Origin of the sequence: Comamonas sediminis (genome assembly GCF_041107495.1) — a bacterium.
GTDB classification, from domain to species: Bacteria; Pseudomonadota; Gammaproteobacteria; order Burkholderiales; family Burkholderiaceae_C; genus Comamonas; species Comamonas sediminis.
On the sequence record NZ_JBGBDC010000007.1, the window covers coordinates 1 to 56,400 of the forward strand.

General features: G+C 63.5%; 50 protein-coding genes (1 of these 50 only partly in view). 26 read left to right on the forward strand and 24 right to left on the reverse strand.

What is annotated here, in order from left to right:
- Nucleotides 1–260 (reverse strand): hypothetical protein (locus AB7A72_RS16075; RefSeq protein ID WP_369460555.1); only part of this gene is annotated, 260 nt, incomplete at its 3' end.
- Nucleotides 261–668: 408 nt separating this feature from the next.
- Here AB7A72_RS16075 and AB7A72_RS16080 point away from each other — a divergent pair.
- Nucleotides 669–1,511: a siderophore-interacting protein gene (locus AB7A72_RS16080; RefSeq protein ID WP_369460556.1), complete on the forward strand. Its 843-nt coding sequence runs from the start codon at nt 669–671 to the stop codon at nt 1,509–1,511.
- A gap of 16 nt (nt 1,512–1,527) precedes the next feature.
- Here AB7A72_RS16080 and AB7A72_RS16085 read toward each other — a convergent pair whose 3' ends face one another.
- From AB7A72_RS16085 to AB7A72_RS16095, 3 genes are all read right to left on the reverse strand, one after another.
- A complete protein-coding gene (locus tag AB7A72_RS16085) occupies nt 1,528–1,998 on the reverse strand; it encodes a lysozyme inhibitor LprI family protein (RefSeq protein WP_369460557.1) in 471 nt (156 codons plus the stop codon).
- Between the two features lie 40 nt (nt 1,999–2,038).
- Nucleotides 2,039–4,729, reverse strand: a complete 2,691-nt coding sequence (locus tag AB7A72_RS16090; RefSeq protein ID WP_369460558.1) for a penicillin-binding protein 1A — start codon at nt 4,727–4,729, stop codon at nt 2,039–2,041.
- Between the two features lie 278 nt (nt 4,730–5,007).
- Nucleotides 5,008–5,796, reverse strand: coding sequence for a 3-hydroxybutyrate dehydrogenase (locus AB7A72_RS16095; RefSeq protein WP_369460559.1), 789 nt, complete (start codon nt 5,794–5,796; stop codon nt 5,008–5,010).
- 199 nt (nt 5,797–5,995) lie between these two features.
- On the opposite strand from AB7A72_RS16095, the gene AB7A72_RS16100 reads away from it, so the two are divergent.
- From AB7A72_RS16100 to AB7A72_RS16110, 3 genes are all read left to right on the forward strand, one after another.
- Nucleotides 5,996–6,466, forward strand: coding sequence for an FKBP-type peptidyl-prolyl cis-trans isomerase (locus AB7A72_RS16100; RefSeq protein ID WP_239810051.1), 471 nt, complete (start codon nt 5,996–5,998; stop codon nt 6,464–6,466).
- A gap of 114 nt (nt 6,467–6,580) precedes the next feature.
- The gene (locus AB7A72_RS16105) at nt 6,581–7,144 is read left to right on the forward strand and encodes a GNAT family N-acetyltransferase (protein ID WP_239810052.1); all 564 of its coding nucleotides are present in this window, start codon (nt 6,581–6,583) and stop codon (nt 7,142–7,144) included.
- A 279-nt stretch (nt 7,145–7,423) separates the two neighbouring features.
- Nucleotides 7,424–7,786, forward strand: coding sequence for an HPF/RaiA family ribosome-associated protein (locus AB7A72_RS16110; protein ID WP_369460560.1), 363 nt, complete (start codon nt 7,424–7,426; stop codon nt 7,784–7,786).
- A 336-nt stretch (nt 7,787–8,122) separates the two neighbouring features.
- On the opposite strand, the gene AB7A72_RS16115 is transcribed toward AB7A72_RS16110, so the two are convergent.
- The 3 genes from AB7A72_RS16115 to AB7A72_RS16125 all read right to left on the reverse strand — a co-directional run bounded on the left by AB7A72_RS16115 (nt 8,123) and on the right by AB7A72_RS16125 (nt 12,496).
- Complete coding sequence (locus AB7A72_RS16115) at nt 8,123–8,509, reverse strand: hypothetical protein (RefSeq protein WP_369460561.1); 387 nt, start codon at nt 8,507–8,509, stop codon at nt 8,123–8,125.
- Nucleotides 8,510–11,218: 2,709 nt separating this feature from the next.
- Entirely contained in the window at nt 11,219–11,782 is a 564-nt protein-coding gene (locus AB7A72_RS16120) for an acyloxyacyl hydrolase (RefSeq protein WP_239810054.1), read from the reverse strand.
- Between the two features lie 159 nt (nt 11,783–11,941).
- A complete protein-coding gene (locus AB7A72_RS16125; protein ID WP_312414544.1) occupies nt 11,942–12,496 on the reverse strand; it encodes a Spy/CpxP family protein refolding chaperone in 555 nt (184 codons plus the stop codon).
- Between the two features lie 309 nt (nt 12,497–12,805).
- Here AB7A72_RS16125 and AB7A72_RS16130 point away from each other — a divergent pair, with 309 nt between their 5' ends.
- On the forward strand, nt 12,806–13,885 hold the full coding sequence (locus tag AB7A72_RS16130; protein ID WP_239810056.1) for a recombination-associated protein RdgC: 1,080 nt from the start codon (nt 12,806–12,808) through the stop codon (nt 13,883–13,885).
- Between the two features lie 76 nt (nt 13,886–13,961).
- On the opposite strand, the gene cueR is transcribed toward AB7A72_RS16130, so the two are convergent.
- The 3 genes from cueR to gstA form a co-directional block, all read right to left on the reverse strand.
- The gene (gene cueR / locus AB7A72_RS16135) at nt 13,962–14,438 is read right to left on the reverse strand and encodes a Cu(I)-responsive transcriptional regulator (RefSeq protein ID WP_369460562.1); all 477 of its coding nucleotides are present in this window, start codon (nt 14,436–14,438) and stop codon (nt 13,962–13,964) included.
- A 2-nt stretch (nt 14,439–14,440) separates the two neighbouring features.
- On the reverse strand, nt 14,441–14,635 hold the full coding sequence (locus AB7A72_RS16140) for a heavy-metal-associated domain-containing protein (protein WP_239810058.1): 195 nt from the start codon (nt 14,633–14,635) through the stop codon (nt 14,441–14,443).
- Nucleotides 14,636–14,811: 176 nt separating this feature from the next.
- Nucleotides 14,812–15,414: a glutathione transferase GstA gene (gene gstA / locus AB7A72_RS16145; RefSeq protein ID WP_369460563.1), complete on the reverse strand. Its 603-nt coding sequence runs from the start codon at nt 15,412–15,414 to the stop codon at nt 14,812–14,814.
- 210 nt (nt 15,415–15,624) lie between these two features.
- On the opposite strand from gstA, the gene mnmG reads away from it, so the two are divergent.
- The 7 genes from mnmG (at nt 15,625) to AB7A72_RS16180 (ending at nt 22,743) form a co-directional block, all read left to right on the forward strand.
- The gene (gene mnmG, locus AB7A72_RS16150) at nt 15,625–17,604 is read left to right on the forward strand and encodes a tRNA uridine-5-carboxymethylaminomethyl(34) synthesis enzyme MnmG (RefSeq protein ID WP_312414533.1); all 1,980 of its coding nucleotides are present in this window, start codon (nt 15,625–15,627) and stop codon (nt 17,602–17,604) included.
- On the forward strand, nt 17,601–18,257 hold the full coding sequence (rsmG, locus tag AB7A72_RS16155) for a 16S rRNA (guanine(527)-N(7))-methyltransferase RsmG (protein WP_312453212.1): 657 nt from the start codon (nt 17,601–17,603) through the stop codon (nt 18,255–18,257). The genes mnmG and rsmG overlap by 4 nt, the downstream gene beginning before the upstream one ends.
- 163 nt (nt 18,258–18,420) lie before the next feature.
- Nucleotides 18,421–19,035, forward strand: coding sequence for a LysE family translocator (locus tag AB7A72_RS16160; RefSeq protein ID WP_312834841.1), 615 nt, complete (start codon nt 18,421–18,423; stop codon nt 19,033–19,035).
- Between the two features lie 23 nt (nt 19,036–19,058).
- On the forward strand, nt 19,059–19,832 hold the full coding sequence (locus AB7A72_RS16165) for a ParA family protein (protein WP_230774034.1): 774 nt from the start codon (nt 19,059–19,061) through the stop codon (nt 19,830–19,832).
- A gap of 176 nt (nt 19,833–20,008) precedes the next feature.
- Nucleotides 20,009–20,572, forward strand: a complete 564-nt coding sequence (locus AB7A72_RS16170; protein WP_373449284.1) for an RBBP9/YdeN family alpha/beta hydrolase — start codon at nt 20,009–20,011, stop codon at nt 20,570–20,572.
- Between the two features lie 5 nt (nt 20,573–20,577).
- The gene (locus AB7A72_RS16175; RefSeq protein ID WP_239810063.1) at nt 20,578–21,495 is read left to right on the forward strand and encodes a ParB/RepB/Spo0J family partition protein; all 918 of its coding nucleotides are present in this window, start codon (nt 20,578–20,580) and stop codon (nt 21,493–21,495) included.
- A gap of 207 nt (nt 21,496–21,702) precedes the next feature.
- Nucleotides 21,703–22,743, forward strand: coding sequence for a peptidoglycan-binding protein (locus AB7A72_RS16180; protein ID WP_230774031.1), 1,041 nt, complete (start codon nt 21,703–21,705; stop codon nt 22,741–22,743).
- Nucleotides 22,744–22,806: 63 nt separating this feature from the next.
- Here AB7A72_RS16180 and AB7A72_RS16185 read toward each other — a convergent pair whose 3' ends face one another.
- The 3 genes from AB7A72_RS16185 to AB7A72_RS16195 all read right to left on the reverse strand — a co-directional run bounded on the left by AB7A72_RS16185 (nt 22,807) and on the right by AB7A72_RS16195 (nt 27,127).
- The gene (locus tag AB7A72_RS16185; protein WP_369460564.1) at nt 22,807–24,876 is read right to left on the reverse strand and encodes an ATP-binding response regulator; all 2,070 of its coding nucleotides are present in this window, start codon (nt 24,874–24,876) and stop codon (nt 22,807–22,809) included.
- A gap of 5 nt (nt 24,877–24,881) precedes the next feature.
- Nucleotides 24,882–26,390, reverse strand: coding sequence for an ABC transporter substrate-binding protein (locus AB7A72_RS16190; protein ID WP_369460565.1), 1,509 nt, complete (start codon nt 26,388–26,390; stop codon nt 24,882–24,884).
- 83 nt (nt 26,391–26,473) lie between these two features.
- On the reverse strand, nt 26,474–27,127 hold the full coding sequence (locus AB7A72_RS16195; RefSeq protein ID WP_312414510.1) for a response regulator transcription factor: 654 nt from the start codon (nt 27,125–27,127) through the stop codon (nt 26,474–26,476).
- 136 nt (nt 27,128–27,263) lie between these two features.
- Here AB7A72_RS16195 and AB7A72_RS16200 point away from each other — a divergent pair, with 136 nt between their 5' ends.
- From AB7A72_RS16200 to AB7A72_RS16220, 5 genes are all read left to right on the forward strand, one after another.
- The gene (locus AB7A72_RS16200; RefSeq protein WP_369460566.1) at nt 27,264–27,488 is read left to right on the forward strand and encodes a hypothetical protein; all 225 of its coding nucleotides are present in this window, start codon (nt 27,264–27,266) and stop codon (nt 27,486–27,488) included.
- 7 nt (nt 27,489–27,495) lie between these two features.
- Entirely contained in the window at nt 27,496–28,071 is a 576-nt protein-coding gene (locus tag AB7A72_RS16205) for a hypothetical protein (RefSeq protein WP_369460567.1), read from the forward strand.
- Between the two features lie 18 nt (nt 28,072–28,089).
- Nucleotides 28,090–29,466, forward strand: a complete 1,377-nt coding sequence (locus AB7A72_RS16210; protein WP_369460568.1) for a CsgG/HfaB family protein — start codon at nt 28,090–28,092, stop codon at nt 29,464–29,466.
- A gap of 119 nt (nt 29,467–29,585) precedes the next feature.
- Nucleotides 29,586–32,597: a beta strand repeat-containing protein gene (locus tag AB7A72_RS16215; protein WP_369460569.1), complete on the forward strand. Its 3,012-nt coding sequence runs from the start codon at nt 29,586–29,588 to the stop codon at nt 32,595–32,597.
- A gap of 145 nt (nt 32,598–32,742) precedes the next feature.
- Nucleotides 32,743–33,372 carry an N-acetyltransferase gene (locus tag AB7A72_RS16220; RefSeq protein ID WP_369460570.1) on the forward strand — a complete coding sequence of 210 codons (630 nt, stop codon included), beginning with the start codon at nt 32,743–32,745 and terminating at the stop codon, nt 33,370–33,372.
- 15 nt (nt 33,373–33,387) lie between these two features.
- On the opposite strand, the gene AB7A72_RS16225 is transcribed toward AB7A72_RS16220, so the two are convergent.
- Together AB7A72_RS16225 and AB7A72_RS16230 are read right to left on the reverse strand one after the other, a co-directional pair.
- Nucleotides 33,388–34,002 (reverse strand): flavin reductase family protein, encoded by a 615-nt coding sequence (locus AB7A72_RS16225; protein WP_239810072.1) that lies wholly within the window; start codon nt 34,000–34,002, stop codon nt 33,388–33,390.
- 48 nt (nt 34,003–34,050) lie between these two features.
- On the reverse strand, nt 34,051–34,962 hold the full coding sequence (locus AB7A72_RS16230; protein WP_369460571.1) for an AraC family transcriptional regulator: 912 nt from the start codon (nt 34,960–34,962) through the stop codon (nt 34,051–34,053).
- Nucleotides 34,963–35,093: 131 nt separating this feature from the next.
- Between AB7A72_RS16230 and AB7A72_RS16235 the strand changes: the two genes are divergently transcribed.
- A complete protein-coding gene (locus tag AB7A72_RS16235) occupies nt 35,094–36,395 on the forward strand; it encodes an MFS transporter (RefSeq protein ID WP_369460572.1) in 1,302 nt (433 codons plus the stop codon).
- Nucleotides 36,396–36,495: 100 nt separating this feature from the next.
- Here AB7A72_RS16235 and AB7A72_RS16240 read toward each other — a convergent pair whose 3' ends face one another.
- The gene (locus tag AB7A72_RS16240) at nt 36,496–37,917 is read right to left on the reverse strand and encodes an FAD-binding oxidoreductase (RefSeq protein ID WP_312834831.1); all 1,422 of its coding nucleotides are present in this window, start codon (nt 37,915–37,917) and stop codon (nt 36,496–36,498) included.
- Between the two features lie 136 nt (nt 37,918–38,053).
- Entirely contained in the window at nt 38,054–38,278 is a 225-nt protein-coding gene (locus AB7A72_RS16245; RefSeq protein ID WP_369460573.1) for a hypothetical protein, read from the reverse strand.
- A gap of 154 nt (nt 38,279–38,432) precedes the next feature.
- Between AB7A72_RS16245 and AB7A72_RS16250 the strand changes: the two genes are divergently transcribed.
- Nucleotides 38,433–39,035: a cob(I)yrinic acid a,c-diamide adenosyltransferase gene (locus AB7A72_RS16250; RefSeq protein ID WP_230774000.1), complete on the forward strand. Its 603-nt coding sequence runs from the start codon at nt 38,433–38,435 to the stop codon at nt 39,033–39,035.
- 17 nt (nt 39,036–39,052) lie between these two features.
- Complete coding sequence (locus tag AB7A72_RS16255; protein WP_369460574.1) at nt 39,053–39,952, forward strand: LysR substrate-binding domain-containing protein; 900 nt, start codon at nt 39,053–39,055, stop codon at nt 39,950–39,952.
- Nucleotides 39,953–39,965: 13 nt separating this feature from the next.
- Here the strand turns inward: AB7A72_RS16255 and AB7A72_RS16260 are convergent, their stop codons facing one another.
- The gene (locus AB7A72_RS16260; RefSeq protein ID WP_369460575.1) at nt 39,966–41,183 is read right to left on the reverse strand and encodes a D-amino acid dehydrogenase; all 1,218 of its coding nucleotides are present in this window, start codon (nt 41,181–41,183) and stop codon (nt 39,966–39,968) included.
- Nucleotides 41,184–41,407: 224 nt separating this feature from the next.
- On the opposite strand from AB7A72_RS16260, the gene AB7A72_RS16265 reads away from it, so the two are divergent.
- Nucleotides 41,408–42,292 carry an amino acid ABC transporter substrate-binding protein gene (locus AB7A72_RS16265; protein ID WP_239810079.1) on the forward strand — a complete coding sequence of 295 codons (885 nt, stop codon included), beginning with the start codon at nt 41,408–41,410 and terminating at the stop codon, nt 42,290–42,292.
- 79 nt (nt 42,293–42,371) lie between these two features.
- On the forward strand, nt 42,372–43,103 hold the full coding sequence (locus AB7A72_RS16270; RefSeq protein WP_369460576.1) for an aspartate/glutamate racemase family protein: 732 nt from the start codon (nt 42,372–42,374) through the stop codon (nt 43,101–43,103).
- Nucleotide 43,104: 1 nt separating this feature from the next.
- Here the strand turns inward: AB7A72_RS16270 and AB7A72_RS16275 are convergent, their stop codons facing one another.
- On the reverse strand, nt 43,105–43,533 hold the full coding sequence (locus AB7A72_RS16275) for a hotdog fold thioesterase (RefSeq protein WP_312453196.1): 429 nt from the start codon (nt 43,531–43,533) through the stop codon (nt 43,105–43,107).
- Between the two features lie 252 nt (nt 43,534–43,785).
- On the opposite strand from AB7A72_RS16275, the gene AB7A72_RS16280 reads away from it, so the two are divergent.
- On the forward strand, nt 43,786–44,382 hold the full coding sequence (locus tag AB7A72_RS16280) for a hypothetical protein (protein ID WP_369460577.1): 597 nt from the start codon (nt 43,786–43,788) through the stop codon (nt 44,380–44,382).
- Between the two features lie 282 nt (nt 44,383–44,664).
- On the opposite strand, the gene AB7A72_RS16285 is transcribed toward AB7A72_RS16280, so the two are convergent.
- The 5 genes from AB7A72_RS16285 to AB7A72_RS16305 all read right to left on the reverse strand — a co-directional run bounded on the left by AB7A72_RS16285 (nt 44,665) and on the right by AB7A72_RS16305 (nt 50,319).
- Nucleotides 44,665–45,621 carry a LysR family transcriptional regulator gene (locus tag AB7A72_RS16285; protein ID WP_313330634.1) on the reverse strand — a complete coding sequence of 319 codons (957 nt, stop codon included), beginning with the start codon at nt 45,619–45,621 and terminating at the stop codon, nt 44,665–44,667.
- A gap of 95 nt (nt 45,622–45,716) precedes the next feature.
- A complete protein-coding gene (locus AB7A72_RS16290; protein WP_312414464.1) occupies nt 45,717–47,099 on the reverse strand; it encodes an L-serine ammonia-lyase in 1,383 nt (460 codons plus the stop codon).
- Nucleotides 47,100–47,112: 13 nt separating this feature from the next.
- Nucleotides 47,113–48,828: an acyl-CoA dehydrogenase family protein gene (locus AB7A72_RS16295; RefSeq protein WP_369460578.1), complete on the reverse strand. Its 1,716-nt coding sequence runs from the start codon at nt 48,826–48,828 to the stop codon at nt 47,113–47,115.
- Between the two features lie 61 nt (nt 48,829–48,889).
- A complete protein-coding gene (locus AB7A72_RS16300; protein WP_369460579.1) occupies nt 48,890–49,693 on the reverse strand; it encodes an ABC transporter permease in 804 nt (267 codons plus the stop codon).
- Nucleotides 49,690–50,319 (reverse strand): ABC transporter ATP-binding protein, encoded by a 630-nt coding sequence (locus AB7A72_RS16305; protein WP_369460580.1) that lies wholly within the window; start codon nt 50,317–50,319, stop codon nt 49,690–49,692. Before AB7A72_RS16305 ends, AB7A72_RS16300 begins: the two co-directional genes overlap by 4 nt.
- 371 nt (nt 50,320–50,690) lie before the next feature.
- Between AB7A72_RS16305 and AB7A72_RS16310 the strand changes: the two genes are divergently transcribed.
- From AB7A72_RS16310 to AB7A72_RS16320, 3 genes are all read left to right on the forward strand, one after another.
- Nucleotides 50,691–52,631 (forward strand): filamentous hemagglutinin N-terminal domain-containing protein, encoded by a 1,941-nt coding sequence (locus tag AB7A72_RS16310; RefSeq protein WP_369460581.1) that lies wholly within the window; start codon nt 50,691–50,693, stop codon nt 52,629–52,631.
- A gap of 2 nt (nt 52,632–52,633) precedes the next feature.
- A complete protein-coding gene (locus AB7A72_RS16315) occupies nt 52,634–54,337 on the forward strand; it encodes a ShlB/FhaC/HecB family hemolysin secretion/activation protein (protein ID WP_369460582.1) in 1,704 nt (567 codons plus the stop codon).
- 93 nt (nt 54,338–54,430) lie between these two features.
- Nucleotides 54,431–56,400: the 5' end (the start) of a hemagglutinin repeat-containing protein gene (locus AB7A72_RS16320; protein ID WP_369460583.1), read on the forward strand. Its footprint extends 9,580 nt past the window's final position; 1,970 of the gene's 11,550 nt are visible here — the first part of the coding sequence; it begins with the start codon at nt 54,431–54,433; the stop codon falls past the right edge of the window.

The window sequence follows — 56,400 nt, forward strand, 5'->3', positions numbered from 1 at the left end:
CTCAGGTCGGTGTTGCTCTCCTGGTACTCGCCATTGATCCAGTTGATGCGGGGCTCGCCGGCTTTGGCGACTGGGGTGAAGCCCAGCTCGGTGTTGGGGACGAAGGCGCCGATGCCGGAGATGCCTTGGGCGGAGGCCCAAAATGCGCTGGACAGTAGGTAGGCAAACAGACTTCCTCGTATCCACGGACGAGAAGCCGAGGTGATGGGCGGCTTGGCCGGTGGCTTTGTTCTTGGGCAGCAGTGCATGGCGCTAGGCATGTGTAGATCCCTCCCAACTTTGTTTTTGGTTTTGCATTCATAAGGCGCCATCGCTGGAATCGCTTGCGACTTAAAAACTATCAATTAATCAAATTTGATAGTTTTTACATTTGATGCAGCAATGCTTACGCACAACTGACATGTCAGTGGAAATGCAACACAGAACAAATTGAAAAGGGAAGCGCTCGCGCCGAATCTGCTGCTTCTCTAGGCAGTAGCCCGTTAGGTGGTCATCCCGATGGAGCAGGTGAAGGTAAAGGTGAACTGCCTTGCGCACACCCCCCAGCCTTTCGCAATCCCACCCCCGCCATAGCCACACCCCAACCAGGGATTGCCACCCCGCCCTAGCCACAGGAATGGTTCTCATTTAAGATAAAAGATATATCTTAGAAACGGATTGAACACACCATGCCCTTGCAACTGAGCCTTCCCACGTCCCCTTCTCCCGAGCTGCTGGCTGCGCGTGCGCCTGAGCGGGCGCGCCATGAGATCAAGCTGCGCCGTACCACCGTTGCATCGGTGGAGCAGCTGACGCCACATATGCTGCGCATCCGTTTGCAGGGTGCCGACCTGGCGGGATTTACCAGTCTGGGCTTTGATGACCATGTGAAGCTGCTGTTTCCGGATGCCAATGGCGAGCTGCAGCTGCCGCCGCCCGGCAGCGATGGCCTGCCGCCCGCGATGCGCGAGGCGATGCGGGACTACACGCCCCACTCTTACGATGCCCAGGCGCAGACCTTGGCGATTGACTTTGCGGTGCATGAGGCCGGCCCTGCCACGGCCTGGGCGCTGCAGGCGGCCGCGGGGCATGCACTGGGTATTGCGGGGCCGCGTGGCTCCTTTATCGTGCCCACGGCGTTTGATGGCCACCTGCTGATTGGTGATGATGCGGCGCTGCCAGCGATCACGCGCCGCCTGCGCGAGCTGCCTGCCGGCACCCAGGCGGTGGTGGTCGTGGAGGTGAATGACGCGGCCGACGAGCAAGCGCTGGACAGCGCTGCCGATCTGCAGGTGCACTGGGTGCACCGCCAGGGCCAGCCGGCCGGCGATGCGCAGCGGCTGCTAGCGGCTTTGCACCAGATCGATGCGCCAGCCGGCGATTACTACAACTGGGTGGCGCTGGAATCGGCGGCCGCCAAAGCGCTGCGTGCGGCGCTGATTGCCGAGCATGGCGCCCACCCCAAATGGACCAAGGCAGCGGCCTACTGGAAGCGCGGCAGCGCCGGTGTGCATGAAGTCATTGAAGAGTGACCGCACACATCCGTCATCAAGGATAGGAGCGTAGATAGTCCAGCAGCTGGACGATGCGCGCCTTGGTGACGCGGTTGCGGTACTCGCTGCGTGACAGCGCGGAGGTGCTGCCGAAGTCCTTGGCGTTCCAGGTGCCGTCGATAAAGGCGGCCTCGGTGGTCATGAAGGCCAGCCAGTTACGCTGCGAGGCGCGCAGCTTTTGCGCGCCGTTGGCGCCGACCTTGGCCATCAGCTCACGGTAGGTCTGGTTCAGCTCCACATCGAGCTGCTTGGCATAGGCGCTGCTCGCGCGCAGCATGTCTGCCGTCGTGTTCTGGTTGCCGATGGCGGCCTCCAGCGGTTGTATGCGCTGCTCAAAGGCAGCCATGCGGTCGGGGGCATCGGGGTTGTCCACGGCCATCGCGGCGGTCGATGCCAACATGGCAGCGCCCAGGCATGCGGCGCGCATCCATTGCCAGCGGGTCTGGCGGCGGTGGTTGAAGACCATGGTTTACTCCTTAAAACTGCTTAAAAACTGGGCAATGGGATCAGTTGATCTCGCTGGCCGCAATCCCTGCATTGCCGGACTGCGGGGCCGCCGCGCCAGACGGCGTCGCCCGGCGCCAGACCATGCCGCCATCGGCCGTGGGCACCGGTTGGCCCACGCTGCCGGATGACACCGGCGAGACGACCACGCCGCGCTCGATCGGCGGTGGGTTGCCCGACGGCTGGCTCTGGGGTGCGCTGGCGCTACCCGGGAAGGCCGGTGCCGCCGTTGCCGGGTTGGATGGCACGGGGTTGGACGATGGGCCAGGCACCACGACACCGGGTTGCGGCTGGCCCGCATCGGCCGGGCGCTGCGCGGGCATTTGCGGCTGCTGCGCTGGCGGTGGGTTGTTCTGGAAGACGGGGTAGTCGCCCTCACCACTCGGGCCGCGCGGGCCCGCGCCGCTCTGGCCTATCGGCCGCGCTTCGGGGTCGTCGATCACAGGCGCATCCCCGGGGTTGCCGCGATCGGGCAGCGGCTGCATTGCAGGCGGTTGCTCAAACGGATCGACCGCTGGCTTGTTGTCGCCAAAGCCCAGCATCCAGCTGCGCAGGCGCCGCACAAAGGTGTTGTTCTCGGCCGGCATCTCAAAGCGGGCCTGTGCCTGCACCAGCTTGGCGCGCTGCGATGCGGCAGCCACCTCGGCGACGACCGGCAGCGCACTGTGTGCGCCCTGGCCCCAGTAGTCGTTCAGCTGCACGCGGCTGTCGTTGAAGCCGACCCAGGCGCCGCCCACCCAGTCGGGGTGCGCCAGCATGAACCAGCCGTCGGCATTGTCCTGCGTGGTGCCGGTCTTGCCGATCCAGTCGCCGCTGACGCCATAGCGCGCCACCCCCCGGCCGGTGCCCTTGGTGATGACGCCACGCATCATGTCGATCAAGCCATAGGTGACGCCGCTGTCCAGCGCCAGCTCGGTGGCGGGTGGCTCAAACTCGGCCAGTACCTTGCCGTCGCGGTCGCTGATGCGGGCGACCATGACCGGCGCGCGGTAGCCGCCGCCATTGGCCAGGGTGGAATAGGCGGTCACCATCTCCTGCAAGGTGACCGGGCTGGTCCCCAGCGCCAGCGACATCACATCTTCAAGCTTGCTGTCGCGCACGCCCAGCGCCCGCGCCAGCTTGGCCACCTTGGCGGGGCCGACCTTGGCCATTACCTGGGCGGTGATGGTGTTCTTGGAGTAGGCCAGGCCATCGGCCAGGGTCATCGGCTGGTCGGATGGCGGGCCACCATCGGTGGGGCGCCAGAACTGACCGCCGCCCAGCGGAATGCGCACAGCCTCGTCCATCAGCTGGTCGCTGGGCAAGGCGCCGTCCAGCAGTGCGGCGCCATAGACAAAGGGCTTGAAGGTGGAGCCGGGCTGGCGGCGCGCTTGCGAGACATGGTCAAACGGGTCGATGGCAAAGTCGCGGCTGCCCACCCAGGCCAGCACATGGGCACTGCGCGGGTCCATCGCCATAAAGCCCACCTGCACGCGCACCTTGTCCTGGCGCAGGTTGGCCATGAAGTCGGCATCGGCCAGCAGGCGCTGCAGCGCTTCGTCCTTGTCCTGGCCATCGGCCACCGCCTGGCGGTAGACGGCGCTTTCGCGCACAAAGCTTTGCACCAGCGGGTTCTTGGCGGTCCATTGGTTGCGGTTGCTCCACAGGCCATTGGCCGTCACCTGCAACTGCCGGCCCTGGCGCGCTACGGCCTGGTTGGCCCATTGCTGCACGCGCGAGTCGATGGTGGTCTGCACCACCAGGCCATCGGCGTAGATGTTGTAGTCGTTGGCATCGGCCCATTCGATCAGCCATTTGCGCAGCGCCTGTGCAAAATGCGGCGCCATGCCCACGGCCTCGTCCTGGCGCTCAAAATCCAGCTTGATGCCGCGTTTTTTGAGGGTCTCAAAATCCTGGTCGCTGAGCTTGCCGTGCTTGTTCATCTGCGCCAGCACGGTGTTGCGGCGCTGCTGTGCCCGCTCGGGGTTTTGCACGGGGTTGTAGTAGCTGGTGCCCTTGAGCATGCCGACCAGGGTGGCGGCTTCGAGCACGCTCAGCTTCTGGGCGGGCTTGTCAAAGTAGGTGCGTGCGGCCATCTCGATGCCAAAGGCGTTGTAGAGAAAGGGCACGGTGTTGAGGTAGGTCTCCAGGATCTCGTCCTTGGTGTAGGCCGATTCGATCTTGTAGGCCGTCACGGCCTCCTTGAGCTTGCGGTTGAGCGAGCGGGCGCGGCCGATTTCCTCGGGGAACATATTGCGCGCCAACTGCTGGGTGATGGTGGAGCCGCCCTGTGGCCGGCCCATGGCCGTGTGCAGCACCGAGCCAAAGGTGCGGCGCCAATCGAGCGCGCCATGCTCATAAAAGCGGTGGTCTTCGGTCGCGATCAGCGCGTTGATGACATTGGGCGAGATGTCCTTGAGGGCTACCCATTCGCGGTTGGAGCGCTTGTACTGCGCAAGCACCTTGCCGTCTGCCGACAGCAGCTGGGTGGGCGCCTCGACCTTGTTTTTCTGGATATCGCCGATCGACGGCGTCAGCGGAATCAGCAGCAGCACATAGAGCAGCAGCAGCACCGGCAAGGCCGCCACCGCCAGCAGCCATTGCTTTTTGCTGCGCGCGGCCAGCCACTGGCGCAGGCGCCGCGCCAGCACGGGCAGGGCGCTCGCTGCGCGGCGCACGGTCGTTGTCAAAGCGGAAATAAGGGGTATCGCCATGGAAAGAGTCTGCAAAACCTGGGCCGGCATCGCGCTGCGCGCAGCGCTGCTGAGGCCAATCCGCCATTGTCGGGCAGGCGGGGTTTCCCCGCCTGCCGGCTGTGCAAAGCAGACTGCAAACCATGTAACAAATGTGGGCTGCTGCCAACGTCAGACGCGGCGCCTACAGCGGAATTTCAGCGGTTTTGGCTGATTTAATCATCAGATTAACGGCGGATAACGCCTGGCAGCCCGCGTCCCCCAATGCTTTGTGCCTGGAGCGTTGCCGCAGACCGGTATCACTCCATGAACCAGCCGTGGCTGACGATCAGGGACTGCCCTGTCAGCGCATTGGTGGGAAAGGCCGCAAAGAACAGCGCGACGCGCGCCACATCGTCCACGGTGGTGAACTCGCCATCGACGGTGTCCTTGAGCATCACGTTCTTGATCACATCGGCTTCGCTGATACCCAGCTCCTTGGCCTGCTCGGGGATCTGCTTGTCCACCAGGGGCGTGCGCACATAGCCCGGGCAGATCACATTGGCGCGCACGCCTTGTGGTCCCCCCTCCTTGGCGACCACTTTGGCAAGGCCTTCGAGCCCATGCTTGGCCGTCACATAAGGGGCCTTGAGCTTGGAGGCCTCTTTGGAGTGCACCGAGCCGGTGTAGATGATGCTGCCGCCACGGCCTTGCGCATACATGTGCTTGATGCAGGCGCGGGTGGTGAGGAAGGCGCCATCGAGCTGGATGGCCAGCATTTTTTGCCACTCCTGCAGGCTGAATTCCTGCACCGGCTTGACGATCTGGATGCCGGCATTGCTCACCAGGATATCGATGCCGCCATAGGCCTTCACCGCGGCTTCGACCGAGGCGTCCACCTGGTCTTCCTGCGTCACATCGACCGCCAGCCCCAGGGCGGTACCGCCCTTGCCTGCAATATCCTTGGCCGCCGCCTCGACAGCTTCCTGCTTCAGATCGGCGATCACCACCTTGGCGCCCTGCTGCGCATACAGATCGGCGATGGCCTTGCCAATGCCACTGGCGGCGCCCGTCACATAGGCCACCTTGCCTGCGAGTTGCTGAACCATTTCTTCTTCCTTTCGACCGCAAAAGCGGTCACAAATCCCAAGTCTCGCGCTGCACTGCAGCATGCATCCGTAGGAGAGCAAGCCGTTTGCATGACAAGCGCCAAACCCTTGGCGCGGCCCCTGCCATCCGGCCCCGCGATGGAGCGCAGCGGCGGCAAGCCCTACACTTGCGGTTTTGCCAGACTCTTCGAACAAGACCATGAACATCACTAAAGACTGCGCCGTCACCATCCAATACAAGGTGACCGATGCGCAAGGCAAGCCGCTGGACAGCGGCAACCTCGCCTACCTGCATGGCGGCTATGAAAACATCTTCCCCAAGGTGGAAGCCGCTTTTGAAGGCCAGGCCGTGGGTTTCAGCACCAGCGTGGATCTGGCGGTGGAAGATGCCTTTGGCGAACGTGACGAGAGCCTGGTGCGCGTCATCCCCAAGAGCGAGTTCCCACCGGGCGTGAAGGTGGGCGGCCAGCTGCGCGGCGCCAATGACCGTGGCGAGCCCCAGGCCTTCTACGTCAAGAAGATCAAGGGCCCGGAAGTGCACCTGGATGGCAACCACCCGCTGGCCGGCCTGGCGCTGCGCTTTAGCGGCAAGGTGGTCGATGTGCGCGCGGCCAGCGAAGAAGAAATTGCCCACCGCCATGTGCATGGCGCGCACGGCCACCACCATTGATACCCGGTGCAGCAGGGCGCTTTAGAGCCCGCTGCGCCTGGCATTGTTGATCATCCCAGCGGCTCACGCAGATGCCTTGCGTGCCAGCCGCTTTTTCATTCATGAAAGCCACCCATGACCGCCCCCCTGATCGAGCCCCGCACCGCCCGACTGCAGCTGCGCCAATGGCAGCCGCAAGATAGGGAAGCCTTTGCCGCGATGACGGCCGACCCCGAGGTGATGCGCTACTTTCCCGCGCCGCTGACCCGGCCGCAAAGCGATGCGATGGCGGACCGCTGCGAGGCGCTGATGGCAGAGCGCGGTTGGGGCGTCTGGGCGGTGGAACGGCTGGAAGACCAGCAATTCATTGGCATCGTTGGCCTGCATGTGCCGCAGGCCGACCTGCCTTTTTCCCCCTGCGTCGAAATCATGTGGCGCCTTGCGCGCCATGCCTGGCACCAAGGCTTGGCCACCGAGGCGGCGCAAGCAGCACTGGCCGTGGGCTTTGGCCCCTTGCAGCTGGCTGAAATCGTGGCCTTCACCACCACCAGCAACCTGCCATCGCAGGCGCTGATGCAGCGCCTGGGCATGGAGCGCGACCAGGCGGGAGACTTTGAACACCCTGCCCTGCCCGAAGGCCACCCGTTGCGCACCCATGTGCTGTATCGCCTGCCCGCTTCAACATTTGCAGCAAGCTAAAACGCGCAGCGCCCTGCAGCCAGGGCCGTCTGCTGGGGACGGTCCGCCGCGTTTCAAGCCCATCGCTGCCCCGCCCGGCCGTCCGAACGCCTCCCCTTGGGGCTGTAGGACGCTTGATCTTTCTCAGGGCTTTTACGCATATTGACCATGTCGCGGTCTGAGCTGCAGTTTTGCGCGTTAGGATGTATCTAACTCAATGCCGCAAGGCGATGGCCTTCGCGGCATCCGGTTGTCAAAGCTGGGCCGCCCGCCCAGCAAGTTCGAGAAAGGAGCACATCCATGCAAGTTCAAGTGCACGCTGGTGACAATGTTCAAGGCGGAGAATCTCTCTCCCAATGGGCACAGACCGAGGTACAAAACAAGCTTTCGCGCTTTCGCGAATATGTGACCCGCGTGGAGGTTTACCTCACCGATGTGGACGCGCTGAAAAACGGCGGCAAGGGCAAGCGCTGCGTCATGGAGACACGGGCCAACGGGCGCCAACCCCTGGCGGTCAACGCCGAGGCCGAGAAGGTTGCCGAGGCCTTCAATGCGGCGCTGGAAAAGCTGCACCGCGCGCTGGATACCGACGTCGCCAAGATGCGCGACAAGAGCAACCGCGAAACCATCCGCACCGCCACCGACGAAGACGCCGATGCCTGAGGGCTGAAACGGGCCTGAAAAGGCCCTTCTCCTGAACAAAGCACCGCCTGGCGGTGCTTTTTTGCGTCTGGGCTGATGCGTTTTGCTGGTCATGCGCCTGGAGCTTGGAGGTTTGCTCCCGGCCCGCTGTGGCGCTCTGCAGCGCGGCCCGCATACAAGATCCCTTTGCACGAACGAGCGCTGCAGCGATGGTTTTTGGGTGACGGGCCGGCCGCACCCGCACCCCGCGCCCGCATTTATCGCGCACCCGCACCCAGACACCTGGGGGCGGAAAGCGCATCGCTTTGCAGCGTGTCTATCTGCCGCTCACCAGCGCCTAGAGCGGAAGGAAGTGGGTCAGGAGTAGCTGCTGGCTACCCTGGCGTCCGCCTCACAGCATGTTCGCGGCATCTTCGTGGCCTCTCTTCCCACCCTGCTCAGCTGCGCCATCACCTCCCCAGGCGCAAACAGCCCTGGGTACGCATCTACCAACGCTCGATAGCGGTCATTCGAATTGACTGAATGCACCGTGCCGGTGGTGTCTTGAGACGCTGAAAAACCGGTGGATATCTTCATGTGTTCAATGGATAGATCTATGCACAAGTTATACACATGTGACAAAAATCCATGGCTCTTGTTGCTCTCATAAAAGATATTCACAGGCTCATACCACTTTTTGAAAGCACGTGCTTTGCCGCAAAAAGTACGTAAAATATCTATTTTTGGCACATTGCTTCGCAACATACGGCTATTTCCTATATCTCACGCCGAATGTGTGTCCAACAGTCATCGGCACCAGGTACAAACAATACACAACTTTTTCCACAGTTTTTGACTTGTTTTGCTGATTTTTTAGGCAATCTTCTTAAAGCAATTTATCCATATCCGATTGTGGATAAAGCCACAGGCAGCTAGTTTCTAACCAAAAATTCCCTCTTTTCTGTGCATAACTCATCTAAAACCAGATCGATTTATCCACAGGATACATCGGGGACATGCCAGCAAGTCAATTTGTGGATAAGTGAAATCAGAACAGGTGTCTGTCGTTTTAACGCATAAGTGCTTTACTTATCTACAAATTTGGGCCATCGTATAGCGGGATGCCGGTCAGAGAGATGTGTATAACTCTTCCTCTTCCATTTTCACAGTGTGGAATTTATCACGATGTGAAAGATTATTCACAAGCGTGTTCAGGATAACTTGTTGACAAATTGCACCATGTCACGGTCCATTTTGCATAAAAAAACAGCATTTATCGATTCATCTGTTGATAGCATTGGGATAGCAGATATGAAGTGAATGGCTTTTGATTTCAGTTTATTTGAATCATTCAAATTGAAATTTTGGATTTGACGCGGGGAGGCTGGGGGGCGGTGCCGTCTGGTTTGAAGAGGGCTCGACCGCGTTCTTGATGCCGTATGCCGCGCACAGGCCACGTGGCAAAAAAAATCAGCCGAGTTGCATCGGCTGATGAGTGCCGGCGCACGGGGGTCCGCCCTGCGGTGTTGGCCGTAATGCGGAGGGCGTTCCAAACATGCAGGTGCGATCCAAAAAATGGACTTTGGAGCTCGGGAATTGGTATGCGCCGTCCCATCGCGCAGGGGCTCAACGGCTACTTCCAGCGTTTACAGCCAAGCCTGTAGCGCCAGCGGCTTGGTCTGATCGTCTGGAGTGACGGAAGGGAAGCAGAAAAGACCAGCACGGCACGTGATGGACATCGACGGCGCCCGGCGAGCGGCGCACCACAGAAGTCATGGGGATTAAGGCGCCAAGCCGAGCCTAGCTGCGGCTCCATGGATGCGAGATGTCCACAGGCGGCACGCTCCCCTCCGTCAGCGGCGCCGAGTCATGGATATCCACTCGCAGCCGTGACCGCACAGAAGGCGCGGAGACCCGCGTTCTGCACATGCCGATTTTTTTCACCCAAAAGGCGCATTGCTGCCCACAAGACAGCGCAAGAGGCTTGGGTGCACACACCATCCATCTCGGCGAAATGACAGCAATCCATTGTTTTTCCTGGTTATTTTCAGATTCACAGCCTTACCCACAGGCGATGTCATCGGAACTGCAGACCCAGGGCCCCAAAAGAACTGTGGATAACTTTTGGGATAAAGCAACAACAACCCATTAGTTATTCACAGACATGCCCCTGTCCAGAAACTTGCTCCCCTCTCATGCACCGGCAATAAGGCCTGGTGCACACAGACCGATGGCGTGATAGAGGACTGATTTATCGTTAAAAAAAACTTATCCACAGATTTCTCAGCTACATCGTTCAGCGCCAAAAACCTCCAATGCTGCCCTGGACGTTGTGGGTAATTTTTAGCACTCACGCATTCATACGCACAGCAGACGGCAGTAGGCACGCCATCTGTGGGGACAGCAGAACATATGTGGATAAGTTATTATTTATCAACCACTTGTCGAAATTTTGACGCGGCAGAATGTGTGTGGATAATGCATGCGCCCAAACCAACTTATCCACAGAAATAACCCATACCCTCTACTTATCCACTTTGCAGTGACAAGCGTAGACGGGTACCATCAACATGGTTGGGAAAATTTCAAGCTTTTGAAAATTTTTGCTTTATTGCACTTATCCACAGAAGTGGGGGCCCTTCTACTACTACCTACTATTCTTTTAAAGAAAATAAAAGAAAAACCAAAGGCAAGCTCGGCAAGGTTTCATATCTTGAAATTTTTCAGACTGTGAAAATTCAGACAGCCAGGGGGTAAGAGACGTCGCGCTGAGCGCTTCCAAAAAGTGCCTCAGGCTTCCCGCCACATCCTGAACGCAGAGGGAAGAAGGGCTTCGCCATTCCGTGGCTTCGTCAGCGAGATCCTGTCGCTCTATTCGAGAGTTCCTGCCCGGGAGATGCACTGTGCGCAAATGCACAGCCCAACATAGGTGTTAGCTATACTTTTGGATGCGTGTCGCTAACGGTGATGCCGCTTAGCAGGGAATGGAAGAGTGTTGTTGACCGGGTATCGCGCATGGCGTCGTGCTGCGGGTAGCAGGGGATTCGCTGGTCGGCGGCGCAAATCTCCATCGGTTACCGGGCTCGGCTCCAAGAAAGCCGTCTACCGCGCACACGGAGCCTGTGGGCGCCTGGGAGGTGGGTGGGTAGGGCAAGGGGTTGGTAAAGCGTCCAGCGCACCTCCTGCGGGCCCTGCTGCCGTTCAAACGCACTTGCTGGCGAACATCCATCGGCTATGGGCGGCCGCCCTGTAGCACAGGCCACTGCGCTATTTCTTTGATACTGTATGTTTATACAGTTATTGACTGGGTACTTGCTCTGGCCGTGTTGAACTGGCCGCTACGGCATACAGGCTCTCCAGGCTGCCCCGGCAGCTCCACTCTACGTTAGACGCCTCCCTGATCACCATCCCCTGCGCCAGGCAAAAAAATACCGCCAGAAGGCGGTAGCAAGGGGAAGAGGGGGATTGAGGGGATCAGAAGTGCCTTGCGTAGCGCAGTTGCACAAAGTTCTCGCCCGGGTTGGGGCGCTTGATCGACGCGTTGGAGAGATGCTCCAGGCGCACGGACCATTCGTTTTCGCGGCGCATGCCGGTGAAGTAGCCCACGCCGATATGGGTACCGAAATTGAACGCGGTCGAAAAGCGCTTTTCACGGCTTTCGTACAGCTTGCTGGAGACGTAGCCGCCCAGACCGGCTTCGACGAACCAGGGGTACTGGCTCTTGCTGTGGAAGCGCAAGGTGGGCACCAGACCGACGACCGCAATGGTGCGGCTGCCTTCGCGTTCCATGCGGTCCGAGTTCCAGGCCGACAGGCTCATGTCCCAATGGGCGGTGACGGGATGGCCCCACCAGAAGGTCTTCCAGTCCATCGGGATGGTCGAGCCAATAGTGAGCGCACGTGCGTCACGCTCGGCAACACCGGCTTGTAGGTACAAGGTGGCGGTGTTGCGCTTATCGGCGAATTGCGCATGGGCAGAAGCACTCCAGACAGTCAGCGCGCACAAGCCGACAGCGGAGAGGAGAGGGCGGTATTGCATCAAATAATGTTACACCTGGTCAACTCTTGCTTCTGTCAGCAAAAGCAGGTTGTTGTCTGTATGCAACCGCTGACGAGACCACCAGCAAAAAAAGCGCAGCTGATGACAGCTGCGCAAGAGGGGATGGAGAGCGATCCGAGGGGGGAGGGGGTGTCCGCCTTATTTACTGTCGATAGGTGGAACAGTCTGTTTCGCATTTGGGCCTTGATGGCGCTGGCCATGGGGCCCCTTGCCCTCCGGCCCGTGCCCACGGCGTTCATGCATCTTCAAGGTCTCCGCATCAAAGGTCTTTTGCTGCTCAGGCGTCAGCGTCGCATAGAAAGCCTTGGTCGCCTGGTTGCGTTGGTCCATGGCCGCCTGGTGCTTGGCATGCATGGCCTGCATTGCGTCAATGCGCTCTGGGGTGGTCAACTTGGCCAGATCAGCACGCTCAGGGCGCTCACCCGGGGCCGGGCGCTGGGGCTTGATGGCCGCCACATAGCTGGTCCAGGCTGCTTCCTGGCTGGCATTGAGCTTGAGCGAGGCCTTGAGGGCCTGCATGCGCTGGGCCATGCGGGCCTCGCGCGCTTCAGGACCATGGCCCTTTTTGGCGGGGGCGGGGGCGCTTTGCACGGTAGGGGCTGCTGCTGGCGTGCTGGGGGTCTGGGCAAAGCTGGAAACTGACAGGCTGGCCAGCATGGCGGTCACGATGGCGCTGCGTTGCAAGAGAGACATGGTATTTCCTTTCCGGGTTGTGATGTCTGATGCGATGTATGCAGTGTCCGCCTGCCATGTAAGAGCCCCGTCACCGCCCGGTATGGCTGTGTAAAGAATTACCAATTTTGGTTGTTCGGCTTCGTGGAAATGCGCTGCTGGCAGCCGGTCAACCCATCCAAACCCCGGCTTTTTTGCCCGGTTCATCGCTCTGGGGCAGGCCCGATTCGCGGCACAATGGACAGCAGATCAGTGCGGCACACCAGGGCCGCTTGTGTTTTTTAAAGGGCTGCCCAGCAGGTTGGCAGCCTTCCAGAACAAAGGAATGGCATGTTCAAGAACATGATTTTTTACCGCATCTCCGAAGCCTGGCAGCCGGATTTGGTGGCGCTGGATACCGCCTTGGCCAAGCAGCAGTTTGAGCAGTGCGGTGCCACCCAGGAAAAGTCCACCGGCTGGGTGCCCCCGCGCGGCGAAGAGCACGGGGCCATGGTCGAATCGGTGGGCGGCCACTGGATCTTGCGGCTGATGAGCGAGAGCAAGATGCTGCCCGCGAGCGTGCTCAACCGCAAGCTCGATGAGAAGCTCGCCCATATCGAAGCCCAGGAAGGCCGCAAGCCCGGTAAGAAGGAAAAGCAGGAGCTCAAGGACGAGTGCAAGCTGGATCTGCTGCCGATGGCCTTCACCAAGCAAGGCGGGCTGTGGATCTGGATCGATCCGCAGGCGCGGCTTTTGGTGCTGGACACCAGCAGCCAGGGCCGGGCTGACGAGGTGATCACGATGCTGGTGGAGGCCTCGCCCGGTTTTGCCGTGGCGCTGATCGATACCCAGAACAGCCCCCAGGGCGCGATGTCCGCCTGGCTGCACAGCTACGATGCGCCGGCAGGTTTCAGCATCGACCAGGAGTGCGAGCTCAAGAGCGCCGACGAATCCAAGGCCGTGGTGCGCTATGCCCGCCACCCGCTGGGCATCGACGAGATCCGCGAGCATATCGACCAGGGCAAGCTGCCCACCAAGCTGGCGCTGACCTGGGACGACCGGGTCAGCTTCGTGCTGACCGAGGGCCTGCAGCTCAAGAAAGTGGCCTTGCTCGATGTGGTAATGGAAGGCGCCAGTGAGGATGGCGGCTTCGACGCCGACGTAGCCATTGCCACTGGTGAGTTCAGCCAGCTGATTCCGGATCTGATCCAGGCGCTGGGCGGTGAAGGCCGCACCGAGCTGGGCCAGTTGCCTGACCGGGGCAATAAACCCGCTGCAGCGGCCCTGGAAGGGGCTGCAGCGCCCGTCAAACCGATCAGCCTGGGTGCGGGCGTGGGCAAGCCTTTCGATGCGTCTGGCAAGCCTGGAGGCATGCAGACCGGTCCCAAATCGGCGCCGGTGGACCAGGATCCGGATTCCAGCCCCTTTTGACGGCTACCCCACAGAAACAGCAACGCGCTCCCAAGAGCGCGTTTTTTATGGCTGAGGCGGTTGTCTGTCCATGCGTTCAATGCTTGCAGCAGCTGGCCGCATCTGGCGCCGCCGCAGGGTCTGACAGACTGTCGAGAATAGGGCAGTCCGGACGCTGGTCGCCATGGCAGCTGTGCACCAGCGTCTGCAACGAGCGCTCCAGCGCTTTCATCGCGGCAATGCGCTCGCGCAAGGTCTCGATATGCTTTTGTGCAATCTCCTTGACCGAACTGCTGGCGCGCTGCTTGTCGTGCCACAGGTTGAGCAGGTTCTCGATCTCCTCCATCGAGAAGCCCAGATCGCGGCTGCGGCGGATGAAGGAGAGGGTGTGCACATCCGACTCGGTATACAGGCGGTAGCCGCTGTCGGTACGGTTCACAGGTGGCAGCAGGTTCAGCGACTCGTAGTGGCGGGCCATGCGTGCAGAAATACCCGCCAGCTGGGCCGCTTTGCTGATGGACACCGGCCAGGCGATGGACCGCTCAGCCGCAGGCTTGCGTGATGGGCGGGCCATGCTTACAGGACCTGGTAGCCTTCGGCCGCGATGGCCGCTGCGATCTTGTCTGCCGGCTGGCTGGAGTCAACGACGACCTTGCCCTGGGCGCGGTCAATCGCTACCTTGGCCTGGGCGTCGAGCTGCTGCACAGCCTGGGTGACGGCGCGCTCGCAGTGGCCGCAGGTCATGCCTTGGACTTGGAAGGTGTTTTGCATGGGGTTTCCTTTCAGTGGTTGATGGCCTGATCTTGAAAGCTGACACGGTGTGAAGGTCAAGAGCAGGGTCTTTACGCGATGCACCCGTACAAGGATCGGGACATCGGCACCGCATCACCATCGCATCGGCCCGGATGTGTTTCACGTGAAACAGCATCCCCTGGCCGGCAGAGCGATTACTGCTTTTCTTCTGCAATGGCCTGTTGTACCGCAGGCCGGGCGCCCACGCGTTGCATGAAGCTGGCCAGGTTTTGCAGGCCGCTGGTGTCGACACCGACAAACTTGCTCCAGCCGCACACGGTGAACAGGTAGGCATCGGCCACGGTGAAGTCCGTGCCCATCAGGAACTCCTTGTCTTCCAGCTGCGAATCCACCCAGGTCAGACGCTTGAGCACATGCACGCGGGACATGTCCTTGACGGCGTCGGGCAGGTTGGGGTTGAACAGCGGGGAAAAGCCCTTGTGGATCTCGGTGCCGATGAAGCCCAGCCATTCCTGCAGCTGGTAGCGCTCAAAGGTGCCGTTGGCAGGTGCCAGCTTGGAGGCTGGCGCCTGGTCGGCGATGTACTGCACGATGGCCGGGCCTTCGCGCAGGCGCTGGCCATTGTCCAGTTCCAGCACCGGTACATAGCCCAGCGGGTTGATGGTGTAGAAGTCGGTGCCGTCCTTGAGCTGGTGGGTCTTGGTGCTGGCCATCTCCAGGGTGAAGGGCAGGCCGGCTTCCAGCAGGGCAATATGGGGCGACAGCGAACAGGCGCCAGGAGAGAAATACAGCTTCATCGACAAATCTCCAGTAAAGGTTAAAGCCGAACCATGCTATCGCTTTTGACAAGGCTCTGCAGCAGCGGTGGATGCGGCGCAATAACACGGCTGCCGGCGTGTAAACACCCCAGTCATTAAAATAGCGGGCAAAACCGACTATTTGCCATTTCGGCAGAAGGGCTGACTGACTGCGAGGCGCATGCCTTGCGAGCCCTGGAATGAGGCCCCATGAGCCAAACCCCCTATACCTACCCGCAAGAATTCGATGTCATCGTTGTCGGTGGCGGCCATGCCGGCACCGAGGCAGCGCTGGCCGCTGCCCGCATGGGCAGCAAGACGCTGCTGCTGACCCACAATATTGAAACCCTGGGCCAGATGAGCTGCAACCCCAGCATTGGCGGCATCGGCAAAGGCCATCTCGTCAAGGAAGTGGACGCGCTCGGCGGCGCGATGGCGCTGGCCACCGACAAGGGCGGCATCCAGTTCCGCATTCTCAACAGCTCCAAGGGCCCGGCCGTGCGCGCCACCCGTGCCCAGGCCGACCGCATCCTGTACAAGGCGGCGATCCGCGAGATGCTGGAGAACCAGCCCAACCTCTGGCTGTTCCAGCAAGCGGTGGATGACCTGATGGTGGAGGGCGACCGCGTGGTCGGCGCCGTGACCCAGGTAGGGATCCGCTTTCGCAGCCGCACCGTGGTGCTGACGGCTGGCACCTTCCTGGATGGCAAGATCCACGTGGGCCTGAACCACTATGCCGCTGGCCGTGCCGGCGATCCGCCAGCGGTCAGCCTGTCGGCGCGGCTGAAGGAGCTAAAGCTGCCCCAGGGGCGCCTCAAGACCGGCACCCCGCCGCGCATCGATGGCCGCTCGATCGACTTCAGCCAGTGTGAAACCCAGCCTGGCGATGGCATGCCCGGTGGCGTGAACGAGGGCCAGTTGCCGGTGTTCAGCTTCATGGGCGATGCGGCGATGCACCCGGCGCAGATGCCTTGCTATATCACCCACACCAATGCGCGCACGCACGAGATCATCCGCAGTGGCTTTGACCGCAGCCCGATGTTCACCGGCAAGATCGAAGGGGTAGGGCCGCGCTACTGCCCCAGTGTGGAAGACAAGATCAACCGCTTTGCCGACAAGGAAAGCCACCAGATCTTTTTGGAGCCTGAAGGCCTGACCACCCACGAGTACTACCCCAATGGCATCTCGACCAGCCTGCCGTTCGATGTGCAGTACGAGTTGGTGCGCAGCATGAAGGGCCTGGAGAATGCCCACATCCTGCGCCCGGGCTATGCGATCGAGTACGACTACTTCGACCCGCGCTCGTTGAAGAACAGCTTTGAGACCAAGCAGATCCAGGGTCTGTTCTTTGCCGGCCAGATCAATGGCACGACCGGCTATGAAGAGGCGGCAGCCCAAGGCCTGTTCGCCGGCCTGAACGCCGCACTGCAATGCCGGGGCGAAGGCCCCTGGACGCCGCGCCGCGATGAAGCCTACCTGGGTGTATTGGTTGACGACCTGATCACCAAGGGGGTGACCGAGCCCTACCGCATGTTTACCAGCCGTGCGGAGTTCCGCCTGCAGCTGCGTGAAGACAATGCCGACATGCGCCTGACGGAAGAGGGCCGCAAGATGGGCCTGGTCGACGATGCGCGCTGGGATGCGTTCAGCCGCAAGCGCGACGCTGTTTCACGTGAAACAGAACGCCTCAAGGCCACCTGGGTGAACCCACGCATCGTGACTGCCCAAGAGGCCGAACGTGTGTTGGGCAAGGCGATGGAGCGGGAGTACAACCTGTTCGACCTGCTGCGCCGCCCTGGTGTGGACTACGCGACGTTGATGAGCCTGAACGAAGGCGCTTATCAGACCAGCGACGTTTCACGTGAAACACTGGGTGGGTTGAGCGAGTCTGTGGTGGAGCAAGTGGAGATCGGCGCCAAGTACTCGGGCTATATCGACCGCCAGAAGGATGAAGTGGAGCGTGCAGCCCATTATGAAAAGCTGCGCCTGCCCGCCGAGCTGGACTACATGCAGGTGACCGCACTGTCTTTCGAGGTGCGCCAGAAGCTGCAGACCCACCGCCCTGAAACCCTGGGCCAGGCATCGCGTATTTCCGGTGTCACACCCGCGGCCATTTCGCTGCTGATGGTGCACCTGAAAAAAGGCGGCTTCAAAGGCTTCAGCACTGCACAAGAGGTAACGACTGCATGAGCGCTCTGTTGGAAGCCCCCCTGCGTGACGGCATACAGCAACTGGGTCTGTCGCTGGACGACCAGCAGATTGCACAGCTGATGGCGTTTCTGGATCTGCTGCAGAAGTGGAACAAGGTCTACAACCTGACCTCGGTGCGCGACCCGCAAGAGATGCTGACCCACCATCTGCTCGACAGCCTGGCGGCGGTGCCGCCGCTGGTGCGCCATCTGCAGGGCACGGGTCTGCCGGCCCCCAGGCTGCTCGATGTTGGATCGGGTGGTGGTCTGCCTGCCGTGGTATTTGCGATCTGTCTGCCCCAGCTGGATGTGAGCTGCGTCGATACCGTTGGCAAGAAGATCGCCTTCATCCAGCAGGCGGCAGCGGCGCTGCGCCTGCGCAACCTGCACGGCATCCAGTCGCGGGTGGAGCAGCTGAGCCAGCAGTACGACGTGGTCAGCTGCCGCGCCTTTGCCGCGTTGCAGGATTTCACCGCCTGGTCGGCCCAGACCCTGAAGGCCGATGGCATCTGGCTGGCGATGAAGGCCAAGCGCCCCGACGATGAGCTGGCCTTGTTGCCCGCCACGGTACAGCTGCTGAACATCGAGCCGCTGCAGGTGCCCGGTCTCGATGCCGAGCGCTGCATTGTCTGGATGCGCCACCAAGCGTCCTGATGCCAGCGTGTTGCGGCTCAGCTGCGGCGCTGAATCCCATCCCTGCAGAGCCCCGATTTTTCGGGGCTTTTTGTTGACGCTTGGGCCGGTAACAACGCGCATTTTGCTGGCAAGCAAGCGGGGCCGTCGTTTACACTCAAAGTTTCCATTGCAGGGGCGGCACATGTTTGGCATTTCTGACTATGGTGCATTTGTCTTCGCCGTGCTCCTGTTCTTGATGATCCCGGGGCCTGGCAACCTGGCGCTGATCACCTCTACGGGCAAGGGCGGCATCAAGGCTGGCCTGGCGGTCTGTGCCGGCTGCATGGCGGCTGACCAGGTGCTGATGTGGCTGGCGGTAGCCGGCGTCGCAGCGGTGCTCACAGCCTACCCGGCGGCCTTCCACGCGGTGCAATGGCTGGGCGCGGCCTACCTGGGCTGGATTGGCTACAAGCTGCTCACGGCCAAGCCGGGGGACCAGCCGGTCATCCAGATTGCGCCCAGGCATTATTTCAAGCAGGGCTTTGTCATCACCCTGATGAACCCCAAGGCCATCGTTTTCTACATGGCGTTCTTTCCGCTGTTCGTCGATCCGGCGACCCACCGCGGCATCCCCACCTTTGCCGTGATGGCGGCCACGGTGGCCGTGATCAGCCTGGCTTACTGCACGCTAGTGGTGCTGATCACCAAGATGCTGGCCGAGCGCCTGCGTGCCAACCCCGCGCTGGTCAAGTGGATGGAAAAAACAGCGGGCGTGTTTTTGATCGGTTTTGGCCTCAAGCTGGCCCTGACCAAATAAGTTAGTGGACGAAGCGAGTTCTCATGGCAAAAATCTTCTGTATCGCCAACCAAAAAGGCGGCGTTGGCAAGACCACCACGGCAGTCAATCTGGCGGCGGGTCTGGCCCGGATCAAGCAGCGTGTGCTGCTGGTCGATTTGGACCCGCAGGGCAATGCGACCATGGGCTCGGGCATCGACAAGCGCGCGCTGGAAACCTCGGTCTACGACGTGTTGCTCGAATCGAGCACCATCAAGGAAGCAGCTGTCCATTCCGAGCGCTGCGGTTACTGGGTGCTGGGCGCCAACCGCGAGCTGTCCGGCGCCGAGGTGGAGCTGGTCGAGCTGGAGCGCCGTGAAAAGCGCCTCAAGGCCGCGCTGGAGGCGAGCGACGCGGACTTTGACTTCGTGCTCATCGACTGCCCGCCCAGCCTGTCCATGCTCACGTTGAACGGCCTGTGCTCGGCCCATGGCGTGATCGTGCCGATGCAATGCGAGTACTTTGCACTCGAAGGGCTGACCGACCTGGTCAACACCATCAAGCAGGTGCATGCCAACCTGAACCGCGACCTGGAGATCATCGGGCTGCTGCGCGTGATGTTCGACCCGCGCATCACCTTGCAGCAGCAGGTGAGCGACCAGCTGCGCGAGCATTTCGGCGACAAGGTGTTCGACACCGTGATCCCCCGCAATGTGCGCCTGGCCGAAGCGCCCAGCTATGGCCTGCCGGGCGTCGTGTTCGATCCGGCCGCCAAGGGCAGCAAGGCCTTTGTCGAGTTTGCCAAGGAGATGGTCAAGCGCATCAAGCGCATGAAGTGACAGCTTGCCTTGGCCGCTGCCCGACAGACCTCCGGTGCCCGGCATGCGGAGGTCTTTTTCATGGCCGCAGCGATGCCGCTGGCGCCCGCATTGCGTGCGAGAGACATTCGGGCACAATAAGGGTTTGCATTTCTTTGAAACAGCGCAGTACGGTGGCGCTTTTTTGCTATTAAAAAATGAGCATTGAATCCTCGTCCATCAAGCTGCTGCCGGGATGGCAAAACAGCGGGCCAGGCCATTGGCAAACGGTGTGGGAGCAGCAATGGGGCTATGAGCGCGTGCAGCAGCACGACTGGCTGCACCCCAAGCGCGGTGACTGGACGGCACGCCTGCAGGATGTGGTGCTGGATGCGCCGCAGCCCGTGGTGCTGGTCGCCCACAGCCTGGGCTGCATCCTGACGGCCTGGTGGGCCGCCCATTCGCCCCAGGCGGCCAGCAAGGTGCGTGGCGCGCTGCTGGTGGCACCGGGCGATGTGGAGCGCCCCGACCTGGCCGAACACATCCCCGGCTGGTCGCCGATTGCGCTGCAGAAACTGCCCTTTCCCGCCATTCTGGTGGGCAGCCAAAACGATCCCTATTGCAGCGCCGAGCGCGCGCAGTGGCTGGCCAGCAACTGGGGTGCCCGCTGGGTGGACCAGGGTGCCTGCGGCCATATCAATGCCGAGTCCGGCCTGGGCGACTGGCCGCTGGGCCAGGCGCTGCTGGCCGAGCTGATGGCCGAACCAACAAAGGTGAACTGAAAACCATGGCAACCAAAAAACCCAAGGGCCTGGGACGCGGCCTCGAAGCACTGCTGGGCCCCAAGGTCGAAGACACGGCGCCTGCCAGCGACGACAAGGGCCAGCTGCCGCACCAGTTGCTGCTCGATGACATGGTGCCTGGCGTCTACCAGCCGCGCACGCGCATGGATGAGGGCGCGCTGTATGAGCTGGCCGAAAGCATCAAGGCCCAGGGCATCATGCAGCCCATCCTGGTGCGCAAGCTCGCTGCCGGGGACAACGCCGGCAAGTACGAAATCATCGCCGGCGAGCGGCGTTTCCGCGCCGCGCGCATCGCTGGGCTGGCCGAGGTACCGGTGCTGGTGCGCGAGGTGCCCGACGAGGCCGCTGCCGCGATGGCGCTGATAGAGAACATCCAGCGCGAAGACCTCAACCCGCTGGAAGAGGCACAAGGCCTCTCGCGTCTGGTGGGCGAGTTCCAGATGACGCACGAGCAGGCTGCGCAGGCCGTGGGCCGTTCGCGCTCGGCCGCCTCCAACCTGTTGCGTCTGCTGAACCTGGCCGAGCCGGTGCAGACCATGCTGATGGCAGGGGATCTGGACATGGGCCACGCGCGTGCCCTGCTGGCGCTGGACCGCGCTGCACAGATCACCGCTGCCAACCAGATCAATGCGCGCAAACTGAGCGTGCGCGAGGCCGAGAGCCTGGTCAAAAGGGTCAGTGCCGAGTTTTCCGGAGAAACCCCGGTCAAGGCCAAGGCGGCCAAATCCCGCGATTTGAAGCGGGTGGAAGAAGAGCTGTCCGACCTGTTGATGGCGGAGGTAGAGGTACGGGTTAAAAAACGCGTCAAGCGTGCCGGCAAACTCGAAGAGATGGGTGAACTGGTAATCCAGTTTGGTTCTCTGGATGCTCTGAATGGATTGATTGATAAATTACGTGGATAATGCACCGGCCATGTGCTGCACGCCGTTATTTTGGTGACATTCGCTAACAAGTTCGCTTAAGAGTGGATAACGCTCCTAAGTGGGTTCTGGAATCAGGTAATCCGTGTCCGCAGCGCAAAGCAAAAATACGAAATCGAAGCCATCGAGCCTGGAAGCCATTCCGGGCTCGCTTTGAATGCACAACTGATTTACTTGCGGGAGAGCGACATGAAAAAGGCAGCATTGGCGGCACTGGCCGTCTTGGCATTGGCAGGCTGCGAAAGCACCGGTATGAAGCTGGGCGGCGGCACCAACAACATGGTGACCGGTGGCGCTGCAGGGGGCAGCAGCCAGGGTGAAAACAGCCAACTCGAAAAATGCGATTCGCCGGTGGGTACGGTCTCCCTGGTTGAGAACCAGCAAGCCGGTTGGTACACCATTCTGCGCAATGAATACCGCCTGCCACCGACTGCCAACCTGCTGCGCGTGCTGATCCAGCAGTCGAACTGCTTTGTCGTGGTCGAGCGCAGCGCTGCCGGCATGAACGCGATGAACCGCGAGCGCGCGATGATGGACAACGGCGAGATGCGCAAGGGCAGCAATTTCGGCAAGGGCCAGGTGGTCGCATCGGATTACGGTCTGACGCCTGAAGTGACCTTCAGCGAAGACAATGCCGGCGGCTTTGGTGCGGCGCTGGGCGGCATCCTGGGCGGCCGTGGCGGCGGCGCGCTGGCAGGTGTGGCGGCCAGCAGCAAGACCCGCGAGGCCTCGGCCATGCTGACCCTGGTGGACAACCGCTCGGGCGTGCAGGTGTCCTCGTCGACCGGCAATGCCAGCAACACCGACTGGGGTGGCTTTGGCACCTTGTTCGGCGGTGCAGCAGGCGCTGGCATCGGGGGCTACTCCAACACCTCGCAAGGCAAGGTCGTGTCGGCCGCTTTCGTCGATGCCTACAACCAGATGGTGCAGGCGCTGCGCAATTACAGTGCGCAATCCGTCAAGGGCCAGGGCCTGGGCGGTGGCGGCCGCCTCGGTGTGGACGGCGCCGCAGCGCCCAGCCAGACCTCGGCACCGGGCGCCAAGACCAATGTGCGCCTGACCATGAAGCAAGCGCAGCAGCGCCTCAACGAGCTGGGCTACGACGTGGGCACGCCTGATGGTGCCTCCGGCCCCCGCACGCAGAACGCCCTGCGCTCCTTCCAGCAAGACCAGGGCCTGTCGGTGACCGGCCGCCTGGACCAGGCGACGATGCGCCAGCTGTCGGAATAAGCCTTCCGCGCAGACTGCAGCCTCGCCCGGCTATCCGCCCGCCGCTCGCCCCGGCGGGCTTTTTCATGCCTTGTCGGTGGCCTCGTCGATATCGGCAGGGGGCTGGGTTTCCATGAACTCCTCGATATCGCAGCGCAGCCGCAGCTCCCGTGCCAGCAGCTTGTGCAGCTGGCGTGGGTCCATCGGCTTGTGCATCAACGTCGCTCCCAGGCTGCTGGCCATCTGCAGCCGTTTGGGGGCCGTGTCGCCGGTCAGGATCACATAGTGGGGCAGCATCTGCTGCCAGGGCAGGTGCTCGGCTGTGGCATCGCGCACGGCCCGCACCACCATGCTGCCGTCTTCGGTGGGCGACAGGCGCAGGTCGGTCAGCACCACATCAAAGGGCTTGCTGTTGCTCTCCTGCATATGGCCGATGAGGCGCCGCACCTGGTCCACCGTGGCGGCGCTCATCACCTGGCAATGCCATTGCTCCAGCATGCTGGCCAGTCCCACGCGCACCAGCGGCTCATCGTCCACCACCAGCACCTTGAGGCCATGCAGCGACGAATAGTCGCCGTCGTCGGGCTGCTCCCACAGGCCGGCGACCAGGCCATAGCCGCCGGCGGGCACGGCCTCGGCCATCAGGCTGACGCGGAACACGCTGCCGCGCCCGGGGATGGACGATAGCGCGACCTGCACGTTCAGGATATCGGCCAGCTCGCGCACGATGGCCAGGCCCAGCCCCAGGCCCTTGCTGCCCATCTGGTGGTCCTCGCCCACCTGGCGGAACTTCTGAAAGATCAGGTCGTGGTGTTCGTCATCGATGCCCACGCCGGTATCCCAGACCTCGATCACGCGCTGCAGGCCGCGTTTGCGCACGCCCAGCAGCACGCCGCCCTGTTCGGTATAGCGCAGCGCGTTGGACACCAGATTGCGCAGCAGCATGAACAGCAGCGACTGGTCGGTGTAGATCCAGTCCTCGCTGTCGCGCACGCGGAAGACCAGGTTCTTGGCATCGGCCTGCGGGCCGAACTCCTTCTCCAGCCGGCGCAGAAAGCCGGCGATGGCCACCGGCTGAAACTTGGGGTCCAGCACCCCGGCCTCGATGCGCGAGTAGTCCATCAGGGTGTCAAGCATCTCGCGGCTGGCCGACAATGCGGCGCGCGCATGTTCCAGCACCACCGCCTGCTGGCCGTTGAGGCCCGAGCCGCGCAAGGTTTCCAGAAACAGGTTGAGTGCCTGCACCGGCTGGCGCAGGTCATGGCTGGCGCCTGCCAGAAAGCGGTTCTTGGCGCGCACCGCGTTCTGTGCCGAGCGGGTGTGGTCGCTCAGGTGCTTTTTGTAGGAGGCGATGGCGCGGCCCAGCTGGTCGATCTCGTCGCCCCATTGCTGGGGCACGGCATAGATGCCGCCAAACTCGTCATTGCTGACCTCGCGGCGCAGCGCCACCAGGCGGCGCGACACCGAGGCATGCATGTAGATGCCCGCCATCACCACGCAGAGGATCAGCACGGCCACCAGCCAGTTCAGGTTGCTCTGCTGCGCGGCCACATCGCGCGACAGCTGCATGCTGCGCTCATTGAGCTGGCGCCGCAGGTCGGCTGCGGCGCGGCTGGCCAGCAGTGACATGTCGGTCGCCAGCATCTGGTTCTCGGCCACCAGATGGAAGACGGCGCGGTCATCGAGGCCATGCTGCGCCGGCTGAAAAATCGCCTGGCTCAGCTTCTGCACATTGGCGTTGAGCGCGTTGCGCTTGGACTGCATCAGCGGGTCGATGCTGCCATCGAGCTGCGTCTGCGTCATCTCGCCGAGCAGCTTGTCGAGCCAGCCCATGCGGTCGGTCAGCTCCACCATGTTCAGGCGCCGCTCGCCCATGTCATTGGTGATGGCCACCAGGCGCGCATAGCTGCCGATCATCTCGCTTTGCTGCATCACGCGGGTGCTGGCGATGAGCTGCTCCATCTCCACGCTCGACAGCTGCTGCAAGGCCTGGTTGGTGCGGCGCAGGCCCTGCAGGGTCAAGGCAAACACCACCGCAATGCCCACGGCCAGAATCACCAGCATCAGCAGGATGCGCGAGGTCACCGACATCGGAAAACTGCGTTGGTCCGTGGCGGTCTGTGCAGCAGCAGGGGAATGGAGGCGGTCTGGCATAGGCATCAGTTCTGCCAGCGCAGGTCTTCGAGCGCAAAGGTCGGGATCGGGCACCGCGACCACATGCCCACCAGGCCCTTGCGCATGAAGTTGCGCTCCGGCCGCACGACGATAAAGGCATTGACGGCGTCTTCGGCCAGCTGCCTTTGCGCCTGGCCCAGCCATTCATCCAGCTCCTGGGGCGACGCCGAAGCGCGCAGCTTTTCCCAGATCTTCTTGAACACCCGGTTGTGGTAGTTGAAGTAGTAGTCATCGCGCGCATAGATGCCGATGTCCATCGGCTCCACATGCATGATCAGGCTCAGGTCATAGTCCTTGCGCTTCATCACCTGGTCCAGCCAGGTGGGCCAGTCCATGCGGATGATCTCGACCTGCAGGCCGATGGCTTCCAGCTGCGCCGCCACGATCAGGCTGCCATAGCGCCCGTAGTCGGTGGGCGGCACGGCCAGCCGCAGACTGGTGCCGGGAGCGGTCCCCGCCTGGGCGAGCAAGGCCTTGGCCTGGGTCAGGTCATAAGGGTAGCGCTGCACCAGATCGACATAGGCCGGGTGGTGCGGTGAGAAGTGGCTGCCAATGGGCAGCACCTCGATCGAGCTGCCGTAGATGCCCTGGTAGCGGCTGCGGTCCAGCGCATGGTTGATGGCACGCCGCACCCGGATATCGTCGAGCGGAGCGCGGGCATTGTTCATCGCGATCAGCAGCTTGCCTTCGACACCGCGCTGCCCCATCACATAGTCGGTGCGCGCCATGAACGAAGCCGTCAGCCGGGTCACCGAGCTGAGCGCATCGATGCGGCCTTCGGCCAGCATGTTTTCGGTCTCGGCTGCGCTGGACATGAAGAGGAAATCGGCCATGCGGATGGCCGGCTTGCGGCTGTCCCACCACTGCTCATTGCGCAGCAAGGTGACCGACTTGCCCTTGGTCCATTTCTCGACCCGGTACGGGCCGGTGCCCACCGGCGTGCTGGCATTGCTGGCTGCGCTGTCGGGGTGCACCATCACCGCACCGGGCATCGCCAGTGCATAGCTGAGCAGCGCGTCGGGCTCGCTCAGGCGGATGCGCAGCAGGTACTCGTCCCTGGCCTCGGCCGACACCAGCTTGTCGAACCACTCGAGGTAGGCATTGGTGTTCCTCATCTGCAGCAGGCGCTGCAGGCTGAAGGCGGCGGTCGCGGCGTTGAAGGGCGTGCCATCGTGGTAACGCACGTTGCGGCGCAGCAGCACATCGACCTGCTTGCCGTCCGGGCTCACCGTCCAGCTCAGGGCCAGGCGCGGCTTGATCTGGCCTTGCCCGTCGATGATCGTCAGGCCCTCGAACACATTGGCATAGGCGATCTCGCTGGCGGTGGCTGCCGAGGTGCTGGTGATATCGAAGGAGGCGGGCTCCAGCGGTATGCCGATGCGCAGGCGCTCCGACGCAGCCTTGGCGGGCGCGAGGCCCACCAGGCAGCAGAGCAGCAAAACGGCCAGCGCCCAGCGCATCCACTGGGGCTTGTCTTGGGGGCCTGTGTCCATCATGGCTTCCTGGTTGTACACCTGCCTGGCAAGGGGCCGGCAAGTGGCATGGCGCTGGCGCTTGGGCGGCGACAGCGGCAGCTTTATTTGATGGCCGTGGCGGGCAGGATGCCGTTGCGCTGCGCCACCAGCACCGCCTGGGTCCGCGTATCGGCCCCCAGGTGCTTGAGGATGGACGCCACCTGGTTGCGGATCGTGTGTTCGCTCAAACCGAAATGCTTGGCAATGGCCTTGTTGCTGAAACCCTTGGCCAGCATCTTGAGCACCTCGTACTGGCGCAGCGGCAGCACCTCGGCGCTGGGTTTCGAGACCGGCTCCAGGCTGCGGCCGCTGGCCTTGTGGATGTTCTGCTCCATGCCCAGGCTGCGCAGCAGCCAGTGCTGCACCTGGGCGCAGATGGCCTCGGGCTCCAGCGCCTTGGAGATGAAGCCCGAGGCGCCCTGGCGCACGGCATCGCGCATCAGCTCGGGGTGGTCATGGCCGGAGAGCATCACCACATAGGCACCGGGCCAGCGCTTGCGGATCTGGCCGATGCCTTCGAGCCCGTCGCAGCCGGGCATGCTGATGTCCAGCATCACCAGGTTGACCCAGTGCGCTTGCGCCACGGCATCGGTGACCGAACCGGCCTCATGGATGTCGGCCTGCAGCATGTTGCTGCTCGACAGCATCATGCGCAGGCCCTGGCGGAAGAGGGGATGGTCGTCCACCAGCATCAGTGACGGGAGAGGAAGTGTCATATCCGCAGTCTCCTTCTTGCGGCATCGGCGAGGCAGGTCGTCATGGACCGTACCTTACATCTATTTACTAAAGCGACCAATAGTCCAAATGCACTAGTGCCTCGACCGAAGCCGTGATGCCAGCAGCTGGGGCAGCATGGATAAACTGCATCTTTATGATTTTAATGAATTAAATTCCAAATACGGCCTGAGTTCCGGCGCGGATTTTGGTCATTTTTCAGCCCCTGAGCTAGTACATCTGGTCTATTTACAATTACTTACGGTCAGCCGAACATCCTTCCCATGCGATGGCTGGCCGCCATGGGATGCCTGTCGTCGCTCCATCTGTTTTGCCCATGAACAGCACAACACCCAACTGTGAGGACGACATGAAACACAGCGCCATCTACCTCGCCGCTGCCCTGCTGACGGCGGCCGCTTCCAGCCACGCACAAGGCTGGCTCGGCGAATCCGTGCCCTGGCAGTTCCAGACCAGCGCCGACCGGGCCAACCGGGCCCTCACCAACGACCTGATCGAGAAGAAAAAAGGCGGCTACTACGACGCCTTCAAAAGCACCTACATCACCAACATCGAGCGCCAGGTGAACTGCAATTTCCAGCCCACCGCCGCCGGTAACAGCAGTTCGGCCGACCAGGCCAACCAGGTCGCGTCGCCGCAGACCGATGCATCGGCCGGCAACAGCGCTTCGAGCACCGGCAGCGCCAGCGAAAGCAGCGACAACCTGGGCCGTGGTGGTGTGGCCAACAACAACCAAAGCAACACCGGCGCCATCAGCAGCGGCGTGCAGGGCAGCCCATCGAGCACCACGATGGCGCCCATCAACAGCGAAAACGCCCATGGCCAGCAGGACATGCAGGTCGCGCAGAACAACAGCGGCAACCAAAGCACCAACGTGAGCGGCAGCTCGGCCTGCCAGTTCGGTGCCAGTGGCGCCATCAACTAAGCGCGGACGGAGGACCCCATGCACGCATTGAACCTTTCCCCCCTGTCCACGATCAGCCCGTTGCGCCGCCGCACGCTGACCGCCTCGGCCCTGGCCGCAACTTTGCTGCTGAGCGGCTGCGCGCTGCCCGCCTACCAGCAGGTGCGCATGGCCGATGACGAAGCGCCCGTGATGCAAGGCCCCGGCCCACGCCACAACGGCACCCCGCTGGACAACAGCTTTGCCTGCCTGTCGCACCGCATCGTCGAGCAGCGCAGTGGCCGCGCACCGCTGTCCATTGCTGTCGGTGACATCAAGGACTACACCGGCAAGTACTCGCAGGGCGATGGCAATGTCGTCACCCAAGGCGGGTCCTTGATGGTCTATTCGGCGCTCGGCAAGCTCGGCGGCGCCATCGATGTGCGCGAGCGCTTCGACACCCGCGTGGCCGAGCTGGAGCTGGCCTACACCGACCGGCGCCAACTGGGCGATGGCAACCAGCACGCGTTGGCCGATGAGAAGGGCCAGCGCGCGGTGCCCTGGCTGCCGTACTACGGCGGCTCCATCCTCCGTTCCGACTACTACATCATCGGTGGCCTGACCGAGGTGAACTACAACATCCAGTCCGGCGGCATCGAAGCCCAGGTCAACCAGATCGGACCGCGCTTCCGTGTCTTCACGATGAATGTCGGGGCCGACCTGCGCATCGTCGAGACCAAGACCTTGCGCGTGGTGCGGGCCGTCAGCCTGCAAAAGCAGATCGTGGGCCGCGAGATCGGTGCGGGCATCTTCCGCTTCTTCGGCAGCAACCTGTTCGACATCAACGCCGGCAGCAAGGACCTGGAGCCCGTGCAACTGGGCGTGCGCACCACGTTGGAGCAGGGCGTGCTGGAGCTGATCAGCACCGTGACGCAAACCCCGGCAGGCCCTTGCATGGAAGGCGCCAGGACGGCGGCTGGCGAGCCCGCCGCAGTACCCCCAGCACCGATGCCTGCCGACACCGCGGCAGCTGCCGCTGCGCCTGCAGCGGCCGCCACTCCTGCTGCTGCGGCCACCCCGGCCATGCCCGAGAAGACGGCTGCTGCGATGACCTCGCTGGATGTGGTCTTTGAAGAGAACAACACCCGCATTGCCCAGCAATCGGCCACCGCCGCAGAGACCGTGGCGACCCGCCTGCGCGCCGGCCAGGGTGTGCGGATGGCGCTGCTGGCGCGGGAGAACGAGAACGACCAGAACCCCGCTCGCCGCGATGCACTGACCGACGAACGCCTGCAGTCCTTGCGTGCCGAACTGGCCCAGCACGGCATTCCCCCCAGCCAGGTGCAGCTGCAGTGGCGGCCTGCGCCCGGTGACACCACGGTGCACCGCTACGGCGCCGGCTACCGCCTGCTGGCCCGCCTGCAGATCAAGCCTTGAGCAGCATCGTTCCTGCAGCTACTCATTCAATAGCTTATAGCGCTTTATAGACGGGCACTAAGAGCATAAAACACCCAAATCACGTCTAGTGTTCCTCCCTGTACGACTAGGAGACAGTCATGTCCCACAAGCACCCAACCTCTCTTCGCCGGGCACGCCTGGCTCCACTGGCCGCTGCGGCCGCATTGATCGCCGCCACCTCGGGCGTGGCGCTGGCGCAGAGCAACGGCACCCTTCCGGTGACCGGGCCCACAACCAACCAGACCAGCAATGGGGTCGTTAACGCACAAAACAACAGCAATGCGCAGTACACCACCTTCCCCGGCAACGGTGTGGTGAATGGCAATGGCGTGGATGCGCTGGCTATTGGCAACCAGCACCGGCTCGATACCGGTGCCGCTGCTGCCCTGACCATCAACAACCAGCTACCAGCGCAGCCAACGGTGGACATTGCCCAGCAGGTCAATAGCACCGTCAGCAGCATCACCTCGGGCACGGTCGGCGTCAATGCCGCCAATGTGGTCGGCAACCACGATGGTGATACTGCCAGCGTGAGTAACAACGAAGCCAGCGCAGCGGCGATCGGCAGCACGGCAGTGGGCACCATGCAGATCACCGGCACGGCGGTTGACATGAACACCCCGGCGACGGCTACCGTCACCCAAGGCCAGGCGGCAACCGGCGCGGTGACAGCCATCACTACGCTGAACCAGGTGGGTATCCGCCTGAACCAGACCGGTGGTGCCAACCCCGCCAATGCCATGGACAACCTGAGGCTGAGCGTCTCGGGCAACAAGATCGATGCCAGCGCGCAGGCCAATACCACCCAGGCAGGTATCCAGGTGCAGGGCAGCAGCGTCAATGTGGGGGCCGATGCCAGCAGCAGCGTTGACCAAGTGGCCGAGGGCAACGTTTTCGGCATCAGCTCGGTCGGTAATATGCTGGGTATCCGGGTTCAGGGCACCCCCAACCAGCCCATGACGGACAGCACGCTGAGCGTGAGCGGCAACCAGGTGCAAGCCTCCGCTGGCGGCAACCAGCAGACCAGTACCCTGCAGATCACGTCATCCGGTGACGTGGTGCAGGTGCCCAATACGGTTTTGGGCACCATGGCGACCCAGGCCAATAGCGGTGTTGTCATCGCCTCAGGCTCGGCAACCACGCTGGGCATCGACAACCAGAAGCCTGGCTCGGCCAACAACAGCTACAGCGTCGCCGGTAACAGCGTCAGCGCCCAAGCCGATGGCAATAGCGGCAGCAACCGCACGGCCGTGGCGGCTGCAGGCTCCATCAGCGGTGCGGCGTTGGAGACTACGAATTCCCAAACCCTGAGCTCGCCCGTTGTCACAGCTGGTGCCAATGTGGGATCGCTGGGCGTGCAGACCCTGGACAGCACCAATGACACCCTGAGCGTCAGCGGCAACCTGGTACAGGCCCAGGCCCAGGGCTCCAGCGCCAGCAACCAGACCCGTGCCGGCGCCAGCAACATCGCTGACAGCCAGGCCACCACGTCCAACACCCAGCTGAACATGGGTGGTGCCGTTTCGGCCAGTGCCAGCGTTGCGCGCATCGGCAGCAGCTCCACCAGTCTGTCTGGCACCAGCCTGACGGTGAGCGGCAACCAGCTCAGTTCCGAAGCGACGGCAGCCTCCGCCACCAACGACGCCCAGCTCGGTGCCGATAATGCGGTGACGCAATCGTCCGCGCTGGTGACCAACACGCAGGGCCATGCGACGGGCGAGGTCCAGGCTAGCACCGGATCCAACCTGGTGGGCGCAACTACCACCAGCGCCAGCAATGCCACCTTGGTGGTCAGCGGCAACCAGTTCAACGCCAACGCTGCCAGCCAGAAGGCCAGTAACCTGGCCCGTGTCAATGCCACCAACGGCGTGACAGACGCTGCCGCTGCGGTCATCAACCAGCAGGGCCATGGCTCAGGCGATGTCAGCGCCACGGTCGCCGGGCTCACCAGCCTGAGCCCTTCTCCCGATCCGGTCCCCATGCTGATCGGTCTGCGCGCCAATACGGCCTCGGGTTCCAGCCTCACGGTCAGCGGTAATGTGGGCGGATCGGACGCGATCATCAACCAGGCGGACAACCAGGTCGCGCTCTCTGGCAGCCGCATCGATGGCAACTCGGCAGCCTACCTGTTCAATGTGCAGGCCGTGCAATCGGGCAATGCAAGCGCACTGACCAAGGTCAACCTGGGCGTTGAGGGTACGAGCAACCTGACACCTGTCACCACGCGCGCAGGCGGCCATGAACTGGTGGTGAGCGGCAACCAGTTCAGCGCCAATGCCAGCCAGAACCAGGCAACCAATGCGCTGGACATCCAGGCCACCAGCACCTTGAGTGCGGCCGGCACCCAGCCCAACCTGTTGGGCAACCTGCAATTGTCGGCAGGTGACACCACGGCCACCACCGAGATGCAGATCCTCAGTGGCCGCAGCGTGGTCACCGATCCCAGCGGCAACACCACCATCACTGGCAACCAGGCCAGCAGCCTGGCCCGTGCCAACGTGGCCAACAACCAGCTGACCGTGACAGCCGGCACGCTTGCGAGCGACCAGGCCGTCTTGCTGGGCAATGTGCAGGGTAATTCCGGTGCCGTGGCTTCTACCGCCAGCCTGCAGATGCAAGGCACTGCGGCCAACCGCCTCGATGGCAACATCACCACCACCGGCAACCAGGCGCTGGCAGTGGCTGCAGGCAACACCTCGCTCAACAGCGTGCAAGCAGGTGCAGGCACGGCGCTCAACAGCGGATCGGCCGTGGGCCTGCTCAATGCGCAGACCAACAGCGGCAATGTGGTCGCCACCGCAAGCCTGAACGCCGATGCCTTCACCCGTGGCAGCTCGCTCAATCTGAGCGGCAACACCGCCAGCGCCACAGCCGTAGGCAACAACGCAGACAACGTGGTGAACGTCTCGGCGCTGCCCGGCCAGCAGATGGCCAGTGCGGTGCTGACCTCCACACAGGTCAACAGCGGCAACGTGAGTGCGGTGGTGAGCGGCAGCTACAGCGCCTCGGGTGTGCCAAGCACCAGCGGCATCAATGTATCGGGCAACCGCTCGTCTGCGGTGGCGATTGGCAACCGTGCCACTTCGTCGATGACATTGGGTGTGCAATAAGCCGCAAGGCCTTGCACTTTGACAGCCCGCCTGGGCAACCAGGCGGGCTTTTTTGCGCGCGTCGGAGGCAGCCGCATATCGCACTCTTTGCGTGCGAAATGGAGGCGGGGCTAACCTGCCGGGTTTTCCACTGCAGGAGTTTTTGATGAACCTCGCGATACCGCCCTTCTGGGCATCCTGGCTGTACCGGCCGGTGGAGTTGCGCATCGATGTGAGCCCGATTCCACCCCAGCAACTCGAAGGCGAATGCGCCTCCATCCACGATCGCATCCACACCCCCGGCGACAGGCTCCATGGCCTGCCCGAAATCCCTTTGTCCGACCCCCGTTTCGCGATCCGCTACCGCAGCGCCGATGGCGAGTTCTATGTCTATGTCGAAGACCAGCTGGAGCACCGCATTGCGGGCTTTACCGTCTTCAACCGCCTGATCGAGCTGGACAGGCGCGCCGACCGCTACATACGCGGCCCGCACAGCCGCTTTGACCCCGCCTACCAGCGCAAGGGCCTGGCCTCCTGCATTTACCGCTGGGCGCTCGATGCAGGCCTGTGCCTGGTCACCGGCGCGCGCCAGTCGCCCGGTGCGCATGCGCTGTGGCACAAGCTCTCGGCCAGCCACCGCCTGGGCTATGTCGATATCACCAACAAGAAGATGCAGTACCTGGGCGACCGCATTGCACCCGAGCGGCTCGATCCGCTCAGCACCCGCATGTTTCTGCTCGGCCAGGGCTGGTCACTGGGCAGCTTTGCGGCAGCGACTGGCATGCGCTCCGACTGAGGCCGGCCTGCCGCATCACGTGGGCCGGCGCATCACGAACTTGCCGGCCTCGCTGATCGTGAAATAGTCGCCCGGCCCGCCGCCGCGCAGCAGCGGCTTGCCCGCTGCCGTCTGGTAGATGCCGTCCTGCAACAGCTGCTCGTCGATGTGCACCTTGACCACCTCGCCCAGCACCAGCCAGGTAGGCACCTGCGTGCCTTGCGCGGTCTGCAGCTGCACGATCTGGGTGCAGCGGCATTCCATCGTCACCAGGCTGGCTTGCACGCGCGGTGGGCGCACCAGGTGCGAGGGTTCGGTGGCCAGGCCCGCCAGTTCGAACTCATTGACCTCGGGGCCGACGGCTGCGCAGCTCTGGTTCATCGCCTCGGCCAGCGATTCGCTCGCCAGGTTCCACACAAATTCGCCGGTGGCCTCGATGTTGTTCAGGCTGTCCTTGCGGCCCACACTGGCGAAGCCGACGATGGGCGGCACATAGTTGAAGGCATTGAAGAAGCTGTAGGGCGCCAGGTTCAGCACTCCGCTGCTGCTGATGCTGGAGATCCAGCCGATCGGGCGCGGGCCGACGATGGCGTTGAACGGGTCATGGGGCAGGCGGTGGCCTTGGCGGGGTTCGTAGCTGTGCAGGGGCATGGTGGGGCAATGACAGAGGTTGGAGACGAGACGGGGGAGAACAGATTCCTAGCGGGTTTGCATACCCAGAAAACGTACCGGCGACAGACCGCAGGCGCGCTGCACCATCGCACTGAAGGCACTGGGGGTGTAGCCCAGCTCGGCGGCAATCTGGCCAATGGCCAGGCCGCTGGCACCCAGCTCCACCGCCTTGGCCAGAATGACCTGCTGGCGCCACTGCAGGTAGGTGCAGCCCAGCTCCTGGCGGAACAGGCGCGCAATGGTGCGGGGGCTGGCGCCGCTGTTGTGCGCAAAGGCCTGCAGGCTGTCATGGGCCAGCGGGTCGTCCAGCACCGCCTGGCACAGGCTGTGCAGGCGCTTGTCGCGCGGCATGTCCACCCGCAGATCGAGCTGGGTGGCCTGGCGCAGCTCATCGAGCAGCAGCGCGCTCACATGGCGCTCGCGCGCCAGTTGCGCGGCGCTGGGCGCAGGCCCGCCATCCGGTTCGGTGGGCAGGTCGCAGACCAGGGCGCGCATCAGCTCCGAGACTTCCAGCACGCGGCAGCGCCGCCACAGATTGGAGGCGCTGTCGCCCGGGCCCGGGCCGCACTGGCCCTCGGCCTGGTAGATGTAGAGGGTGCGCAGCTCGGCCGTCTCCACCAGGGTCACCGCATGCTCGACGCCAGGCGGAATCCACAGCGCGCGCCGGGGCGGCACCACAAAGGTGGCCGACGGCACGCGCAGGTGCACGGTGCCGGTGACCGAGATGGCCAGCTGCGCCCAGGCATGCTGGTGGGGCAGCACCCGGGTGTCGCCGCTGAGCTCACGCAGCTTGGCGCGCACCGGCCGCTCGGCGGTGGGCACAAACAGATGCGGGGTGAGCGAGTCCACATACAGCCAGGCACGGCGGGCGCTGGCAGCGTCGCCTCCGGCGGCAATGCGTGCCGGTGGGGGCGGGGTGGCAGTCACGGCAGAAGTCATGGCGGCAGGGCGCAAGGCGGTTCGCGGTGGGCAAGGGCAAACGTGCCAGGCACAGCAGCTTGGCACATTGGCGATAGTAATCGTCCTTCTGTCGCATACATGCCGACAGGGCTTTGGCTAACATCGCTGCCATGACAACCAGCACAACAACATCGACCGCCGCACCGGACCCCGGCGCACCCGACCCGAGCGCCTTGGGCAGCCTGCGGCAGGATTCGCGCACCATCGGCCTGGTGGGCCTGGCCCATGGCTCCTCGCACTTCTTCCACCTGCTGCTGCCGCCGCTGTTTCCCTGGTTGATTGCGGACTTCGGCTTCAGCTATTCCGAGCTCAGCGTGCTGGTGTCGGCCTTTTTCATCGTCTCGGGCGTGGGCCAGGCGCTGGCCGGCTTTGTGGTCGACCGCTTTGGCGCCCGCCCCATCATGTTTGCCGCGCTCAGCAGCTTTGCGGTGGCCGGTGTCATTGCCGGCACCGCCAACAGCTATGCGCAGCTGATGCTGGCCGCCATTTTTGCCGGCCTGGGCAATGCGCCCTTCCACCCGGTGGATTTCACCATCCTCAACAAGCGCCTCTCGCCCCAGCGCCTGGGCCATGGCTTTTCGGTGCATGGGCTCTCGGGCAACCTGGGTTGGGCGGCTGCACCGGTGTTCATGGCCGGCATCACCTCGGCCACCGGCTCCTGGCGCATGGCCTGCCTCTGCGGCGCTGCACTGGCGGCCATCATCCTGGCCATCATGGTCATCAACCGCGATGCGCTCGATGACCGCGTCAGCCTGGCTGGCGCTGCGCCCAAGGCCGCCGGTGCGGCCGCCGCCCCGCAGGAGCACCCGATGGCCTTTCTGAAGCTGCCATCGGTCTGGCTGTGCTTCTCCTTCTTTTTCTGGACCACCTGCGCGATGAGCGCCATCCAGTCCTTCTCCAGCCCCGCATTGCAGCAGATCTACGGCCTGCCTGCCAGCATCACCGCCTATGTGGTGACGGGCTATATGCTGTTTGGCGCCGCCGGCATGGTGCTGGGCGGTTTTCTGGTGGGCCGGGTGGAGCGGCTGGAGAAAGTCATCTCCGCCTGCCTGCTGTTCTCCGGCATCTTGCTGGCGCTGGTGGGCACCGGCTGGCTGCCCGGCTATGTGGCCTTGGGCGTGGCGGCGCTCGCCGGTATCGGCACCGGCCTGGCCGGCCCTTCGCGGGACATGCTGGTCAAGCGCGCTGCGCCACCGGGCGCCACCGGCCGGGTCTATGGCACCGTGTACTCGGGCCTGGACCTGGGCTTTTGCCTGGCCGCCCCGGTGTTTGGCTACATGCTGGACCACCAGATGAATGCCGGTGTGTTCTTTGGCGCGGCCGTGGGCATGGTGCTGAGCGTGGTCTCCGCCGGCTTTGTCGGCGCCGGGGTCGCCGCGCGCAAGCAGAAGGCTGCTGTGGTGCCTGCTTAGGTCTTCCCCTTCGGCAGCTGCAAAAATCCCGCCAGAAGGCGTTAAAAGGCCCGCGCAACCGCTTGGTGGCGCGGGCCTTTGGCTTGGTGGATCCCGGCGATCAGCCCAGCTGGAAGATCTTGCCCGGGTTCAGGATGTTCTTCGGGTCCAGCGCCTGCTTGATGGCGCGCATCATCGCGACGGCGCCTTCGCCGGCTTCTTCCAGTAAAAAGCCCTGCTTGTGTACGCCAATGCCGTGCTCGCCGGTGCAGGTGCCCCCCAGCGCAATGGCGCGCTGCACCAGTTGGTGGTTGAGCTGCTCGGCCTGGGTGCGCTGGGCATCGTTGTCCGGGTCGATCAGGTAGCCGAAGTGGAAGTTGCCGTCACCCACGTGGCCGACCAGAAAGTAGGGGATGCCGCTGGCATCGGCCTCGGTCACGCACTGCAGCAGCGCATCGGCCAGGCGGCTGATGGGCACGCAGGTATCGGTGGTGATGCAGCGGCAGCCCGGCACGCTGGAGACGGCTGCAAAGTAGGCATTGTGGCGGGCGGTGAAAAGGCGCGTGCGGTCTTCCGGGCGCTCGGCCCATTCAAAGGCATTGCCGCCATGTTCGCTGGCCAGCTCCTGCACCATCTCGGCCTGTTCCTTGACGCCGGTGGGCGAGCCATGGAACTCCATCAGCAGCATCGGTTCCTCGCGCAGATCGAGCTTGCTGTAGGCATTGACCATGCGCACCGCATTCACATCGATCAGCTCCACGCGCGCAATCGGAATGCCCATCTGGATGGTCTCGATGACGGTGCGCACGGCCGCTTCAATGGTTGGGAACGAGCAGATGGCGGCGCTCACCGCCTCGGGCAGCGGGTAGATGCGCAGGCTGATCTCGGTAAAGATGCCCAAGGTGCCTTCGCTGCCCACCATCAGCCGTGTCAGGTCGTAGCCGGCCGCGCTTTTCTTGGCGCGGTTGCCGGTGCGGATCACCTGGCCGTTGGCGGTCACCACCTCCAGCGCCAGCACGTTCTCACGCATGGTGCCGTAGCGCACGGCATTGGTGCCGCTGGCGCGGGTCGATGCCATGCCGCCAATGGAGGCGTCAGCGCCCGGGTCGATCGGGAAGAAGAAGCCCGTGTCCTTGATCGCTTCGTTGAGCTGCTTGCGGGTGATGCCCGGCTGCACGGTGATGGTCAGGTCCTCGGTGTCGATCGACAGCACCCGGTTCATGCGCCCCACATCGATGCTGATGCCGCCTTGCACGGCCAGCAGATGGCCTTCCAGCGAGGAGCCGGCGCCGTAGGCAATGACGGGCACCTCGTACTGGTGGCACAGCGTCACGGCATCCTGCACGTCCTGCGTGGATTCGGCATAGACCACGGCGGCCGGTGGCGGCGCGGTGATCGAGCCTTCGTCGCGGCCATGCTGCTCGCGCACGGCCTGCGAGGTCACGCACTGGCTGCCAAAACGGGCACTGAGCGCTGCCATGAAGGCATCGGGAATAGGGCGCTGCGCAGCAGCCAGGATGTGGGAGGAGGTGGGCGCGTTCATGGGGGTTCTCCAGGGCGGGAGCCAAGAATAGCACCGCCCGCCTTTCAGCGCTGTCCGCTGTGCTGCAGCCGGCCATGAAAAAACCCCGCCGTAGCGGGGAGAGGGAGAGTTCGGGAGACCCAGCGGGGGACGCTGGTCAGAGAGACTTTTTGACCGGCTGGCGCGCCTGGTGGCGGCGCGGGTCATGGGTGCCCAGTTGGCGGTCCACCTGGATAATGCGGCTGCCGCTGGCAGCCTGGCCGATGCGCTGCTGGCTGCTGCTCAGCGGCTGGGCACTGGCCATCGCCGATGTGACCGCAATCGATGCAAACAGCATCACGCTGCGGGCGTCAAAGGGGTGGGCGAAAAACTTGCCAGACATCTGTAGATCCTTTCGTCATTCAGACATGGCTCTATTGAACCCGGAATCGGCGCTGTTTGCTATCATTTTTGCTTAGTGTTGCCTCGGCTACATATTTACCGCGCCGGTAACAGAAAATAGGCGGAGATTCACAGCCGCTTTACAAGGATTACCCATGGGCAACCGTCTCTCCCAAATTGCGACCAGAACCGGTGACGATGGCAGCACCGGCCTGGGCGACAACAGCCGTGTCTCCAAAGCCAGCGGCCGCCCGCAGGCGATGGGCGATGTCGACGAGCTCAACTCCCACATCGGGCTGCTGCTGTGCGAGCCCCTGCCCGCCGATGTGCGTGAGCTGCTGATCGACATCCAGCACCAGCTGTTCAACCTGGGCGGTGAGCTGTCCATGCCCGGCTACGAACTGCTCAAGGACGATGCATTGCTGCAGCTCGATACCGCACTGGCGCACTACAACGCGCAGCTGCCGCGCCTGGCCGAATTCATCCTGCCCGCAGGCACGCGCGCTGCGGCGCAATCCCATGTCTGCCGCACCGTGGCGCGCCGCGCCGAGCGCATGGTGGTGGCGCTGGAGCAGGGCGAGGCCATGCGCCCCGCGCCGCGCCAGTACCTCAACCGCCTGTCCGACCTGCTGTTTGTGCTGGCCCGTGTGCTCAACCGTGTCGATGGCGGTGACGATGTGTACTGGAAGAGCGCGCGGCTGGCGCGCATGCAGGCAGAAGATGGCCCTGGCGGCAGCAACATCGGCGCTGGCCGCTGACCCGCGAGGCCCCGCCCATGCGCCTGCGCCATATCGAAGTCTTCAACGCCGTGATGCACACCGGCAGCGTCAGCGCTGCGGCGCGCCTTATCAACATCTCGCAGCCGGCCGTCAGCCGCACTTTGCAGCATGCCGAGCTGCAGCTGGGCTTTGCGCTGTTCCAGCGCAGCAAGGGCCGCTTGGCGCCGACCAGCGAGGCGCTGGCCTTGCTGCCGCATATGGAAAAGCTGTTTGCCCAGCTCGAAGAGGTGCAGCGCCTGGCCGACAGCCTGCGCAAGGGCCGCGACGGCGACGAGCTGCGCATTGCCAGCGTGCTGGCGCTGAGCCATGAGGTACTGCCCCGGGCGCTGGCGCAGTTCAAGCAGAAGCACCCGCATGTCAGCGTCAGCCTGCAGTCGCTGCATTCGCCGCAGATCGTCTCGGCGCTGATGATGCAGGAGGCCGATGTCGGCTTTGTGCTGAGCAATGTGCAGCAGGCCAGCCTGCAGCAGGAGAGCCTGGCGCGCGTGCCCATGGTCTGCGTGGTGCCCAAGGGCATGCTGCCGCCCTTCAAGCTGCGCGCGGGCAGCCTCTCGCTCGAGGACCTGACGGGCGTGCCCACCATCAGCCTGGATGCGCAGGACCCCGTCGGCATGCTGCTGAGCCAGCTGACCCGCGAATCGAGCGCCGGGCTGGACCACTTTGTGACGGTGCAGACCTACCACACGGCGCTGGCGATGGCCCACCATGGTTTGGGCGTCGCGATGGTCGATGGCTGCACCGCTTTGTCGGCGGACCACAGCAAGGTCGATGTGCTGCCTTTGGCGCCGGGCCTGCAGGTGCCGGTCAATGCGATCCGCGCGGTCTCGCAGCCGCAGTCCTTGCTGGTCAAGGCCATCACGCGCGAGATGCAGAAGGTGCTGGCGGCGCAGCTGTAGGCGGATTTGCGGCTTAGGCGGTCTGGCCGATGTCGTAGGCCAGCTGTGCAGCGGTGCCAAACGCTAACGTAAAGCCCAGCGCGCCATGGCCGGTGTTGATCCAGAGGTTGCTGGCACCGGCCGACTTGGCAATCGGCACGGCCGTCGGCGTGGCAGGGCGCAGGCCGGCCCAGGGCTGGACGTTGATGTAATCGCTGCAACCGGGAAACACCGCTTCGGTGGACGCACAGAGGCTGCGGATCTTGTCCTGCGGAATGCGCAGGTCGTGGCCCACCAGCTCCACCATGCCGGCCACGCGCAGGCGCTGGCCAATGCGCGCAAACACCACCTTGCGGGCGCTGTCGGTGATGCTCACCGCCGGTGCCTTGCGGCCTGCTGCGGCCACGTCCAACGTGATGCTGTAGCCCTTGAGCGGGTAGACCGGCAGATCCACGCCCAGCGGCTTGCACAGCGCCACGCTGTCCACGCCCAGCGCGACCATGAAGTGCTCGGCCTCGATCTCGCCGTGCGCGGTCTGCAGCGCGACGATCTTGCCTCCTTCGCGCCGCAGGCGCCGGATGGGCGTGTCCATGATGAACTTCACGCCCTTTTGGCGCAGCCAGTCTTCGAGCTGGCGGCAAACCTGGTAGCAATCGGCGGCGCACTCGCTGGGCGTGTGCACGGCGCCGGCAAACTGGCTGCGGTAAGCGGCCAGCGCGGGCTCGAGCGCCACCGCTTCGTCGGGGCCGACGATGCGCTGCGGCGCGCTGCCCAGCTGGCTTTGCACATCGACCTGGTGGCGCGCCGATTGCACGGCCGCATCGCTGGGGTAGAGCACCAGCTTGCCGGTGGTGCTGTAGTCCCAGTCGCCCCCGACCTGGGTCTGCATGGCCTCAAAACGCTGGCGGCTGACCGCAGCCAGTTGCAGCAAGGCGCGGGTGCTGGCGGCGGAGCGGTCGGCATTGCAGGCGCCCAGAAAGGCCAGGCCCCATTTCCACTGCTGGGGATCGGCCTGCAGGCGGAACTTGAGCGGCGAATCGCTGCTGAACAGCAGCTTGGGCAGCTGCTTCCAGATCGCAGGGTCGGCCAGCGGCTGCACATAGCTGTAGCTCAGCTGCGCACCATTGCCCTTGCTGGTGCCACTGCCCGCATGGGAGGCCTTGTCAACCACCGTCACCTGGTGCCCGGCCTGGGTCAGCTCATAGGCGGCAGCCAAACCCACAATCCCCGCACCCAGAATGCAAACCTGCATGGAACACCCCCTGAAAACCCTTAAATATAGGCGCTTGAAATCCGCCTGTCGCATAGCAAAATGGGCAACAGGCATGCCATTTGCTTATAGGTACAGCGGTTCCGCCTCTGTGCGGTATGCCATGCACCATAACCAAGCGTTATGGGCCTGTCCCAAAAAGGCATTGTTGAAACAAAGTGCTGGTTTCTACACTGTTCCTATTGTTTGATTCAAGGAGGTTCCCGATGAAGTTTGTTAAGTCGCTGGTCTGTGCTGCAGCCGCCATCGCCTGCCTGCCCTCGGCCTTTGCCGATGTGCTGGCCAAGGCCAAGGATTCGGGCGAAATCACGTTCGCCTACCGTGAATCCTCGGTGCCGTTCAGCTACCTCTCCGGTGGCCAGAACGCCATCGGCTTCTCGGTGGACATCTCCAACGCCGTGGCAGACGCTGTGCGCAAGGAAATCGGCAAGCCCGACCTGAAGGTCAAGTGGCAACCCGTCACCTCGGCCAACCGCATTCCGCTGATCCAGAACGGCACCGTGGTGCTCGAATGCGGCTCCACCACCAACAACAGCGCCCGCAACAAGGACGTGGATTTCGCGATCAACTACTTCTACACCGGCACCCGCGTGGCCGTGAAGAAGAGCGCGGGCATCAAGAACTGGGCTGATCTGAAGGGCAAGACCCTGGCGATCACCACCGGCACCACCAACCTGCCTGTGGTGCGCAAGTACAGCGCCGACCAGAAGCTGGACATCAACATCACCCTGGCCAAGGACCATGCCGACGGCTTCCTGCTGATGGAAAACGACCGCGCAGCCGGCTTTGCGATGGACGACATCCTGCTGTTCGGCCTCAAGGCCAACTCCAAGGACCCAGCGGCCTACGAAGTGGTGGCCGACGCACTGCAAGTCGAGCCCTATGCCTGCATGCTGCCCAAGGGCGATGCACCGTTCAAGAAGATCGTCGATGGCGTCATCGGCGGCATGATGAAGTCGGGCGAGTTCACCAAGCTGTACGACAAGTGGTTCCTGCAGCCCATCCCTCCGAAGAACCAAGCGCTGGGCCTGCCGATGAACAAGGAACTGCAGGACAATCTGACCGCGCAAAGCGACAAGCCTGCGATCTGATGGACAATCCCGTGTCGTGCAAGGCACGCACTGCAATGGCCCGGCAACGGGCCATTTTTCATTTTCTCTGGAGTTCGGCATGAAGCTTCACACCGTAGGCATTCTGGGCGGCATGGGCCCGGCAGCAGGCGCTGATTTTGTGCGCCTGTTTGTACAGGCCTGCGCAGACCATGTGCGCGCAAGCGGCGCACCCGTTACCGACCAGGGCTACCCCGAGCACTGGCTGGCCCAGTTGCCCATACCGGACCGCAGCGCAGCGCTGTTGGCGCCCGAGACCGCAGAAGACCCCTTCGCGATGATGTGCCAGGGCCTGGACAAGCTCCAGTCCGTCGGTGCCCAGGCGGTGGCCGTGGCCTGCAATACCGCCCATGCCTGGCATGGGCGCCTGCAGCAGACCTACCCGCAGCTGCAGCTGCTGCATATCGCGCGCGTCGTGGCCGAGGGGCTGCAGCAGCAAGGCCAGCCGTCTTGCATGCTGCTAGCCACGCAAGGCACCTACCGCATTGGCCTGTATGACCAGGCGCTGGCCGCCTGCGGCATCACCGTACACCTGCCGCAAGAGGCTGAGCGCGAGCAGCTGATGCGCGGCATCTACCAGGGTGTGAAGGCCGACCGCATGGACCAGGCGCGCGCCGATTTTGCCGCTGTGGCCCAGGCCATGCGCGCCCGCCATGGCGATGTGCCCCTGATCATGGGCTGCACCGAAATACCGCTGGCCCTGCCCGGCGCCGACAGCGTGCAAGGCCTGCCGCTGATCGACCCGGCCTGGGAGCTGGCCCAGGCATTGGCGCGCGTGGCCTACGGCGACTGAATCATTCCGCGTTTTCGAGCATCGCCATCGTGATGCGCGAAACGCAAGTCAGTTTGCCCTCGTCGTTGACCATCTCGATCTGCCAGACCTGGGTCATGCGGCCGATATGCACCGGCTTGGCCGTGCCGGTGACCCAGCCGCTCTTCACGCCCCGGATATGGTTGGCATTGATATCGAGGCCGACACAGTGCCAGCCTGCCGGCGAAGAGAACAGCGCACCGACGGAGCCCAGGGTCTCTGCCAGCACCACGCTGATGCCGCCATGCAGCAGGCCAAAGGGCTGGTGCGTGCGGTGGTCCACCGGCACACGGCCCACCAGGTAGTCATCGCCAATTTCCAGGTATTCGATGCCCAGGTGTTCAATCGCCGTATGGCGCGCTTTGTCACGCAGCGCGTCCAGCGAGATGGGCTTTTTCCAGATAGCAGTCATGGGGTGTCCAGGCTCAACAACAGGGATGCCACAGCATAGCGCTGCACAAGCCGGCTGCCTACCGCCTGCATGACGCGCCGGTTGAGGCGGGGCGCTGGGGTGAGCTTTGTGGCAGCTTTGGTGGGCCTGAGTAGCTAACGATCTGTATAGCGATGTAGGAATCAGCGCTTAGTGGAACTTGCGGTTTCGCATGCTGCTCACACCAAGACTTGAAGCTTGGAGGCGCTCGCTTGCAGGGGCCATAACAACGAGATGTACCACCCCCCGGTTTTTATCGACGGGCAGGAGATCTGCCCTAGCCATCTGGTGCCTATACGGCGAAAAATAATGCTCGCATTGTCCGGCGGCAAGACGAAGCTGGTAGATGTTGACTTCCGCTTCTCTTGCCATTGCTATTCGCGTGGACTACGGGAGGGTGAGATGGCTCCTGAAGGTCTTGCGGTCCCTGACGGCTCCAAAGAGATGCCAAGGCCACGCATATTTGATCTGGAGCGGTATGCGCTGTCCAAGGGCATCGCGGGCATGATCGATCAACTGATCGCCAATAACAGCATCGTGACCAAGAGCCGCCATGAGAACTTCTTCTGCGTGGATAACGTCCTTGGTAATCGGAATGGATGTAGCGAGACCGTGTCTTACTTCATCTTCATGCATGCCAAGAAAGTGGAGGACCCGGGCCGCCCCAAAACCATCTTGGTCACCGTCGAATCAGCCTATGCGGCCATGGAAGGAATTCCGAACCCGGTGGGGCAGGGCAGTCGCTTCTTCGGACAGATGCTCGGAGAAAGGTGGGAGCCCCTCAACAAGGGGATCACTGCTAAAGGTCGCAATAAGCGGAAGAGGTTCTAGAAAGGGTGAAGGGGCCACTGAGGCCCCTTCAAAAAAGTCGCGAAGTTCGCTTTAACCCCTGAGGGGACCGCTTGCGCGGCGGAGAACAGCTGTTTACTTCGCTGTGCTGTTGCTTTACGGTACTTTCGTACCGCTGCTATCCCATCGGTCCATTACCGTAGTGATGGGCGGTTCAAGCTATTGTTTTCAATCATAAAGGATGCCCGGGTCGCTGTCAAACCAAGCGGCTGACCTGTCTCGAAAATCGGCCTTGAGGCGCTCCGGATCTGGCCTAGTTGCCGCTCAATTACTCGTTGGCACCTGCTCGCCATCGCCGTCCGCCTCACCCAGGCCGTCGTCGCAGCTGGCGCCGTCTTCGACCAGCAGCTCCACCAGCTCGCGGGCGAAGGAGGGCAGGGATTCGAGGTTGCGCACGACGATCTGCATCTCGCGGTTGGACCATTCGTCCGAGATGCTGATGATGCGGATGTCCATGCTGCGCGCATGGCGGCGGGCGGCGGATTCGGGCAGGATGCCGATGCCTACGCCCGCCTCGATCATGCGGCAGGCGGCTTCAAAATTGCCCACCTGGATGCGTTGCTTGATCGGGCGGTGCAGCAGGTCACTGTGCTGGCGCAGGAACGCATGGATGGCGCTGGATTCGTGCAGGCCGATGTAGTCGTATTCCAAGGTATCGCCAAAGGCCACGGACTTGCGGCGGGCGAGGGCATGGTCGGCATAGACGACGAGCACCAGGCGGTCGCTGCGGTAGGGCATGGCGACCAGGCTTTCGGTGCGCACCTGGCCGGCGACGATGCCGATATCGGTCTGGCCTTCGCCGACGGCACGGATGATGTCGTTGGACAGGCGCTCGCGCAGGTCGATGTCCACATCCGGGTGCTTGCGCAGATAGGCGCGCAGCACCGGAGGCAGAAACTCGCCCAGCGCCGTGGTGTTGGCAAACACCCGCACATGGCCCTTGATGCCGCGTGCGTACTCCTGCATGTCGCCGCGCAGGTGCTCGATCTGGCCCAGCACCGTGCGGGCATGCTGCACAAAGGCCTGGCCCGGCAAGGTCAAGGTGACGCCCTGGCTGGTGCGGTAGAGCAGCTTGACACCCATGCTCTCTTCGAGGTTCTTGATGCGGGTGCTGGCCGCCGGGAGCGAGATGAACGACAGCTCGGCCCCCCGCGTCATGCTGTTCGCGTCTGCCACATGCACCATCAGGCGCAGATCCACCAAGTCAAAATGCATAGCCATGGCGCGATTGTAGGCCTTGCGTTTTAACCCAGGGACCCTCTGGCCGCCGCAAGCCGCCCTGCTTGTCACCCAGGTTGGGCTTGCGTCCAGCGCCCTCAGCATTCGACGATGTGCACCGCCAGGCCGCCGAGCGAGGTTTCCTTGTACTTGCTCATCATGTCGGCGCCGGTGGCGCGCATCGTTGCAATCACCTTGTCCAGGCTGACGATGTGCGAGCCGTCGCCGCGCAGCGCCATGCGCGCTGCATTGATGGCCTTGACGGCGGCCAGTGCATTGCGCTCGATGCAGGGCACCTGCACCAGGCCGGCGACCGGATCGCAGGTGAGGCCCAGGTGGTGCTCCATGCCGATCTCGGCGGCGTTCTCCACCTGCGCGGGTGTGCCGCCCAGCACGGCGCACAGGCCGGCGGCCGCCATCGAGCAGGCCACGCCCACCTCGCCCTGGCAACCCACTTCGGCGCCGGAGATCGAGGCGTTCTCCTTGTACAGAATGCCGATCGCGCCGGCGGTCAGCAAAAAGTCCACCACCCCGGCCTCGGTAGCGCCGGGTACAAAGCGCCAGTAATAGTGCAGCACGGCCGGCACGATGCCGGCGGCGCCATTGGTGGGGGCGGTCACCACGCGGCCACCGGCAGCGTTTTCTTCATTCACGGCCAGCGCAAACAGGTTCACCCAGTCAATCACCTCCAGCGGATCGGTGTTCGCATGCTGGGTCAGGCCTTCGTAAAAGCCTGCGGCGCGGCGCTTCACGTTCAGTCCACCAGGCAGGCGGCCTTGCGTGCTGCAGCCGCGTTGCACGCAGTCCTGCATCGCCTGCCAGATCTTGCGCAGGCCGCTGTCGATGTCGGCATCGCTGCGCCAGTGGCGCTCATTGGTGCGCATGATCTGCGCAATGGGCTGCTGGTGGTCATGCGCCAGTTGCAGCAGCTGCGCGGCGCTGTGAAAGGGCAGGGGCAGCACATCGGTATCAGGTGCAATCGCTTGCTGGCGCTCGGCATCGTGGGCCGCTTCTTCGCTGACGATAAAGCCGCCGCCCACCGAGTAGTAGGCTTGCGCATCAACCAGTTCATGCTGGGCATCCCAGGCCTCAAAGCGCATGCCGTTGGGGTGGAAAGGCAGGCTCACCGCGCCAATCAGGAGCAGGTCGGTGGCGGGGTCGAACACGATGCGCTGCTCACCGTTGAGCAGCAGCTGCTGGCTATTGTTGACCTCGGCAATGATGGCATCGACGGCGTTCACATCGACCGTATCGGGTGCATGGCCGGCCAGCCCGAGGATCACGGCGCGGTCGCTAGCGTGGCCGATACCGGTAGCGCCCAGCGAGCCAAACAGCTGGCAGCGCAGGCGGGCCACCTGTGCCAGCGCCCCCTGGCGCTGCAGGCGCTGCACAAAGGCGTGCGCGGCGCGCATCGGGCCGACGGTGTGCGAACTGCTGGGCCCGATACCGATCTTGAACAAATCAAACACGCTGACGGCCATGGCTACTTTCCGGTCAATGTTGCAACTGCAGACTGGCGCCGAGGATAGCGCTGATTTGGGCCTTGGCAAGGGGAAAAGCACCCATCACGCCCAGGTGGGCATGCGGCCCCAGGCGGCTGGCCACAAAGGCATCGGCATGCGCGGGCGCGGCGTGCTGCCGCATCAGGCCCGCCTGCGCCACCAGCACCAGCTGCTGCACCCATTGGCGCGCCTGCGCCTGCTGCGCCCAGGCATCCTGCGCCATCGCCTGCCACTGGGTGTGCAGGCGCTGCAGCGCTTGCGCCATCGCCAGGTCATCCGCTGCCATGCGCTGCAGGTCCTGCCACAGTGCATCACGCAACGCGGGCTCGCGCTGCAGCGCCTTGAGCACATCCAGGCACATCACATTGCCTGAGCCCTCCCAGATCGAATTGACGGGCGCTTCGCGGTAGATGCGGGCCAGCGCCGAGCTCTCGGTGTAGCCGTTGCCTCCCAGCACTTCCATCGCCTCGGCGCTGCAGGCAATGGCGCGTTTGCAGACCCAGAACTTGGCCGCCGGTGTCATGATGCGCTGCCAGGCCAGCGCCGTGGTCTGGCCTGGGGCGCTGCTGTCTTCAAAGGCCTGTGCCAGCCGCATGGCCAGCAGCAGCGCCGCTTCGCTCTCCAGCGCCAGATCGGCCAGCACCGATTGCATCAGCGGCTGCGCCACCAAGGCCGCACCAAAGGCCTGGCGGTGCCGGGCAGACCACAGGGCCTGCACGGTGGCCTGGCGCAGCAGCGCGCTGCTGCCCAGCACGCAGCACAGCCGCGTGATGGTGGCCATCTCCATGATGGTGGCAATGCCCCGGCCTTCCTCACCCACGAGTACGCCATAGGCGTCGTCAAACAGCACCTCGCTGCTGGCATTGCTGCGGTTGCCCACCTTGTCCTTGAGGCGCTGCACCAGCACGCTGTTGCGCCTGCCATCGGGCCGCCAGCGCGGCACCCAGAAGCAGGCCAGCGGTGCCTGCAGCGCATGGGCGTCGTGCGCGCTGCTGGCCATGCGTGCCACCACCAGGTGCGCATCGGCCGTCGGCACCGAGTAAAACCATTTATGGCCCTGCAGCCGGTAGGCGGCGCCGCGCCCGCCGCCTGCGGCATCCAGCGGGTAGGCCACGGTGGTGTTGCTGCGCACATCCGATCCGCCTTGCTTCTCGGTCATGCCCATGCCCACCCACAAAGCTGTTTTGTCTGCCACCGGTGCATCACGCGCGTCATGCTCGGCGCTGCTGATGCCGCGCGCGATCTGTGCCCACAATGCGGGCTCCTTGCGCAGCACCGGGATGGCTGCCGTCGTCATCGTTGCGGGGCAGAGGCTGCCCGCCTCCGCCTGGCCATGCAGGTAAAAGCCGGCGGCCCAGGCTGTCCAGCGGCCGCTGGCTGCATCTTCCGGTGCGCCAGCAAACGGCATGTCGATCAGTTGCTGCGCGCGGTAATGCGCCAGCACCTGGTGCCATGCGGGGTGAAACTCCACCTGGTCGATGCGCCGGCCCCGTGCATCCCACTGCTGCAACTGCGGCGGGTGGCGGTTGGCCTGGTCGGCCCACTGCGCAAAGGCCGCGCTGCCCACGGTGCGCGCATGCTGCTGCAGGCCCGGCAGCCAGGCAAGGGCCTGTGCACGCGTCAGGGCGGCCTGCAAGGCCGGATCGCTGCCCAGCGGGTCGTAGCCGACCAGCTCATCCACCAGGTTGTCCTTGTTGCGCTCTGCCATGGCTGCTCTCCCAGATGTGCTTGCCCATTCTATGAATGGAGCCAGCCCATAGCAAAACCGATCAGCGTGTGGCGTTCAGCCGGTCCAGCCGCAGGCGCTGGCGCTCATCACCCAGCGCCCGGGCGGCCAGCAGCACGCTGCCGGCCGCGGCCAGCGCGCCGGCAAAGGTCAGCAGCAGCAATAGCAGAATCTGGTATTTGGCGGCTTCCAGCGGGTCCATGCCACCCAGGATCTGGCCGGTCATAATGCCCGGCAGAGTGATCAGCCCGGCGGCCGACATCTGGTTGATGATGGGGATCAGCCCCCGGCGGATGGCCGCACGGGTGTGCGGCGCCATCGCCCGGCGCAAGGGAGTACCCAGTGCCAGCTGGGCCTCGATGGCGGCGCGGCCGGTGCGCACGCCGTCAAAGAAACTGTCCAGCCCCAGGCTGGCGGCATTGAGCACGCTGCCCAGCACAATGCCCATCAGCGGAATCGCATAGCGCGCATCAAACCAGGGGTCGGGCCGCACGGCGGTCATCAGCGCCAGCACCACGGTCGACAGGCTCGACAGCGCGACCACCAGGCCCGCAATGCGGTAGTTGCCCCCGCCAGACAGGCGCTGGTGCGGCCGCACCGCGACCTCGCGCGCGGCAGCGGCCACCATCACCAGCACCACGACCAAGGTGGTGCCCGGGTGCGCCTGCTGGAACACCAGCCGCAGCACATAGCCCACCAGCAGCAGCTGCACCCCCATGCGCAGCGATGCCCACAGCACCTGGCGCTGCAGCTGCAGGCGCATCGCCCAGGATGCGGCAGTAGCGGCCAGCACCAGCGCCGCGCCCACCAACAGATCGCTGGGCTGCAGATGGATGGCCGGGTTCATTGCGCAGCCTCCATCGGCAGCAGCTGGTGGTCTACCAGTTGCATGCAGCGCTGGCCGACGCGGGCCGCCTGGGCCTGCGAATGGGTCACCCACAGCAGGCTCAAGCCCTGCTGCTGGCAGCGCTGCAGCAATTGCTCCACCGCAGCGACAGACGTGTCATCGAGCGCAGCCGTGGGCTCATCAAGCAGCAGCACCTGGGGCTGGCGCAGCAGTCCGCGCAGCAAGGCCAGGCGCTGGCGCTCGCCCGTGGATAGCTGGGCCAGCGGAATACCGATGAACCCCTGGCGCAGCCCCAGTTCGCTGGCCATCTCCAGCAGCGCCGATTGCGAACCCTGCGGGAAATGCTCCATCACCGACGGCCCCCACCAGGCCGGCTCCGCTGCCAGGTACATCACCTGCTGGCGCCACGCAGGCCCACTGAAGGTGCTGCGTGGCTGGCCGTTGAGCAGCACCTCGCCACTGCCCGGATCCAGGTCGGCAATCAGCCGCAACAACACCGATTTACCCGCCCCCGATGCCCCCATGACGGCGATGCATTCGCCTGCGCCCAACTCCAGCGAGCAGGGCCCGCTGATGGGGCTTTGCAGAGCGCGGATGGACAGGCGGCTGGGCTGAGAGGCTGGCATGGTGGCTGAGTGTAGCGCTGGGGGCCGTCTTACCAGGGCGCTGGGATGAAGCGCTGGTCTGAGCGCTGAGTAATGCCACGCGCATCGTGTGCCACCAGGTCTCCAGCGTTATGGCTGACCACAATTATGTAAATCGAATCGCATGAATATTCTTGAGTTCAATTAGCCTATTGAATATCCAATAAATGCAAACCACAACATTAGTAATTTGTTTATTCAAATAATGTTATTTGATGCAGCCAGACAACAAATAATGATTAATTTGAACTGTCAACCCCATAATCCCGAATTGTTGACATTTAAATGGGTGTGAGTGGTTAAGATTAGCGCGAATTTGTGCATAGGTTAAAACTTTCAACACAGGATATTCCATGCGTTCGCGTTATTGCCTGCAGCTCGGCTTGCTGTTGGCAGCCATTCAGTCTTGCTACGCCCAAGGGGTTGCCACGTCCGTGGTGCCCCATGCCACCAGTGGCCCCCAAGTCCATATCGATGCGGCAGGGCGTGCCCATGTCACGCCCAATGCCTCGGAAAACGGCGTGTCCTACAACGGCTTTCAGCAGTTCGACGTGGGCAGACCCGGTTTGTCATTTCAGAACGAACAGGCCAATGCGCGCACGATTGTGGCTGAGGTGTTCTCGGCCGCGCCATCGCGCATTCAGGGCGATATGGATGTGGTGGGCCCCCGCGCCAACCTGATTCTGGCCAACCAGAACGGTATCTCGGTCAACGGCGCCAACTTCTCCAACTTCGGCAGCGTGGCGCTGACCACCGGCGCGTTGAGCCTGCGTGACCAGCAGCAAAGCGAAGGCCAGGTGCAGCGCTATGTGGATGTGAGCACTAACCAAGGCCGCATCCACATTGGTGATGAAGGCATGGCCGGCAACCTGATCCGGCTGGAGCTGATCGCCAAAAGCATCCAGGTCGATGGCCCGCTGACGAATGAATTCACATCGTCGAGCGCCCATATCCGCATGGTGGCGGGCGACTCCAGCGCCAGTTTTGATACCGCCGCGTCGCCTGTCGATAACCTGACGCCCTGGGTGTACTACAAGCCCGGCCAGGCCCAAAGCAACGAGGTCGCGATTACCGTCGGTGCAGGCTCCAAAGTCACCGCCGGCCAGATTCATATTCTGGTGACCGACAAAGGCGCCGGCGTGCGCAATGAGGGGGAAATGGTGGCCTCGGCCGGCGGATTTACCCTGTCATCCACCGGCGATGTGGTGCAAATGGGGGGCCAGATCACTGCACAGGGCTCCATCCAGATCAATGCCGCCAATATCCATCTGCAAGGCTCTGCCGAGCGCCAAAGCCTGGTGTCGGCCGGTTTGCAAACCCGCCTGGAGGCGGAGCAATCCATCCGCAATATCGATGGCGAGATTGCCGGCACCCAGCGTATCTCGGACGAAACCCCCTATGCGGTTTACCTGAAGGCGGGCGACGCCATTGAGAACCGCAGCCCCGTCGGCGCAGACAAAACCACGGTTATTTTTGGCAAGGGTGATTCGGTCAAGCTCGAAGCCGGTGCCGGGGGCATTACCTCCACCAACGCCCGCATCATCAGCAACCTGAATCTGGATCTGGTCAGCACCGGCGCCATCTCCAACCAAAGCGCCCATATCGCCGGCGAGGCATCGCAGTGGGAATCCTCCGGTGGGCTGAACCGCCGCACCAGCTACAGCGCCGACCAGGGCCGCCTGGCCGATGAGAACCACCAGGGCTACTGGGTGGCGCAGGGTGATCTCAGCGTACAGGGCCAGTCGTTCAGCAACACGGGCGGCTTTGTGTTCTCCAACGCCGGCAGCGTCAAGATCAAATCGCAGACCGACATCCATAACGAGGCACTGAGCGTAGGCGGCTATGACTACAGCCGGCGTTGCTTCCTGTTCATCTGCAAAACCCGGGCCAACAGCACCGAGCGCCTGGTGGGCGGCCAGATCATGGCGGCCACGGGCCTGACCATGGAAGCCGCTGGCACCGTGCTCAACCATGGCGGCCTGGTCTATGCCGGCCAGGGCATGCAGGTGGTGGCCCCCAGCATCATCGCGCGCGCCAAGCCGGTGCATACCGTCATTCTGCGGGATCGGGGCCTCAAGGCGCTGTTTGGCGATACCTGGGCGCAGATCTATGCCACCGACCAGGGCGGCAGCTTTACCGCCCAGCAAGGTCGGCTGCTGCTGCAAGGTGCAGCCCGCCAGGATGGCGGCAGCTTTGTGGCCCAGGAAGGCATTGACGGCGAGATCGAAGTGCTGCGCACACCGCACCGCGACCCGGTCCGCATTGAAGACCACCTCGGCATTTTCTGGTGGTGATGATGCGCAACAACCCTCCCCTGCCTGCGCTGGGCAAGCATGCGCTGCTGGGCACCGTGCTCGGCCTGGTCTGCCTGTCGGCAGCGGCGCAAAACAACCCCGTGCGCGACCCCAATGACCAGCTGCTGCGCGAGCAGCAGGAGCGGCTGCGCCAAGAGCTGCTGGAGCAGAACGCTGCCGGCAAGATCCAGCAGGACAGCCAGCCCACGGCGCCCGCCGCAGATGACAACGCCTTTCCGGCCGGTATCCCCACCACCGGGCCGAGCTTTGACATCCAGCGCATCCAGGCGACCGGCGACAGCAGCTTGCTGAACGCGCGCGACTTTGACCGCATCACCCAGCCCTTCTTGGACCATGCGCTGGCCGTCGAGCACATCAATGTGCTGCTGGACCGCATCAACAAGGCGCTGATCCAGGCGGGCTACACCACATCGCGTGCCTACGTGGGGGGGCAGAACCTCAAGGAAGGTGTGCTGTCCATCACCATCGTCGCCGGGCGCATCGAGGCCATCGTCTTCAACGGCGCGCCAGCCACCGGTGTCGGTGCCTGGCTGGCCATGCCCATGCAAGAGGGCGATGTCTTGCGCCTGCGCGATATCGAGCAGGCCGTCGACCAGTTCAACCGCCTGCGCCGCAACAACGTGCAGGTGCTCATCAAGCCGGGCCAAACCAATGGCGGCTCCATCGTGGAGTTCGTCAACAAGGAAGGGCCGGTGGCCCGCTACAACCTGGGCATCGACAACCAGGGCTCCAGCAACACGGGCCGGGCGCGTATCCAGGCCGGTGTGGACCTGGGCAATGTGCTGGGCCTGATGGAGTCCATCACCTTGGGCCTCACGTCCAGCCAGGAGACCAATGCGATCTATGGCCTGGTATCGGTGCCCTGGGGCTACAACACCGTCTCGGCCGTGGCCTCGATCTCGGAGTACCAGAACCTCATCGGCGATACCGCGCTGGTGTATGGCCGATCCAAGAACTTCTCGCTGTCGCTCAACCGCCTGCTGGCGCGCGACCAGAACAGCAAAACCGCGCTCGATATCTCGCTGTCCAAACGCGAATCGACGCGCGAGGTGAACAACTTTGCGCTGACCCCGCAAGCGCAGACCAGCCTGCGGGTGGGCGTCAACCGCCTGACCCGTTTCGATACCGCGCTGGGCGCCGGGCAATGGACGGTCGATGTCGGCTTCTCGCGCGGCCTGCCCATCCTGGGCGCGGACAAAGACGCCGACGACCTGCCCAAAGAGGCAGCACGCTACCAGTTCAGCAAGCTCGATGCCGCCGTGTCGCTTGACCGGCCAGTAGCAGAGCGACTGGTCTACCGCAGCCGCATCAGCGCGCTGTGGAGCCACCAGCCGCTGTACTCGTCCGAGCAATTGTTTGCCGGCGGCGTCTCCAGCGTGCGCGCCTATCCCGAATCTTTCCTGGGCGGCGACCAGGGCCTGGTCTGGCGCAATGAGCTGGCCTTGGCCAAGACCCAGCCGCTGTGGGGCAGTGCCCGCTATGAGCCCTATGTGTTTGCCGATGCGGCGATTCTGCGCACCGTCTCTGACAAGCGATCCAGAAGCATCGCGGGCTTGGGCGCGGGCGCACGCATTGCCTACCAGGGCGCCTTTGCCGACCTGCAGTTGGGCCGGGCCTTGCGCTCCCCCGATGGCTATGAAAAACAAGGCTGGCGCGTGAACGCCAGCCTGACCTACCAGTTTTAGCGTAGCGGCCCCCTGGGCCTACGACTACCGATACAGATGTGAACCAAGGCGCAGTGGCTGTGCCGCAGCGCCTTTGGCGACAGGAGTGTGGTGATGAGTGAGAGAAACAAGAACGAGCAGCAAAAGGCCCAGGCCACTCGGGTCTTCAGCGACCGGGGCAAGAAGCGCATTGCTGCCACGGTGATGTGGGCCCATGTGCTGACGCAAGCCAGCCTGGGTGTGCTCTCGCCCGCGTATGCGCAAACACCACCGCAGCCGCCTGCGCCTGCCCTTCCTGCGATGGCGCCAATTGCCGATCCGCGCGCGCCCATGGCGTTTCAGCCCGGTGTCGAGTCGCTGTCCAGCGGTGCGTCCCTCATCAACATCACCACGCCCAATGCGGCCGGCCTGTCACTCAACCAGTACCAGCGCTTTGATGTGCCGCAAGCCGGTGTGGTGCTCAACAACAGCCAGATTGGCGGCACGCCGCTGCTGGGTGGCAGGGCGGGCGCCAACCCAAATTTGAGCAATGGCACGGCCAACACCATCGTCAACGAGGTCACGGTCCAAGGCAGCCCCAGCCAGATCAACGGCACCGTCGAAGTGTTCGGCAACCCTGCGGCGGTGATCATCGCCAATCCCAGCGGCATCAGCTGCAATGGCTGCGGTGTCGTCAATACACCGCGCCTCTCGTTCAGCACCGGCAGCATCACCTTGCAGGATGTCAACGGCGCCTCCAGCAATTTTGATCTGGCCTCGGGCATTGGCTACAACGTGCAAGGCGGCCAGGTCAGCATCGATGGGCGGGGTGTGGAAGGCACCGTCGGCCAGATCGATCTGGTGGGCGAGCTGCTGCGCATCAACGGACCTTTGCGCGCGCACTACCTGAACCCGGGACTCTCCAGCATCAACCTGAGGGCCGGCAAATCGCCCAACGCCGCCACGCAGACGGCCGATGCCAATGCATTGATCGCTGGCACCGCTGCCGCACCAGGCACCACCGTGGCCATTGATGCCAGCGCCCTGGGTGCGATGACGGCTGGCCGCATCACCGTGGTCTCCACCGATGCCGGCATGGGTGTCAACCTGCGCGGCCCCCTGCTGGCCTACCAGGAGGATGTCGACATCCGCAGCGCGGGCCGGATCAACACCGGCGATGTCGCAGCCTCGCGCAACATCCGCATCAATGCCGATGGCTTTGTGGTGGCAGGCGGCAACGTAGCGGCCAATGAGCAGCTGCAAGTCAGCGGTAACGAAGGCGTCTTGCTCGCCGGGCCAGCACGGGGCAACCAGCAGATTGCGCTGAGCAGCAGCCAGGGCAGCGTCAGCGCCCAAGGCCCTCTGGTCACCGCAGGCGATCTGAAGGTGCAGGCTGCGCAGGCGGTGCGCCTCGAGTCTCGCACCGAGGCCAGCCAGATTGCGGGCAACACCCAGCTGCGCGGCAACACGGTCAGCGTGGCCGGCGCCTTCCAGGGCGGTGGCGATGTCAGCATCCAGGCGCGCGATGGCGCGTCCATCGCGGGCGACGCCACCATTGGCGGCAACCTGCAGATGCAGACGGGGGGCGATGCTGCGCTGTTCGGCCGTGTTCAGGTCAACCGCGATGCGCAGGTCACGGCGTCCAACGTGCGCAGCTCCGGCGAACTCACCGTGGGCCAGAACATGCAGCTGTCCGGCGTGCAAAGCGTCGACCTGCAAGGCAACACCACTGTGGGCCAGCGCCTGCAGGTCGATGGCGGCGAAGTCACCCTGGGTGGCGACATCGACGCCGGCCAAACGGATGTGACGGCCCAGCAATTGAACCTGGGCGGCGCGGACGGCAACCTCAATGCGCGTGGTGACTTGAATCTGAATGTCAGCCAGTCCTTCCACAACACCGGCCAGGTCAATGTCTCGGGCAGCTTCGGGCTCAACACCGGCGGTGATGCGCGCTTTGATGGCGCAGTAAGCACCGGCGGGGGCTTTGGCGTCAACGCGGGTGGCGACATCGCCATCAACAACACCGTCAATAGCGGCGGCAGCATCAACCTGAATGCAGGCAACCACCTGCAGGTGGGCAATACCTTGACTGCCGGTGGCGGTAT

Excerpts from the sequence above, each read along its gene's own strand:
- AB7A72_RS16080 (WP_369460556.1), top strand. The coding sequence starts at position 669 with ATGCCCTTGCAACTGAGCCTTCCCACGTCCCCTTCTCCCGAGCTGCTG.
- AB7A72_RS16085 (WP_369460557.1), bottom strand. The coding sequence starts at position 1,998 with ATGGTCTTCAACCACCGCCGCCAGACCCGCTGGCAATGGATGCGCGCC.
- AB7A72_RS16090 (WP_369460558.1), bottom strand. The coding sequence starts at position 4,729 with ATGGCGATACCCCTTATTTCCGCTTTGACAACGACCGTGCGCCGCGCA.
- AB7A72_RS16095 (WP_369460559.1), bottom strand. The coding sequence starts at position 5,796 with ATGGTTCAGCAACTCGCAGGCAAGGTGGCCTATGTGACGGGCGCCGCC.
- AB7A72_RS16100 (WP_239810051.1), top strand. The coding sequence starts at position 5,996 with ATGAACATCACTAAAGACTGCGCCGTCACCATCCAATACAAGGTGACC.
- AB7A72_RS16105 (WP_239810052.1), top strand. The coding sequence starts at position 6,581 with ATGACCGCCCCCCTGATCGAGCCCCGCACCGCCCGACTGCAGCTGCGC.
- AB7A72_RS16110 (WP_369460560.1), top strand. The coding sequence starts at position 7,424 with ATGCAAGTTCAAGTGCACGCTGGTGACAATGTTCAAGGCGGAGAATCT.
- AB7A72_RS16115 (WP_369460561.1), bottom strand. The coding sequence starts at position 8,509 with ATGTTGCGAAGCAATGTGCCAAAAATAGATATTTTACGTACTTTTTGC.
- AB7A72_RS16120 (WP_239810054.1), bottom strand. The coding sequence starts at position 11,782 with ATGCAATACCGCCCTCTCCTCTCCGCTGTCGGCTTGTGCGCGCTGACT.
- AB7A72_RS16125 (WP_312414544.1), bottom strand. The coding sequence starts at position 12,496 with ATGTCTCTCTTGCAACGCAGCGCCATCGTGACCGCCATGCTGGCCAGC.
- AB7A72_RS16130 (WP_239810056.1), top strand. The coding sequence starts at position 12,806 with ATGTTCAAGAACATGATTTTTTACCGCATCTCCGAAGCCTGGCAGCCG.
- cueR (WP_369460562.1), bottom strand. The coding sequence starts at position 14,438 with ATGGCCCGCCCATCACGCAAGCCTGCGGCTGAGCGGTCCATCGCCTGG.
- AB7A72_RS16140 (WP_239810058.1), bottom strand. The coding sequence starts at position 14,635 with ATGCAAAACACCTTCCAAGTCCAAGGCATGACCTGCGGCCACTGCGAG.
- gstA (WP_369460563.1), bottom strand. The coding sequence starts at position 15,414 with ATGAAGCTGTATTTCTCTCCTGGCGCCTGTTCGCTGTCGCCCCATATT.
- mnmG (WP_312414533.1), top strand. The coding sequence starts at position 15,625 with ATGAGCCAAACCCCCTATACCTACCCGCAAGAATTCGATGTCATCGTT.
- rsmG (WP_312453212.1), top strand. The coding sequence starts at position 17,601 with ATGAGCGCTCTGTTGGAAGCCCCCCTGCGTGACGGCATACAGCAACTG.
- AB7A72_RS16160 (WP_312834841.1), top strand. The coding sequence starts at position 18,421 with ATGTTTGGCATTTCTGACTATGGTGCATTTGTCTTCGCCGTGCTCCTG.
- AB7A72_RS16165 (WP_230774034.1), top strand. The coding sequence starts at position 19,059 with ATGGCAAAAATCTTCTGTATCGCCAACCAAAAAGGCGGCGTTGGCAAG.
- AB7A72_RS16170 (WP_373449284.1), top strand. The coding sequence starts at position 20,009 with ATGAGCATTGAATCCTCGTCCATCAAGCTGCTGCCGGGATGGCAAAAC.
- AB7A72_RS16175 (WP_239810063.1), top strand. The coding sequence starts at position 20,578 with ATGGCAACCAAAAAACCCAAGGGCCTGGGACGCGGCCTCGAAGCACTG.
- AB7A72_RS16180 (WP_230774031.1), top strand. The coding sequence starts at position 21,703 with ATGAAAAAGGCAGCATTGGCGGCACTGGCCGTCTTGGCATTGGCAGGC.
- AB7A72_RS16185 (WP_369460564.1), bottom strand. The coding sequence starts at position 24,876 with ATGCCAGACCGCCTCCATTCCCCTGCTGCTGCACAGACCGCCACGGAC.
- AB7A72_RS16190 (WP_369460565.1), bottom strand. The coding sequence starts at position 26,390 with ATGGACACAGGCCCCCAAGACAAGCCCCAGTGGATGCGCTGGGCGCTG.
- AB7A72_RS16195 (WP_312414510.1), bottom strand. The coding sequence starts at position 27,127 with ATGACACTTCCTCTCCCGTCACTGATGCTGGTGGACGACCATCCCCTC.
- AB7A72_RS16200 (WP_369460566.1), top strand. The coding sequence starts at position 27,264 with ATGGATAAACTGCATCTTTATGATTTTAATGAATTAAATTCCAAATAC.
- AB7A72_RS16205 (WP_369460567.1), top strand. The coding sequence starts at position 27,496 with ATGAAACACAGCGCCATCTACCTCGCCGCTGCCCTGCTGACGGCGGCC.
- AB7A72_RS16210 (WP_369460568.1), top strand. The coding sequence starts at position 28,090 with ATGCACGCATTGAACCTTTCCCCCCTGTCCACGATCAGCCCGTTGCGC.
- AB7A72_RS16215 (WP_369460569.1), top strand. The coding sequence starts at position 29,586 with ATGTCCCACAAGCACCCAACCTCTCTTCGCCGGGCACGCCTGGCTCCA.
- AB7A72_RS16220 (WP_369460570.1), top strand. The coding sequence starts at position 32,743 with ATGAACCTCGCGATACCGCCCTTCTGGGCATCCTGGCTGTACCGGCCG.
- AB7A72_RS16225 (WP_239810072.1), bottom strand. The coding sequence starts at position 34,002 with ATGCCCCTGCACAGCTACGAACCCCGCCAAGGCCACCGCCTGCCCCAT.
- AB7A72_RS16230 (WP_369460571.1), bottom strand. The coding sequence starts at position 34,962 with ATGACTTCTGCCGTGACTGCCACCCCGCCCCCACCGGCACGCATTGCC.
- AB7A72_RS16235 (WP_369460572.1), top strand. The coding sequence starts at position 35,094 with ATGACAACCAGCACAACAACATCGACCGCCGCACCGGACCCCGGCGCA.
- AB7A72_RS16240 (WP_312834831.1), bottom strand. The coding sequence starts at position 37,917 with ATGAACGCGCCCACCTCCTCCCACATCCTGGCTGCTGCGCAGCGCCCT.
- AB7A72_RS16245 (WP_369460573.1), bottom strand. The coding sequence starts at position 38,278 with ATGTCTGGCAAGTTTTTCGCCCACCCCTTTGACGCCCGCAGCGTGATG.
- AB7A72_RS16250 (WP_230774000.1), top strand. The coding sequence starts at position 38,433 with ATGGGCAACCGTCTCTCCCAAATTGCGACCAGAACCGGTGACGATGGC.
- AB7A72_RS16255 (WP_369460574.1), top strand. The coding sequence starts at position 39,053 with ATGCGCCTGCGCCATATCGAAGTCTTCAACGCCGTGATGCACACCGGC.
- AB7A72_RS16260 (WP_369460575.1), bottom strand. The coding sequence starts at position 41,183 with ATGCAGGTTTGCATTCTGGGTGCGGGGATTGTGGGTTTGGCTGCCGCC.
- AB7A72_RS16265 (WP_239810079.1), top strand. The coding sequence starts at position 41,408 with ATGAAGTTTGTTAAGTCGCTGGTCTGTGCTGCAGCCGCCATCGCCTGC.
- AB7A72_RS16270 (WP_369460576.1), top strand. The coding sequence starts at position 42,372 with ATGAAGCTTCACACCGTAGGCATTCTGGGCGGCATGGGCCCGGCAGCA.
- AB7A72_RS16275 (WP_312453196.1), bottom strand. The coding sequence starts at position 43,533 with ATGACTGCTATCTGGAAAAAGCCCATCTCGCTGGACGCGCTGCGTGAC.
- AB7A72_RS16280 (WP_369460577.1), top strand. The coding sequence starts at position 43,786 with ATGTACCACCCCCCGGTTTTTATCGACGGGCAGGAGATCTGCCCTAGC.
- AB7A72_RS16285 (WP_313330634.1), bottom strand. The coding sequence starts at position 45,621 with ATGGCTATGCATTTTGACTTGGTGGATCTGCGCCTGATGGTGCATGTG.
- AB7A72_RS16290 (WP_312414464.1), bottom strand. The coding sequence starts at position 47,099 with ATGGCCGTCAGCGTGTTTGATTTGTTCAAGATCGGTATCGGGCCCAGC.
- AB7A72_RS16295 (WP_369460578.1), bottom strand. The coding sequence starts at position 48,828 with ATGGCAGAGCGCAACAAGGACAACCTGGTGGATGAGCTGGTCGGCTAC.
- AB7A72_RS16300 (WP_369460579.1), bottom strand. The coding sequence starts at position 49,693 with ATGAACCCGGCCATCCATCTGCAGCCCAGCGATCTGTTGGTGGGCGCG.
- AB7A72_RS16305 (WP_369460580.1), bottom strand. The coding sequence starts at position 50,319 with ATGCCAGCCTCTCAGCCCAGCCGCCTGTCCATCCGCGCTCTGCAAAGC.
- AB7A72_RS16310 (WP_369460581.1), top strand. The coding sequence starts at position 50,691 with ATGCGTTCGCGTTATTGCCTGCAGCTCGGCTTGCTGTTGGCAGCCATT.
- AB7A72_RS16315 (WP_369460582.1), top strand. The coding sequence starts at position 52,634 with ATGCGCAACAACCCTCCCCTGCCTGCGCTGGGCAAGCATGCGCTGCTG.